Raw genomic sequence first — 57,223 nt, 5'->3', positions numbered from 1 at the left:
CCGATCTGGGCGTTCTCGTTGTGCAGCGGGAACGTGAAGGTGTTGGCATCCCAGTGCGTCAGTTCATGTTTGCGGACGCCGCCGGGGCCCATCTCGAGGACGAGCTTGCCGTCGCGCTCGACGATCTCGGCCGGCCCGTACACGGTGTTGGCGTAGGTGCCCACGAAGGTCGGCAGCGGCTGAGGCGGAGCCGCATTCGCCGGCGCCTGTTTGCCGACGAGTTCGCCGTTGGGCTGACTCATCTCGGCGTAGGCCTTGCCGTAGAGCTCGCGCCAGTCACTGCGGATCTCGCCGTACTGCACCAGATCCATGAACTCCGCCGCCAGCGCATCGGCCGCACCGATCGGGGCGGCGTTGGTGAGCACGATGATCGCGGTGTCCGCCGACGGCAGGATGGAGAAGGCAGTGCCGGCGCCCGACGCGAACGCGCCGGCGTGGCTGAACTGGGTACGCGCGTCGGTGGTCACGCCGACGTTGAACCCGTAACCGTAGAAACCGGCGCGAGCGTTCGGGTTCGCCGGCGGGTTCGACACGATCTGCGGCGAGGTCGCAGGCAGCAGCGCGTCCGGGGCGACGATCTCCGCGCCTTCGTGCTTGCCCTGCGCCAGAACCATCTTCAGCCAGGTGGCCATGTCGTTGACCGTCGAACTGACACCACCGGCCGGTGTCTGCGCGTCGGGGTCGCGGGGGATGTCGGTCTTGGCCCATTTCCCGTCGATCTTGATGTGCCCGACGGCCCGGTCGGCCCGCTTCTCGAAGTCGGCGAAGCGGGAACTGGTGCTGGTCATGCCCAGCGGCCCGTAGATGAGGTCCTGCGACAGCGTCGGCCAGTCCTTGCCCGCCTTCGCGGCGACCGCCTCACCGCCGGTCGTCACACCGAAGTTGGTGTACGCGTAGCTGATCCGGAACGGATCGAGGGGCATGAAGCGGAGCCGCTGGAGGATCTCGGTCCGCGAATAACCCATGTCCTCGAGTTTGTCGCCGGCGTGATCGGGCAGTCCGGATCGGTGCGAGTACATGTCCGCGACGGTCACCGTGCGGGTGACGTACGGATCGGACAGGGCGAACCAGGGCAGCCCCTCGACGATCGGCATGTCCCAGGCGACGGTCTTGTCGGTCACCGCGGCACCGACCACCGTGGACCCGACCGACTTCGACACGGACGCCAGCTGGAACACCGTGTTGGGGTCGACCTTCTGGCCGGTGGTCAGGTCCTTGACCCCGAACCCCTTCGCGTACTTGGTCTCTCCGCCCGATACCACGGCCACCGCCATACCGGGCAACCCCGTCGACGACATCAACGACCCGACGAGTCCGTCGAGCTGTCCCACGGCCTTGTCCACCGAGCCGTCGGGCAGCGGCATCGCATCCACGGCGTTGGGGTTCACCAGCGCGGATGCCCCGGACGGTTCGGTCGGCGGGTTGCCGGTACCGGACGAGGCAGTGTCGCAGGCCGCGACGAGCGCGACGACCGAGAGGGCCGAGCAGGCCGCAAGTGACACGCGTCCCCATCTCGGGCCGTGGCGTCGTGGGCGGCGTCCTGCGGTGGGGCCGGTGAAGCGTCGGACAGGGACCGAATCGAAAGTGGGCATGCGGATCTCCTCATCCTCGCGGGAGAAAGATACCGCGAAGAACGCCCTGACATGCACGTTCTGTGGTACACCGGCACGATTTCGGCCAGGACGGGCACAGACGTGACGTAAGCGGGCCCTGCATCGTCGGTGACCGGCAGCCGTCCCGCGTAAGTTGGACGCCATGACCGAGCAGGCCGACGGCATCTCCACCAGCACCGACACCGACGATCCGTTCCTCTGGCTCGAGGACGTCACCGGCGACGACGCGCTGGCCTGGGTGCGCTCCCACAACGAACCGACCGTCGAGACACTGTCGTCGTCGGACCGCTTCCGCGACATGGAGGCATCGGCTCTGGCGATCCTCGACACCGACGACCGGATTCCGTTCGTCCGACGCCGCGGCGGGTTCCTCTACAACTTCTGGCGCGACGCGACCAATCCCCGCGGACTCTGGCGCCGGACGACGCTGGAGTCCTACGTGACCGATGCGCCCGACTGGGAGATCATCCTCGACGTCGACGGACTCGCGCGCACCGAGGACGAGAACTGGGTGTGGTCGGGGGCCACGGTGCTCCGTCCCGAGTACGAACGCGCGCTGGTCTCGCTGTCCCGGGGCGGCGCCGACGCGAGCGTGATCCGCGAGTTCGACATCCCGACACGGCAGTGGATCACCGACGGTTTCACGCTGCCGGAGAACAAGTCGAGCGTGCGCTGGATCGACCGCGACACCGTCTATGTCGGAACCGATTTCGGTGAACAACCGGACGGCGTCGGATCGTTGACCGACTCCGGCTACCCCCGCGTGGTGAAACGCTGGTCGAGGGGTACCCCGCTGGAGGCCGCGACCACCGTCTTCGCCGGCGAGAAGAGCGATGTGTCGGTGCACGCGATCTACGACGACACCCCCGGGTTCGAGCGACACTTCATCTCGCGCTCGACGGATTTCTTCAACTCGCTGATGTACGAATTGCGCGACGGCGAACCGGAACTCGTCGACGTCCCGACCGATGCCCATGCGGGTGTGCGGATGAATTGGCTGCTGGTGATGACGCGGTCGGAGTGGACGGTCGGCGGCACGACCCACGAACCGGGCACCCTGCTGGCCTTCGACTACGACGACTACCGCGCCGGCGGCCGCGATGCGACCGTGCTGTTCACCCCGGACGCCCACACGAGCCTCGTCGACTATGCCTACACGCGTTCGCAACTGATCATCGTGACGCTGCACGACGTGCACACCAGGGTCGAGGTGCGCGAGCTGGGCAGTTGGGACGTCATCGACTTCCCCGGTCTCCCCGACCTCGCCACGGTGTCGGTGCTCGACACCGACCCGGACGAGAGCGACGAGGTGTTCTGGATGGCCACCTCGTTCACCGACCCGCCGAGCCTGCTGCACAGCAACGGCACCACGCCGCAGGTCATCAAGCGCAGCCCGACGTACTTCGACTCCGAATCGGTCATCGCCGAACAGCATTTCGCGACCTCGGACGACGGGACACAGATCCCCTACTTCGTGATCCGCCGTCGGGACGTGACCAGCGGCCCCACCCTGCTCTACGGCTACGGCGGATTCGAGAACTCACTGACCCCCGGGTACCTGTCGTTGTCGGGCAAGAACTGGATCGAACGCGGCGGCATCTACGTCATCGCCAACATTCGCGGCGGCGGGGAATACGGTCCGTCGTGGCACACCCAGGCGCAGAAGGCCGGACGCCACAAGGTGTACGAGGACTTCGCCGCCGTGGCCCGTGCCCTCGTCGATGCCGGACTCACCACCCCGGAACAGTTGGGCGCACAAGGCGGTTCGAACGGCGGCCTCCTCATGGGTGTCATGCTCACCCGCTACCCGGAGTTGTTCGGCGCGTTGGTGTGTCAGGTCCCGCTGATCGACATGAAGCGCTATCACCTGCTCCTCGCCGGCGCGTCGTGGGTGGCCGAGTACGGCGACCCCGACGATCCCGAACAGTGGGAGTTCATGAAGCCGTTCTCGCCGTACCAGAACATCGAACCGGACGCCGCATACCCGCCGATCCTGGTCACCACCTCCACCCGCGACGACCGCGTCCATCCCGGCCACGCCCGCAAACTCGTTGCGCGGCTGGAGGAAACGGGCCACGACGTCCTCTATTACGAGAACATCGAGGGTGGTCACGGCGGTGCCGCGGACAACAAGCAGGCCGCGTTCAAGTCCGCGCTCGCATTCGAGTTCCTGTGGCGGACGCTCGCTCCCGAGACGGATTGAGGACGCTGCTCTACTACCCTGGACAGCAGATCACGCGACCGACGACGATGCCGCGCACGACGAGATGAGGAAACCCGATGGGGATCGACTACACCAAGCGCCCGAAAGCCCAACCTCCGCAACCTCCGACCCCGCCTGCATCCACCCCGCCGGCCCAGCCGGTGTCACTCTCCAAGATCACGCTGACAAAGTCGGCGCCGAGCATCTCGCTGAGCAAGCAGGGCGCGGCGACCGGCCAGGTGCGCGTGAACCTCAGCTGGACCGCGAACTCCTCCGGCGGCGGCTTCTTCCGCAAGCCCAAGGGCATCGACCTCGACCTCGCCTGCCTGTGGGAGTTCACCGACGGCAGCAAGGGAATTGTCCAGGCGCTGGGCAATTCGTTCCAGGCTCCCCGCGACGGACAGCCGATCATCTACCTCGACGGCGATGACCGTAGCGGCTCCGGCGGCGAGAACATGTACATCGACCTCGCCGCGACCAACCGGATCCGTCGAATCCTGATCTTCGCCTACATCTACGAGGGCACGCCGAACTGGGCCAGTGCCAACGGCGTCGTCACGTTGTCACCGGTCAGCGGCCCGCAGATCGAGGTCCGCCTCGACGAGGCCGACCAGTCCGCCATCTCGTGCGCCATCGCGCTGCTGGAGAACCGCGGCGGCGAACTCGTCATCAACCGCGAGGTGCGCTACATCCGCGGTGCGCAGGACAAGGTCGACGAGGCCTACGGCTGGGGCATGAACTGGCGGGGTGCCCGCAAGTAGCGCCACGGCGGTCGTAGCATCAGTCGCAGTCCGTGAAAAGGACAATCGCGAAAGGACCCCCGCCATGACCGCCACCGCTCTGTCCGGTTTCCTCACCGGCCTCGCCGACGGATCCCTCCGGGTGATCGACCTGACCACCCCGCTGTCCAGCTCGACCCCGGCCCTGCGGTTGCCGGCCCCGTTCGCGAACCTGATCGACTTCAGCCTCGAAGAGGTCAGCGCCTACAACGAGCCCGGACCGTACTGGCGGCACAACAACATCCACACCGGCGAGCACATCGGTACCCATCTCGACGCACCGATCCACTGGATCAGCGGTCGCGACGGTGACGACGTCTCGCAGATCCCGGTGCAGCGGCTGATCGGTCCGGCGGCCGTCCTCGACCTGACCGCGAAGGTCGCCGACAACCCCGACTACCTGCTCGAGGTCGCCGACGTCGAGGCATGGGAGGCCGAGCACGGCGAACTGCTGCCGGGGGCCTGGCTGCTGCTGCGCACCGGTTGGGAATCGCGCGGCGGTTCCGAGGCCGAGTTCCTCAACGCCGACGAGACCGGCTCGCACACCCCCGGCGTCTCGGTCGAATGCGCCGAGTGGCTGGCCACGCAGCGCCAGATCACCGGACTCGGTGTCGAGACCGTCGGCGTCGACGCCGGTCTCGCGGGCGGTTTCGACCCCGCCTTCCCCGTCCACTACCACTTCCTCGGCAACGACAAGTACGGCCTGACCTCGCTGCGGAACCTCGGTTCCCTGCCCGCCACCGGGGCTGTGCTCGTCGTCAGCCCGCTCCCGATCGTCGGCGGTACCGGCAGCCCGTCGCGGGTCCTGGCGATCGTCGAGAGCTGACCGGCGTGACGGACACAGCGACCACGTACGGCCCCACGGTCGCCGACGTCGTGGGCCGTGTTCTCGCCGATCTGGGGGTCGGCCATGCCTTCGGGGTGGTCGGCAGCGGCAACTTCGTGATGACCAACGCGCTGCGTGCCGGCGGGGTCGGGTTCACCGCGGCACGCCACGAGGGTGGCGCGGCCTCCATGGCGGACGCCTACTCCCGCATGTCGGGACGGGTCGGTGTCCTCAGCGTGCACCAGGGGTGCGGACTGACCAACGCGGTCACCGGTATCGGCGAGGCGGCGAAGAGTCGGACCCCGATGATCGTGCTGAGCGCCGACGCCCCGGCTTCCGCACTGCAGTCGAACTTCCGGATCAACCAGGAAGCGCTGGCGACCAGCGTCGGCGCGGTCAGCGACCGTGTCTACGGTCCGAGCACCGTCGTCGCGGATGTGACCCGGGCCTACCGGACCGCGGTGACCCGGCGCCGGACCGTCGTCCTCAACGTCGCGATCGACGTGGCCGCAGCGCCCGCCGAGATCACCGGTCCGATCGTCGCTTCGACTGCGGCGCCGCGGGTTCGGCCAGACACCGCATCGGTCGCCGCGCTCGTCGATGCCCTCCGCGCGGCCCGCCGGCCGGTCTTCGTCGCGGGACGAGGCGGTCGCGAAGCGGGTCCGCAGATCGCGGCGCTCGCCGAGGCGTGCGGCGCGCTGCTCGCCACGTCGGCCGTGGCCAACGGCCTCTTCGAGGGAATTCCCTTCTCGCTGGGCATCTCCGGCGGTTTCTCGTCACCGACGGCCGCCGAGCTCATCGGCAACGCAGATCTCATCGTCGGGTGGGGTTGCGCCCTCAACATGTGGACCATGCGACAGGGTCGGCTCATCGGCGGCCAGACCGTGGTGGCCCAGGTCGATGTCGAGGTCGAGGCGATCGGCTCGCATCGCCCGGTCGACGTCGGCGTGGTGGGTGATTGCGCGGCCACCGCCGCCGATGCCCTCACCGCCCTCTCGTCAGACCCGCTGCCGCACAACGGGTACCGAACCGACGAGGTGGCCAACCGGATCGCCAGGTCGGCGCGGTGGCAGGACGTCCCGGTCACCACCGACCCCGTCGACGGCCGGATCGACCCGCGCGCGTTGAGCATCGCCCTCGACGGGATCCTGCCCGCTGACCGCGTCCTGTCGATCGACTCGGGCAACTTCATGGGCTATCCGTCGACGCATCTGTCAGTGCCCGACCAGTTCGGCTTCTGCTTCACGCAGGCCTTCCAGTCGATCGGCCTCGGACTGGGCACGGCCATCGGCGCGGCGATCGCCCAACCCACCCGATTGCCCGTCCTCGGCACCGGCGACGGCGGTTTCCTCATGGCGATCTCCGAACTGGAAACCGCTGTCCGCCTGGCACTCCCGCTCGTCGTCATCGTCTACAACGACTCCGCCTACGGCGCCGAGGTGCACCACTTCGGCGATGCCGACATGACGACCGTGACCTTCCCGGAGGTCGACATCGCCGCCATCGCCCGCGGTCACGGCGCGTCCGGGGTGACCGTCGCCGGGTTCGACGACCTCGACGAGGTCCGACGCTGGGTCGCCTCACTGGACTCCCCCGAACCATCCGGCCCACTCGTCATCGACGCCAAGATCACCAACGACGGCGGATCCTGGTGGCTCGCCGAGGCGTTCGCGGGGCACTGACCCTTCGGAGCTCAGGGAGCGGGGGTGTTCACCCGGATGCCGCGGCTCTCGAGTCGCGGCATCACCTCGGCGGCGAAGTACTCCAGTTCACCGGCGTAGTCGACGAAGGACATGGTGATGCCGTCGAACCCGGCGGCGGCGAACTTGGCGATCTCGTCGGCGACGTCGTCGGGTGTGCCGATCATCGGGCAGGTGCCGTGGCCCGCGGCGAAGCGACTGCGGAAGGTCGCGAGCATCTCTTTGGTGAACGACTGGGCGTGCATGCCCTGCAAGGTCATGAGGTTGTCGACGGCCTCCCAGTCGGCATTCTCCTCGGCGTAGTAGTGCAGGAACTCCTGTGCCTCCGCACGAGTCGGGCGGCACACCACATGGGTGGGTGAGACGACGCCGGCGGTGCGGCCGAGCGCCGCGGAATCCGCGCGGATCGCCTTGACGACGTCGGCACCCTCCTCCGGACTGCCGACGATGGTGAACACCAGGTCCGCGTTGCGGGCCGCGAAAGCCTTTCCCTGCGCACTGGAACCGGCGTTGAGGACCGGGACCCGGCCACCGGCCGGCTTGGGTGCCCCTTCGAGCCCGCGCAGCTTCCAGAACCTGCCCTCGTGGTCCCAACGTCCTTCACGCGACCACAGGTCGGCGACGATGTCGAACCACTCCTGGGCCATCTCGTACCGCGCGTCGTGGTCGGTGGGCAGCTCCGAACCCATCGCCTCGTACTCGGGCTGGTTCCAGCCCGCCACCACATTGAGGCCGGCGCGCCCCGGGGCCACCTGGTCCATCGTCGCGATCTGCTTGGCGGTCACCACCGGATGGTTGAACGCGGTGTGCACGGTGGCGAAGGCCCGCAGTCGCGTCGTCGTGGCGAGGATGGCGGTGGCCCACGGAATCGGCTCCAGCACGCTCTCGTGGAAGTTCGTCTCGCCGCCGTAGCCAATCCACCGGGCGATCGGCAGCATGAAGTCGATACCGACCTCGTCGGCGATCCGCGCGAGCCGCAGGTTGTCCTCCCAGGACGCCGACCATCGCTCGGGAATCCTGGTGACGGCGAGACCGCCGGAACAGTTGGCGGAGAACAGTCCCAGCTGGAAACGCTCGGTACCGGTCGTCGACATGGGGAGCACTCTTTCCTGTTCGGGGAGTTGCGCGACCGGAGTCTATCGCCGGCCCGCGAAGATCATCCGGCCGATGAACCCGACGACGATCATCGCGACGCCCACCCCGCCGACGATCAACGCGACCTGGGTGAGATCGGAGTAGGCCCCGTCGATGATCAGCTCGGCCACCTGCCGACCGGAGGATTCGGCGCCGGCGACCTCCTGCTTGGCGCGGTCGGCGAAGAACAGGCCGATGGCCCAGCTCGCCACCGCGGCCGCGACGGCGCCAAACCCGAGCCAGGCGAAGACCGTGCCACGGCGGTGGGCGAGCAGGAGGGCGAGGAGTCCCGCGATGACCGCGACCGCTGCCGAACCCCGGGCGAGCACGGTGATCTGGTTGCCGACCTCGGCGTATCTACCGGCCTCCAGACCCGAAGCGCCGTTGGTCAATTCGACGACGACCGGGCCCGAGATCGCGTTCGGGGTGCCGGTCAGGTTGAGGGCCCGGTTGATCATCGCGGTGATGTCGAGTTGCATGACCGACGTGTCCTCGCCCGGTGCGGGTTCGGTGAACAGCCAGGCGTGCTGCTGGCCGACGACGTCGGCGAAGTCGAGGCGGAACTGCTCGCTGTCGGTGTACTGCGCGGCCAGCGGACGCACCAGCGCACCCGCGATCGGGAGATCGGTGCGAGCGGTGGCCTGGGCGGCGATCTCGTCGGCGAGGTAGTCCTTCACCTTCTGGTTCTCGGCCATCGGCGCGACGGTCGAGACGAATCCGTCCTGGTCGACGATGCGCAGGTCCAGCCACAGGGCCGGGACCGCGAGCACGGTCGCCGCCATCGCGACGAGCGTCATCAGAGCACTGAGAAAGCTTCGCACCCCACGAGGCTACCGAGCCCCCGACCGCTGCTTCCTGCCCGCTACTCCCCGACGACGTCGGCGGCACGTCCGACGATCAGCGGGTCCGGCCGGCCGACGAAGTCGTGGTTCTTGCCGTCGTACTCGAAGAGGCTGAGCACGTGTCGCATCGCGTTGATGCGGGCGCGCTTCTTGTCGTTGGACTTCACCACCGTCCACGGCGCGTGGTCGGTGTCGGTGGCGGCGAACATCGCCTCCTTGGCCTCGGTGTAGGAGTCCCACTTGTCGAGCGAGGCGAGGTCCATCGGCGAGAGCTTCCACTGCCGGACGGGATCGATCTGGCGGATGGCGAACCGGGTGCGCTGTTCGAGCGGGGTCACCGAGAACCAGAACTTGACCAGGTTGATGCCGTCGTCGACGAGCATCTTCTCGAAGGCCGGGACCTGCGACATGAACTGCGTGTACTGCTGCGGATTGCAGAAACCCATGACGCGTTCGACGCCGGCCCGGTTGTACCAGGAGCGGTCGAAGAAGACCATCTCGCCGCCGGCCGGGAGGTGCTGGACGTAGCGCTGGAAGTACCACTCGGTCGCCTCGCGCTCGCTCGGCTTCTCCAGGGCGACCACGCGTGCTCCGCGCGGGTTGAGGTGTTCGTTGAAGCGTTTGATCGTGCCGCCCTTGCCGGCGGCGTCGCGACCCTCGAAGACCAGCAGATGCCGTTGCCCGGTCTGCTTGGACCACTTCTGGAGCTTGAGCAACTCGATCTGAAGGCGACGTTTGGTGACCTCGTACTCGCGCCGGCTCATGCGCTCTTCGTACGGATAGTCCTGACGCCACGTGTCGACCACGTTGCGATGCGGCAGCGTCAGCAGGACCGGGTCGTCGTCATCGTCGTCGTTCACGGTGAACTGCGTGACGTCGTGCAGGTCGACGAGTTGCTGGAGCGCCTCTCGTCCGTTCAGGACACTGAAGTCCGGGCCGACGTGGGAGTCTGCGTCGTGGAGGTCGGTCACGATCCCCACGATACGACGGCCGGGTGGACCACGCCCGACGCGCCGGTGAACGACGCGCCGCGTCGGGCGGGATCGGTCTCAGATCGGCGGACGAACCGACCGGTCAGTTGCGCAGATCGATGGAACCCGAGTGCAGGCAGGCTTTTCCGGTGGTCGAATCGACAGCCGCCGCGAAGCCGCCGCTGCACACCGCGCCGTCGGGTCCGGCGTAGGCCTGACCTCCCCAGCCGCCGATCGCGACGGTGGTACCGCCACGCCGTGCCTGCGCGATCGACAGCGCCTTGGGACCGGTGGTCACCGAGTACGCCACGCCGCGCGAGTTGGCTCCCGCCAGGGCCGACGATCCCGGCTGGAGGTTGTACGACGAGGCGTTGCCGCCGTTGTCCGACACGGAGATCGCGGTGCCGTTGCCACTGCGGTCCTCAGCGGTCGCCCGGCTACCCGGTCCGGCCTTGGCGCCACAACCGCTCGCACCCACGACCCGTTCGATCTGGTGCCCGTTCGACACCGTGCACTGAACAGCCGACGCAACCCCTTCACCGGACAACCCGGCGAATGCGACACAACCGGCGCCGCCCGCCAGGAAGACCAACGCCCGGACGGCAAATTTGTTCATTTTCAAGGGATTTGGCCTCCATGATGCAACGGCTCGGCTGATGACGATCCCAGGGTACCCGCGGCCTGCGCGGGCCACCCGCGGGATCGGCGGGTCTACACGTTCGGATGACGCCGGCCCGGTTCTGACGCGGTTCGGATCAGCCGGCAGCGCGCTTCTCCGCCTCGGCGGTGAGCCCCTTGCGGGCGGTGTCGACGGCCATCTTCTGCGCCCGCTTCACGATCAGCCCGGGGAGTTTGATCTTGAGGTCCACGGCCAGGTCGAAATGCACACGCGAGCCCTTGTCGGTGGCGGTGACGGTGTACTTCCCGTGTTGTTCGCTGAGCTGATTCGATTCGAGCAGGTGCCACTCGCAGGTCGTGTCGGTCCACTCGTAGGTGCAGGTCTGCTCGTCGGAGATGCCGGCCGCGGTGACCACCATGCGCACCGTCTTCGGAGTGCCGTCGTCGTACTCGTCGACGATCTCGGCCTCCTTGTGGGGACCCGACCAATCCGGGAGGGACTCGATGTCCATGAGTACTTCCATCACCACCGAGGCCGGGGCGGATACGTCGAATTCGATGTTCGCGGAGACTGCCATGGGGGTGAACCTACCGTCCGGCTTCCGCGGGCACACACCGAACCGCACTCCGGCGAGATCCGTGCTGGTCGGGCGACCCGGGACGCCCCCACAGGGACGCGGAGGGGTGTCAGCTCTCCCGGTCGACGAGATTCACCGGCCACGCCTCGTCGGGGATGTCGCGCAGTGTGCACGCCTGGTCCACGGCGGTGAACCATCCACGGAAATGCATGATCTCGCCGATGACCGGGTTCCGTACCGTCATGTCGCAACGGAAGCGTTCGCGCTTTTCGTCCCATCCCTCGATGTACTTCATCTGCGCGGTGAAGAGGCCCTTCATGCCCACCTTCGGTCCACGTCCCAGCCACCGCATCGGCCCGCTCTCGAGGAGCAGCTCGCCGGCCGGGGTCACCGACGGCTGGATCGGATAGAGGAACTCGGGTCCGTCGCCGAAGTAGTCGACGAGGCCGGTGTGTCCCGCGACGAGGAGGGAGTTGAGCTTGCGCGGACCGGTCGTGTACTGGAAGGTCCGCAGCACCGCCAGGGATTCGCGCTCGAGTTCGTCGACGTAGCAGTAGTAGGCCTGGGTGAACGGGACCATCCGACTGGTCTTGGACGGCAGGGCGTTCCGCTTGGCGTAATGCCAGAGAGCCGGCGGGGGCATCGCCGACGACACGTACACCGACTCGTACATCCCGTGGCAGATCTGGGCGACTCCGGAGGTGGAGTCGATGCCGTAACGCCAGGCGACGTTGGGATGGAGGCGGTCGAAGTCCGAGCCCAGCACATGCCGGAAGACCGGCGTCATCGCGTCCCCTCCCGAACTCGGCCCAGCGTCGTTTTCACGGCGTACTGCCACCGAGGTGGCGCCACCGTGAACCTACTACGGAGCTCGCCACAAGCCAACGGCGTAAGGGCGACAAGCGCCTACCGGTAGACCGCCGCATCGCAGAGCGCGGCCAGTTCGGCGATCACACGATCGAGCGGGTCGACGCTGCGTTGCGTCTGGCACAGTGCAACCGCTCCCTCGATGGCGGCCACGATCAGATTCGCCAGCGAATCGGCGCGTTCACTGTCCACGCCGTCGACGACGAGCCGGGCGGTGATGAGATCGGACCAGCGACGGAGGATCTCGGCTGCGGCGTCGGCCACCTCGGGCTCGCCCCTCCGTGCCAGGCCGCCGGCGATGACCGGGCAGCCGAACTGAAAGTCGGTGTTGACCAGCATGCGCCGCCAGACGCCGCCTATCTCGCGAACCGTCTCAGCAGGGGTGAGGGTGGCCCGCCGCGCGAGCCGCTCGGCGATGAAGTCTCCCGCGTACTGGACCGCCTCGGTCATGAGCTGCGTCTTGCCGCCGGGGAAATGGTGGTAGATGGACCCGCGGGGCGCGGCGCTCGCGGAGATGACGTCGCCGATAGAGGTCGCGGCGACGCCGTCGCGGCCGATCAGATCAGCGGCGTGGACGATCATCCGTTCCCGGGGGCCACGCTCATCCGATCCGGAGATGACGGATTCGGCGGAATGCGGCGCCATGACCTGCTCCTTCATCTCGTTCCGGGTGGTCTATGCAACTATACATAGCCACGCGGCTCCGAACGCGCGACCAAGCAAGTATGCAGGTCTTCATAATTGTCGGTTTCTATGCAACCATGCATAGTCATGACGACTTTCACCGAATCCACCGATCCGACCGCCATGTCCGGCCTGGAACTGCTGCGCGCCTGGCAGGAGGGCGGGGCCGGTACCGACAGGCCGAGCATCGGCCGACTCCTGGGCATGGTCCCCAAACAGATCGAGGAGGGCACGGTGACCTTCGCGGTGACCCCGCAGCCCGATTTCGCCAATCCGCTCGGCACCGTCCACGGCGGAATCTGCGCGACCCTGCTCGACTCGGTCATGGGCTGTGCGGTCCACACGACGCTTCCGGCCGGCGTCGGCTACACCACGCTCGAACTGAAGGTGAACTACATCCGTACCGTCGCCGTCGACGCCGGTGAGCTGACCGGCGTCGGCACCGTCATCCACGCCGGACGCACCACGGCCACGGCCGAGGGAAAGGTGTACTCCGACGACGGGAAACTGGTCGCGCACGGCACGACCACATGCATCGTCTTCCGGTAGACCCGATCAGCCCTCGACGAGGAAACGCTCGCGGATCTTGTCCTGCTCGCGGGTACCGATGCCGAGCGCCTCGCTGAAATACCCCTCGATGCCCCCGAACCGGGTCCGGACCTCGTCGAAGGCCGCGTCGAGGTAACCCGCGTCGACACCGAGCACCCCGACGAGGAGCTGCGGGTCGCCGCCCGCAGCCGCGAAACCGTCGAAGATGTGTTTCAGCGCCGGGATGAGCCGCTCGTTGGTGAGCAGGTAGTCGCGGTAGACGTCCTCCTTCCCCACCCCGACGAGGGTGAGGAATGCGGCGGCGGCCCAGCCGGTGCGGTCTTTGCCGGTCGTGCAGTGGAAGAGGATCGGGCTCGGTGCATCGCCGAGAAGTCCGCGATAGAACTCCGAATAGGCGGCCGTCGCGCTCGGCAAGGTGATCATCTCGCGGTAGGTGCCCGAGATCATCTCCCGCGCCTTACCACCGGCCAGGACCTTGTCGGCCTGGGCGACCACGGCCGGATCCGCGAGTACGGCACCGATGTTGGCCGGGATCGACATCTGCGCATCGGCCAGCACATCGAGCCCGATCTCGGTGACATCGGGCAGGGACGGGTCCGGGATGGCCTCCCTCTCGTGCACCGACCGGAGGTCGTACACCGTGCGGAGGCCGAGCGCCTCGAGCGCGGCGACGTCGGAGTCGGCGAGCGACGAGAAGTCCGTCGACCGGAACAGCAGCCCGGACCGCACCACTCGCCCGTCGGCGGTCCGCCAGCCGCCGAGGTCACGCAGATTCGGGAGGCTGCCGATCGGGCTCGACGCACCGGGTGTCACAGTCACGCGACACATCGTTGCAGATGAGCACGCCTCATCAGAGCCCAGCCGGTCGATCAGCGGGTCAGAGCGCGTTCGAGCATCGGCCACGACTTTGCCAGCTGGTCCTGCCAATACGGCCAGGAATGCGTCCCGGGCTCGTAGTCGAAGGTGGCAGGGATGCGCAGTTGCTTGAGCCTCTTGTCGAGGTTCTGCGTGCAATAATAGGTCGCCGCCTCGAGTGGGCCGCCCACACCGACGATCCTGGCGTACTCGACCACGTCGCCGTCGATCGCCTCGTTCGCCAAGCGATCGTGCCTCCCGGGCAGGCCGGTGCCGCTGCTGACATAGATCGCCTTGCCACGGAGTTTGTGAGCGTTGATCACGGGGTCGTGATCACGCCAGCCCGGACCACCGACCGGCCCCCACATGTTCCTGACGTCTCCCCTTTCGCCGACCACCGCCTGGACGGCCAACTGACCGAGCCGGGTGGAAGTCTCGGCGCATCCGCTGTACGCAGCCACCGCGCGGTAGAGATCCGGCGCACTCTCGGCCAGAGCGAGCACCGATGTTCCTGCCATGGAGATCCCGGCAATGCCGTTGGCCCCGCTACCGTTCACCTTCTGGTCGATGACCGGAGGCAGCTCCCTGGTGAGGAACGTCGTCCATTTGTTGATACCGAAGTTGGGATCGACCTTCACCCAATCCGTGTAATAGCTGTAGCCGCCGCTCATCGGCACCACGATGTTCACGTTCTTGTCGGCCGCGAACTTGACGATGTCGGTCTGTACGAACCAGTGCGCGTCACCCTCCCCGCCACCGGAGCCGTTGAGCAGGTAGAGCGTCGGACGGGGCACCGACGTGTCCGCCGCGACGAGCACGCGAACCGGCACATCACGGTTCATCGACGGTGAGTGCACGGTCAGGTCAAGGGCCCGTCCTTCCGCCATCGCTCGGGCGAGCAGGTCGGCCCGCTCCGCTTTCACCCCGGTATCTGCCACCGCGGTGGCAGAAATCGCCAGCGAGAGAACGACTACGATGACTGCGGCAAAAGCCCGAACCGTTCGCCGCTGGAGGTTTCCGCGCGTCACGGACATCTCCGTCCCTTCATATGTCGTAAAACGTCGTATCTGCCCGACAACAGATTCCCAACGCTCAGGTATCGATCCGAATACTTCGCGACGATACTCACCCGCAACGACAACAACGGTTTCTTCCGCGTTCTCGACACGATTCTCCGGTCTGTCATCGCGAAATAACGTTCGACAATCATGAATTCGCGATCATTAGGACAATTGTCCATCTCCGACGAAATCGTTGTGACCGGGGATTCTGCTAATCAGCCGGTCAACGCTGAGATCGATTCCACAGAAATGTCTCACCGTTCCCGGCGCGTGCCGGCGAAGAAATTTCGACCGATCGGACGACCCCACGGTGTGTCGCCTTTCTAGGCGTTCACCGGGACCGGGAACATCCTTCGTGGATTCTGCAGGAGTGCAGGCGGGATCACCGACGACCGTGCCACCGTGCCGGTCCACCGAACACGCCGTCGATGGGGAGCGAGAGTCTTTCCACGCCTGGTGAACTCGTACTCGCTCGCGACGACCCCGAGCGGGAGCACCGTCGGGTCGTCGGCATCGACGACTGCCACCTCGTCGCCGGGAGTCAGGTCGTCGACGAAGGACGCCAGTACGCGGAGGTCCTTGCCCGGTCGCCGTCCCGGGCTGCACTCCTTGAGCAGGGCGCGCAGCCCGTCGGCAGTGGCCGTCGCGGCGTCGACGTCGACACCGGACTCGGTTCCGAGGCCGACGATGTCGCGCCGACGGAACTCGTCGAACTGCTCCTTCGATGACGGCCGGATGATCCACACCGTGCGATCACGGTCATTCCGGTCCGGCGCCGCTTCCGGCGGTTCGGGCCAGAAATACGGGAGATCGTCGGCGACGTCGCCGAACTCAGCGACGTAGAAGTCGGGATCCTTGCGCAGCAACGCCGACCGATGGCTCCGATGGAGGCGGTCGTCGCCCAGCCACGGCGGCATCAGACCGGCGTCGGCGAGATCCGACTGGGAGGCGCCCACCACCTCCGGTGCGAACTCGGCGATCATCGCAGCGGTGGTGTCCGCGCGTCCCTCACGACGCCAGACGTCGACGAAGGCCAGGCCATAGGAGACGAGAGCGGGAGTGTGCCCGCGCCACATCGTGACCGCCGGGTGGTTGCCCCAGCCGTAGTCGAACAGCTCCAGGGCACGCAGGATCTGCAGGGTCTCCACCCGCTGCTTGCCCAGCCGCGCGGGATCGAGGGCCTCGGCGGACCGCCGGAAGTCCGGGTAGGGCAGGAACGTCTGCATCGAAGGTGCCTTACCCAAACCCGGCAGTTCGCACACGAGGATCAGTCGGCGTGCACCTTCTCCAGGACCTGGGTGAAGGTCTCGGCGGGCTGCGCGCCGGACACGCCGTATCTGCCGTTGAAGACGAAGAACGGGACGCCGCTGATCCCGTAGGCGCGCGCCTGGTCGATGTCGGCGGCGACCGCCTCGGCATGGTCGCCGGATTCGAGCGCCGCGAGCACGGCGTCGCGGTCCAACCCGACCTCTGCGGCCAGGTCGGCGAGATCGGCGGGCCTGCCGACGTGCCGCCCCTGCTCGAAGTACGCCTGGAACAGCCGTTCCGCCAACTCCGGCTGCTTGCCGTGGGCGCGCGCGAAGTGCAGCGCCTCGTGAGCCTTGAGGGTCTTGGTGTGCCGGAGGTTGTCGAAGTCGTAGTCGAGGCCGACGTCGGCCGCGATCCCGCGGACCTGCTCGAGCATCCCCTCGACCTGGGCGGCGGGCATTCCCTTGTGCCGGACCAGGAAGTCGATCTCCGAGCCCTCGAAGTCGACCGGCGTGTCCGGTGCGAGTTCGTAGCTGCGGTAGGTCACCTCGACGTCGTCACGTCCGGCGAACTCGGCGAGACCCGCCTCGAAGCGGCGCTTCCCGATGAAGCACCAGGGGCAGGCGATGTCGGACCAGATGTCGACGGTGATGGGAGAAGCCATGTGGTCTTCAACCCCCTTCTGTCGCGCGCCATTCCGGCCGACGACTCGAACACGGACAGACGAAACCGGCCCACTCCGCGAGGGAGTGGGCCGGTTCGTGTGCTGTAGAGCTGGTGGAGCTAGGGGTTCTGGATCAGAAGCCCATGCCGCCCATCTCGTCGGCGCCCGGCATGGCCGGTGCGGCGTTCTTCTCCGGCTTGTCGGCGACGACGGCCTCGGTGGTGAGGAACAGAGCCGCGATCGAGGCTGCGTTCTGCAGCGCCGAGCGGGTGACCTTCACCGGGTCGTTGATGCCGGCGGCCAGCAGGTCCTCGTACTCACCGGTCGCGGCGTTGAGGCCGGTGCCGGTGGGCGAGTTCAGGACCTTGTCGGCGACGACGCCCGGCTCGAGGCCGGCGTTGACGGCGATCTGCTTGGCCGGAGCCGAGAGAGCGACGCGGACGATGTTGGCGCCGGTGGCCTCGTCACCCTCGAGCGAGAGTGCGTCGATGGCCGGCTCCGACTGGAGCAGGGCCACGCCACCACCGGCGACGATGCCCTCTTCGACGGCAGCCTTGGCGTTGCGCACGGCATCTTCGATGCGGTGCTTGCGCTCCTTGAGCTCGACCTCGGTGGCCGCGCCCGCCTTGATGACCGCAACACCGCCGGCCAGCTTGGCCAGGCGCTCCTGCAGCTTCTCACGGTCGTAGTCGGAGTCGCTGTTCTCGATCTCGCCACGGATCTGGGCCACGCGACCGGCGATGGCGTCGGGATCGCCCGCGCCCTCGACGATGGTGGTCTCGTCCTTGGTGACGACGACCTTGCGAGCGGTACCGAGGAGCTCGATGCCGGCGCCCTCGAGGGACAGGCCGACCTCTTCGCTGATGACCTCGCCACCGGTGAGGATGGCGATGTCGGCCAGCATGGCCTTGCGGCGGTCACCGAAGCCCGGAGCCTTGACGGCGACGGACTTGAAGGTGCCCTTGAGCTTGTTGACGACCAGGGTCGAGAGGGCTTCGCCCTCGACGTCCTCGGCGATGATCAGCAGCGGCTTGCCGGCCTGGATGACCTTCTCCAGCAGCGGCAGCAGGTCCTTGATGGTCGAGACCTTGCCCGAGACGAGCAGGATGTACGGGTCGTCGAGGACGGCTTCCTGACGGTCGGCGTCGGTGACGAAGTACCCCGAGATGTAGCCCTTGTCGAAGCGCATGCCCTCGGTGAGCTCGAGCTGCAGGCCGAAGGTGTTGGACTCCTCGACCGTGATGACGCCTTCCTTGCCGACCTTGTCCATCGCCTCGGCGATGAGCTCGCCGATCGAGGGGTCGCCGGCCGAGATGCCCGCGGTGGCAGCGATCTGCTCCTTGGTCTCGACCTCCTTGGCGCTCTTCAGCAGCGACTCGGTGACAGCCTCGACGGCCTTCTCGATGCCGCGCTTCAGACCCAGCGGGTTGGCGCCGGCAGCGACGTTGCGCAGACCCTCACGGACGAGAGCCTGTGCCAGGACGGTGGCGGTGGTGGTTCCGTCGCCCGCGACATCGTCGGTCTTCTTGGCGACTTCCTTGACCAGCTCGGCGCCGATCTTCTCGTAGGGATCCTCCAGCTCGATCTCCTTGGCGATGGAAACACCATCGTTGGTGATCGTGGGGGCGCCCCACTTCTTCTCCAGAACGACGTTGCGACCCTTGGGTCCCAACGTCACCTTGACGGCGTCGGCGAGGCTGTTGAGGCCCCGCTCGAGGCCGCGACGGGCCTCTTCGTCGAACGCGATTTGCTTGGCCATGGGTAAGTGATCCTCCGAAGGGGGTGACACTAGGTTCGTATGGCCGGAACTCGGTGCCCGCGACGGACGACCGGTGTGTCATTCGGTACCGATCTCACCGTCCCGACCTGGCACTCACAGCTCGCGAGTGCCAACGTCCGTTTTAGCACTCGCCCCTGGCGAGTGCAAGGTCGCACCGGCCCGGACTCCACCGCATCCACCTGGCCGGCCGCCGAGCCCCTGGCTAGGTTGTGGACATGTCTCTCGCGAACAGGCCGTTCCGGTTCGGGGTCAACATGCTCGCCGTGGACACCAGCTCGTCCTGGAAAGAGCGCGCGCGGCACGTCGAACAGCTCGGCTTCGACGTCCTGCTGGTCCCGGACCACCTCGGCATCCCGAGCCCCTGGCCTGCACTCGCGACGGCGGCCGCCGCGACCGAACGACTCCGCGTGGGCCCGTTCGTCCTCAACGCGGCGTTCACCAACCCGGCGCTGCTCGCCCGCGATGTGGCGACCGTCGACCAGCTCTCCGACGGTCGCGTCGAGCTCGGACTGGGCACCGGCTACGTCAAAGAGGAGTTCGAGTCGGCCGGAATCGAATTCCGGCCGGCGGGCCGCCGGGTCGATCACCTGGGTGACACGGTCACCCGGGTGGCGTCCCTGCTGAACGACCCCGAACACACGCCGCGCCCCGTGCAGGAGCGCGTGCCACTGCTCCTCGGCGGGAACGGCGACCGCGTGCTCCGGATGGCCGCCGAGCACGCCGACATCGTCGGGTTCACCGCGGCGCGCACCGGTCGCGACGGCGACCTCGAGCCGCTCTCCGCAGACGATTTCGCCGAACGCGTCGCATTCGCCCGGTCCGCGGCCGGCGACCGGGTAGACGACATCGAATGGAATCTGCTGATGCAGATCGTCGTGGTGACCGACGAGGCGACACGCATCGCCGAGGAGAACATCGAGAAGTGGCAGTTGTCGATGAGTCCGCAGGAGTTCCTCGACCTGCCCTCGATCCTCATCGGCTCCGCCGCCGACATCGCCGACCAGCTCGTCACGATGCGCGAGCGCACCGGGATCAGTTACATCACGGTCCTCGAACCAGTGCTCGAGCAGTTCGCACCGGTGATCGAACTGCTGCGCGACGTCGACGCCCGGGCGGACTGGTAGCGGGCGTCATTCGGCTCGCCGAACCGAGCTGACGGGACCCCGGTCTCCGGATAGTGTCGGCGAGGTGGAGTTCCTGCTGATCATCGTCGTGGCCCTGCTCGCGATCATCGCGGTGGTCGCCATCTTCAACTACCTGGGCAACCGCAAGGCCCGCCAAGCCGAGGCGGACGCCCTCCGCAACCGCACGTACCGGCCCGGGGACCCGTTCTCCTCTGCCGACGACGACTCCGTCTACGGCGACCCACGCCAACTCAAGCCGGGCGACCTCGTCGAGCTGCGCGGCGAGACCTATGCGGTCCGCGGCACCGTGCGGCTGACCCAGGACGGATACACCTGGACAGAGAACTTCCTCGACACGGGACTCGGCAGCAAGGCCTGGATCTCGGTCGAAGACGATCCCGACCTCGAGGTCGTGCTGTGGCATGAACTGTCCGGCGTCGTCGTCGAGCCCGGACCCGGCACGGTCGAGGTCGACGGCCGCCGCTACCACTCCGAGGAGGCCGGCACCGCCCGGTTCACCTCGGCGGGCACCACCGGCGTCGCAGCGTCGGGCCGGATGGCCTACCACGACTATCAGGCCGGCAACGAGCGGTTGTCGTTCGAGGACTACGGCAGCGGTTGGGAATGTGCGCGCGGCGAACTCCTCACCCGCGCCGACTACCGCATCTTCCCCAGCAACCCCTCCGACCAGAACATCTGAGCGGCGAAGGACTGCGAGACACATGTCAGAACAGCCCGGCGCAACTGTCGCCCACCTTCCCGTCGCATACGCGGACACGAGCGCCGACCAGCTCGGTTTCTCGCTCGACGCCCCGCTGCAGGAGCCGCTCGCCCGGGAGGACGGGGAGATCGACGGCATCACGGTGTCGGTCCGCCTACTGGGCGCGAGCCATCAGGTCGTCGTCGACGACGGCGCCCGGCGCATCTGCGAGACCGTCGCATGCCTGCCCGACGTGAGCTCGGCGCTGCCGGAGACCTTCCAGCAGAGCGGTTATCTCTTCAGCTCCCGCATCGAGCGGGCCACTGACGATCAGATGGCCGCGCTCGTCGAACAACTCGGAGTCCGCGTCTCCGAACAGATGGCTTCGGGGAACCCGAGCGTGATGGGTGTGTTCCCCGGCGACCCCCACGCGGTGACCGCGATCGTCTCCGAATCGACGGCCGAACAGATCTCGTGGCACACCTGGCACACCTATCCGCAGGCCGGTGACGTGGTCATCACGACCAGCGTGATCCACCGCGGAGCGATGCGCGCATGACATATCCGCCCCCGCCCGGGCAACCGCAGCCCGACCCGCGCCGCCGGATCAACCGCATCCGCAACATCATCATCGGCGTCATCGTGGTGATCACGATCTTCGCGCTGCTCGGCGCGTGCGGCGCCCGTGCCCTGCGTGGCGGGCTGGGCGGGTCGGCGCGCGACTTCATCTCCCAGAACTACGAACGCAATACCACCCTGGACGAGGGGGACGTGGACGCCTACGTCGCCGAGGGCACCCCCACCGAGGTCGCCGAGGACATCCGTGACGCCGAACGCCCCACCGATCAGCGCGCCGGCGCATCGGGGACGGGCAATGTCGCGGGCACCCAGTTCCTCCAGTACCGCGACTACATGGTCGCCCTGTTCCCCTACGCCGCCAACCAGACCCGCGTGATGCTGAGCCGTGACTACCGGTCGGGTTACAACCGGTACCACAACTACGTCGGCGCCTTCTGGGTTCCGACGCCGGGTTATTCCGGCAGCGGCAGCAGCAATCGCGGTGGCGGCAGTGGAGGTGGCGGCAAGTGACGCCCGGACCCCAGTTCTCGCGACCGATCCCCCAGACCGAAACCACGGCCCGAACCCACGGAGATGACCATGCTCGCTGACATGACCGAGAACGCCTACGCCGCAGGTGCCTACGCGGGTGTCGGGGTGATCGTGATGATCGTGTCGTTCGCGATCGTCGACCTGCTGACCCCGGGCAAGTTGCGTCACCAGCTCTGGGCCGAACGCAACCGCAACGCCGGAATCCTGGTGGGATCCAACCTCTTGGCGGTGGCGATCATCGTGACCGCCGCAATCGTCGCCAGCGAGGGTCGCCTGCTCGAGGGCCTCACCTACACGGTGGTCTACTCCGCGATCGGCCTGATCGTGATGGGCGTGACCTTCCTGGTCATCGACGCTCTGACCCCCGGCAAGCTCGGCGAGATCCTCGTCCACCCGGAAAGCCACCCGGCGGTATGGGTGCAGGGCATCGCCCACATCGGGGTCGCGGTCATCATCGCCGCCTCCATCCTGTGAGCACGCGCTCCTGTGAGAGCTGACTTTCCGTGACGCTCACCGACACCTCGACCGAACCGCTGTCCGCGCGACCACGTTTCGCGCGGTCCGCCCTGTTGGCCGTGGTGTTCGTCTGCGCCGCCTGCGGTCTCGTGTACGAGTTGGCGCTGGTGTCGCTGGGTTCCTTCCTGATCGGCAACACCGCGACGCAGGCGTCGATCGTCCTCGCGGTGATGGTGTTCGCGATGGGTGTCGGATCCCTGGCCGCGAAACCGCTCCAACCGCACTCGGTGGCCGCATTCGCGGTCATCGAGTTGCTGCTCGCCCTCCTCGGCGGACTGTCGGTGATGGCCCTCTACGCCGCCTTCGCCTACCTGGAGCTGTACACGCCGGCGCTCATCGTGGTGGCCTTCGTCCTCGGCGTCCTGATCGGGGCCGAGATCCCGTTGTTGATGGTGCTGCTGCAACGGATTCGACGCCAGGAGCCGGGCGCGGCGGTCGCGGACATGTTCGCCGTCGACTACATCGGCGCGCTGATCGGCGGTCTCTGCTTCCCTTTCCTGTTGCTGCCGTTGTTCGGTCAGCTGCGCGGGGCGCTCGTGGTCGGACTCGTCAACGCGGCCGCGGGTTGCTTCCTGGTGTTCGTCATCTTCCGGAAGTCGTTGGGCCGCGGCCAACTCGCCCTGCTGTCCGCCGGGGCGCTGGCGGTGGTCGCGGCTCTCGTGGCCGGCCTGATGCTGTCCGCCCGGTTCGAGGTGACCGCCCGGCAGGCCCTCTACCGCGACCCGATCGTGGCCGCCGCCCGCAGCGCCTACCAGGACATCGTGATCACCGAGAGGTCCACCGGCGCAGGCCCGGACATCCGCCTCTTCCTGAACGGCGACCTCCAGTTCTCCTCGATCGACGAGCACCGGTATCACGAGGCACTCGTCCATCCGGCGATGTCGGGTGACCGGTCCTCGGTGCTCGTGCTCGGTGGCGGCGACGGTCTGGCGCTGCGTGAGGTGCTCCGCTACCCGGATGCGCAGGACGTGACGCTCGTCGAACTCGACCCGGAGATGATCCGGCTGGCACGCACCGACTCCCGCCTGACCTCGCTCAACCGGGGGTCGATGACCGATAGTCGGGCCGAGGTGGTGACCGCCGACGCCTTCAGCTGGTTGCGGCAGACGAACCGCCGTTTCGACGTGATCATCGTCGACATGCCCGATCCCGACGACTCCGCCACCGCCAAGTTGTACTCCACCGAGTTCTACGCACTCGTGCGCGCACGCCTCGCAGCGCACGGTCGCGCCGTCGTGCAGGCAGGTTCGCCGTACTTCGCGCCGAAGTCGTTCTGGTGCATCGCCTCCACCATGAGGGAGGCCGGGCTCCCGGCCACGCCGTACCACGTCGACGTCCCGGCATTCGGCGACTGGGGTTTCCACCTCGCGGGTGCCGACGGGCCGATCAGCCCGACCGTCGACGCCCCCGGGCCGCTGCGGTTCCTGAGTGCGGAACAGCTCACCGCGGCGACCGTTTTCCCGCTCGACCGGCAACCACTCGACCTTCCCCCGTCGACCCTGATGGACCCGCGCATCCTGCGGTACGCGCAGGGCGAGTGGGCCATCTACTGAACGGGTCCCGACGCAGGAGTCGCGTATCGTCGCGCGCCCCAACACGATTCGCGACACCGGTCACACCGATGCACGGCGGCCGAACGCGCCGTCTCTGACCTGCGATGTCAACTAGGGTGACACCATGTCGAGCGAAGTGGCCATCGTCGGGTCGATCCTGCTGCTGATCATGGTGCTCGGCCTCGTCGCGCTGGTCCGGACGCGGCGTCAGGTCACCACACCGACCGAACGCGCCGTGCACATGGCGCTGCACACCGCGTCTCTGGCGGCGCGATCGCTACGCACCGGACTCTCCGAGGAGTCGGCGGCCGAAGCCCTCCCCCATCTGCGCACGCTGACCTCGGCCGAGGCCGTCGCACTCTTCGACGACGAGCCTCGGCGACTCGCCCACGACCCGGACGACGACGAGATCTGGGACCCCGACATGCTGCGGGAGGCCGCTAAGGCAGCGGCGTCGGCGACCGGTGATCAGCGCCGGGTTCTGGTGTCCGACCCGTGCGGCGCGGAGTCGCCGGTCCGGGCCCTCATCGCGCAGCCCCTCGTCGCCAGCGACATCGATGTCGGCGTTCTCGTCGTCGCCACGACCCGTCGTCCGGGCCCGGGCATGCTCGGCGCCGTCGCCGAGGTCGCCCGCTATGTGTCGAGCCAGATCGAGTTGGCCGAACTCGACGCCTCCCGCGCCCGCCTGGACCGGGCGGAGGTGCTCGCGCTCCGCGCGCAGATCAGCCCGCACTTCATCTACAACGCCCTCAACACGATCGCCTCGTTCGTCCGCACCGACCCCGACCGTGCCCGCGAACTCGTCCTCGACTTCGCCGATTTCACGCGCTACTCGTTCCGCGCGAGCGGCGAGTACACCGTGCTGGCCGACGAGCTGCGCAACATCGACCGCTACCTCACCCTCGAACGGGCCCGCTTCGGCAACTCCCTGGACGTGAAGCTGCACGTCGCGCCGGAGGTCCTGAACGTCGTCGTACCGTTCCTCGCACTGCAACCGCTCGTGGAGAACGCGGTCCGTCACGGGCTCGCGTCGAAGGGCGGCGGCACCATCACCATCACCGCGGCCGACGAGGGCACCGACTGCGTCATCACCGTCGAGGACGACGGCGTCGGCATGGATCCCGAACTCCTGCGCAGCGGCGCACTCGACGCCCTCGACCACAGCGAGGGTGCGCACGTCGGGCTCACCAACGTCGACCATCGTCTCCGCGCCGCGTTCGGCAACGACTACGGACTGGTGGTCGAGACGGCGGTGGGCGCCGGGACCAGGGTGGGCATGCGCGTGCCGAAGTTCCGGGCGGGTATCCGGGCTTAGCCGGTCAGAAGACCGCCCTGGCGGCCAGGAACGTCACCGCGGCGAAGACGGCGGCCGCCGGAAAGGTGGTCACCCAGGCGGCGGCCATGTTGCCGGCCATGCCCCAACGCACCGCACTCGTGCGCTTGGTCGAGCCGACGCCCATGATGGCCGAGGAGATCACGTGGGTCGTCGAGATGGGCGCGCCCATACCGGCCGAGGCGACGTAGAGAACCGACGCCGCGGTGGCCTCGGCGGCGAAGCCCTGCGGCGGGTCGAGTTCGATGATCTTGCGGCCGAGTGTGCGCATGATGCGCATGCCGCCGGTGGCGGTGCCGAGAGCGAGGACGATCGCGGTGAGCAGGAAGCACCACAGCGGGATCGAGTAGTCGTCCTGGTAGCCGGCGACGACGAGCGCGAGCACCACGATGCCCATCGTCTTGGCCGCGTCCTGCATGCCGTGGCCGAAGGCCATCATCGCGGCCGACACGGTCTGTGCGTGCCGGAACCGTCGGCCGGTGATCGCCGGCGACGCGTTGCGGAAGAGCCACATGATCGCGAGCATCGCCGCCGCGCCCAGCAGGAAGCCGGCGACCGGGGAGAGCACCATCGGCAGCAGGATCTTCTCGACGACACCGTCCCAGAGCACGGTGACCCCGGCGACCAGGGCCGCGCCCACCATGCCACCGATCAACGCATGGGAGGAGGACGACGGCAGGCCGAACCACCAGGTGATGAGATTCCAGGCGATGGCGCCGATCAGGGCGCATCCGACGAGCATCAGCGCGTCCGGCCCCTCCTTGAGGTCGATGATGCCCGAGCCGACCGTGCTGGCCACCTTGGCACCGAAGAAGGAGCCGACCAGGTTGCCGACGGCGGCCATCGCCAGCGCCGCGCGGAGCGTGAGGGCGCGGGTTGACACGGAGGTCGCGATCGCGTTGGCAGAGTCGTGGAAACCGTTGGTGAACGTGAAGGCCATGGCTAGACCGATCACCACGAGAAGTGCGAACACGGGTGTGTCACGACTCCTTGAGGACGATGGTCTCGACGATGTTGGCGACCTTCTCGAAGGAATCGGCCGCATCCTCGAGCTCGTCGGCGACGTCCTTCAGTTTCATCACGCTCAGCGCGTCGAGGTGGCCGTCGAACAGGTAGGCCAGGAAGGTCCGGTAGGTGTGGTCGGCGCGGTTTTCGAGGGCGTTGATCTCGATCCAGTACCGCTCGAGGTCCTTCATGCCGGCCAGCCGCGGCATCGCGTCAGCGGTCACGCTCGCCGAGGTGTCGAGGATCTCGACCATCTCGCGCAGGTGCTGCGGGAGTTCGGTGACGCCGTAGAGGGCCATGAGGTGGGTCGCGGCCTCGATGTGGTCCATGACGTCGTCCAGGCTCGAACCGAGGACATAGATGTCGGAGCGGTCGAACGGCGTGATGAAGCTCGAGTTGACCGTGCGGAACATCTCGTGGGTGATGCGGTCGCAGTCGTGTTCGAGGTCGACCATCCGACGCGCGATCTCCTCGAAGTCCGGTTCGGGCTCCAGCAGGCCGGTGAGGGTCTTGGTCCCCTCGGCCAGGCACTGGGCCGAGGACGTGAACAACCCGTAGAAGAGATCGTTCTTGGGTTTGAACCGGGAGAACACAGTGACTTTCTTCCTATCTTGCGTCCAACGCATCGAGGCGACGCTGTGCAGCGACTTCCTCGGTGAGTCCGTCTGACGTCGGGATGGCCGTGCACAGAGTATCGAGCCCGCTCAACGGCGTACCCATGTGACCGGACTTTTCGCCGAATCTGAGAATCGGCTGTCAATCGCGGCGGCCGGTTGCGATCTGTGATGCGGCCCACGCGGTACGATCCTCGTGTCCGTCGTCGCGCGTCAGCGCAGCGGTCGGGAGGAGTCGCGCGTCAGCGCAGCAGTCGGGAGGAGATGGATGTCCGGGCTGGTGGTGCTCGCCGTCGACGACGAACCCCCTGCTCTCGACGAACTCCGCTACCTCCTGGACCGGCAGGACGGTGTCGCCGAGGTTGCCGCCGCGACGGATGCGACCGGCGCTCTTCGCGAGCTCAACTCCCGCCGGGTCGACGCGATCTTCCTCGACATCAACATGCCGGGCCTGTCCGGTCTCGAGCTCGCCGGCGTCCTCGCCAAGTACGCGGAGCCTCCCGCGATCGTCTTCGTCACCGCACACGAGGACAAGGCGGTCGACGCCTTCGAGGTCGGCGCCGTCGACTATCTGTTGAAACCGCTCCGCGAGGAACGACTCGCCCAGGCGCTCGGACGGGTCCGCGCGAGCCTCGACGCCCGCGCCAAGCCCGCCGAGGGCACTCCGGCCCCGACGCCTCCGGGTGAGCCGCGAGCCACCTCCGACGAGGTGATCCCGGTCGAGATGAGCGGGGTGACCTCGCTCGTCCGGCGTGATTCGATCTCGTGGGTCGAGGCCGTCGGCGACTACGCCCGACTCCATGCCGATTCCGGCGCCCACCTGGTCCGCATTCCGCTGTCGACCCTCGAGTCACGCTGGCAGGACAAGGGATTCGCCCGGGTTCACCGGTCCTATCTGGTGGCCCTGCCGATGGTCACCGGCCTGCGGACCACCGGGGGCGGGACCGTCGTCAGCGTGCGCGCGAACGGGGCGTCGGAAGCGGTGGAGCTGCCCGTCAGCCGTCGTCAGGTCCGCGACCTGAAGGACCGGCTCATCCGGGACCCGTTGCGCCAGTACCGTTCCCCCGCCGGTCGCGGCGATGTCTGAGAATCCGCAACGCGAGCGCGTCGTTCTCGCCTCTCGGCGTGGCGCCCGGATGGTGCGCACCCGGGTGGAGGTCCAGGAACAGACCGAGGTCGGCGACGCGCTGGTGCGCGGCCTGATGCGCGCACAACTCGGGTTGGCGTTGCGTCTCGGCGGAAGCCTGCTCGTCGTCGTGGTGGCGATCCCGCTGCTCGCCGTGCTGCTCCCGAACGTGGCCGAGACGACCGTCTTCGGCATCCGGATCACCTGGCTCGTCCTCGGACTCCTCGCCTATCCGGTGCTGTACCTGACCGGGCTGTTGTACGTACGGCTGGCCGAACACGCCGAACGTGACTTCATGAGTCTCGTCGACGACGACGCCGGCGATCCGGGTGGGACGTGAGCGGCGTCGACGTGCTGACCGCCGTGGGGTTGTTCACCGCGGCCGTCGCCACCATCGTGGTCGGGGCCTGGGGCGGCCGGTTCTCCCGCACGACGTCGGATTTCCTGGTGGCCTCACGCGCCGTCGGGTCGCGATGGAACGCCGCTGCGGTGTCGGGTGAGTACCTGTCGGCGGCGTCGTTCCTCGGTGTCGCCGGGCTCGTCGCGAAGTACGGCGCCGACGCGCTCTGGTACCCGGTCGGGTTCACCGCCGGGTATCTCGGCCTACTGCTGTTCGTCGCTGCACCACTGCGTCGTTCGGGCGCCTACACCGTGCCCGACTTCGCCGAGTTCCGGCTCTCCTCGACGGTCGTGCGAAAGACCGCGATGGTGGTCGTGGTCGTGGTCTGCGTGCTGTACCTCATCCCCCAGTTCCAGGGCGCGGGACTCACGCTCAACATCCTGCTCGGCGCACCCGTCTGGACGGGCGTGGTCGGCGTCGGGCTGATCGTGATCGTCAACGTCGTCGGCGGCGGGATGCGGTCGATCACCTTCGTACAGGCATTCCAGTACTGGCTCAAGCTGACCGCCATCGCGATCCCCACCCTCGTGCTGATCGGGGTGTTCGCGAACGATCCGGCGCGGGTCGGCGAACCCGCACCGCCGCGGGTCACGACCGCCACCACCGTCGACGTCACCACCGACGTCTCGGTGACCGTCGCCGAGACCAAGGGAGTACGTGTCACCGGCACGCTCGACGGTTCGCCGGTGGTCGACGCCCCGATCCCGTCCCCCGGTGGTCATGTCATCTCCGCCGACTCCGTCATCTTCCTCGACGCCGGCGCGGCCACCCCGGTCGTGGCGGGAGCCCCGGTCCACGGGTCGGACTGGGTGGCGCCCGGGGGCGGTCTCGGCGGGCGCCATCCGCTGTTCGGGGTGCTCTCCCTGATCCTCGCGACGTTCCTCGGCGTGATGGGTCTGCCTCACGTCCTCGTGCGCTTCTACACCAATCCGGACGGCCGCACGGCGCGTCGAACGGCGCTCGCCGCGATCGCACTGCTGTCGCTGTTCTACCTGTTCCCCGTCCTCCTCGGGGTGTTCGCGCGTCTCTACGTGCCCGAGCTGCTGATCACCGGTACATCCGACGCCGCGGTCCTCCTGCTGCCGAGCGCCGCCATCGGAGGCCTGGCCGGGCAGATCCTGGCCGCGCTGGTGGCGGCCGGCGCGATCGCAGCGTTCCTGGCCACGTCGTCGGGTCTCCTGGTGTCCGTGGCGGGGGCGCTGGCGACCGATGTCTTCCGCGGACGCGTCCGCGACTTCCGTATCGCCGCGGTCATCGGCGGGGCCATCCCCATCGCGCTCTCGCTGGCGGCGGGTTCACTGGAACTGTCCCGGACCGTCGGGCTGGTGTTCGCCGTCGCCGCGTCGACGCTGTGTCCTCTGCTCGTCCTCGGCATCTGGTGGCGGGGGCTGACATCCACCGGTGCGATCGCCGGGCTGATCGTCGGCGGGGTGTCGTCGGGTTCGGCCACCTCCCTCGCGATCGCCGGGGTGATCGACGACGACGTGCTGGGCGGCTGGCCGGCCGCACTGGTCGGTTATCCGGGCGCGGTCACCGTGCCGCTCGCCTTCGGCACGATGGTGCTGGTCAGCCTCGCGACCCGACGACGACTGCCCGGCGATCTCGCCCGCACGTTCGCGCGGATGCACGTCCCCGAACGTGTCGGGATGGGCGTCGACCGCCTTCCCGGCGCCTGACCGTTCGCCGTTCGTCGGATCTGATCGACCGCCCGTCGCACAGTCGACAGCCTTCAGCGTGTGACCCACGACACCGATTGCGGTGTGATCTGCGCCTCATCCAGGCTGTTCCCCGAAGTGCCATCACAGCGGTCTCCACCGCCGTGGCCCCATCGACTTGGAGGACAGCGTGTCGAACATCGACCAACCAGCAGCGGCACCACCGCATGCGCCGTCGGGCGAGCAGTTCATCGAGATGCAGAACAGCCCGCAGTTCCAGGAGCTCAAGGCGCGCCTGCGCAAGTTCATCTTCCCGATGACCGCGTTCTTCCTGATCTGGTACGCGGTCTACGTGCTGCTCGGCGCCTTCGCGCATGACTTCATGGCGATCCAGGTGTGGGGCAACATCAACCTCGGCCTGATCCTCGGACTGCTGCAGTTCGTGACCACTTTCGTCATCACCGGCCTGTACGTACGCTTCGCGAACCGCGAGCTCGACCCGCGTGCCGAGGCCATCCGCAACGAGATGGAAGGCGGCCGGTCGCTGTGAACACCTCCGTCCACACCACCACGCTCGCCGCCACCGTCGGCAGCCCGGTCGCCAACATCGCGATCTTCGCCGCATTCGTGGCGATCACGATGTACATCGTCATCCGGGCCAGCAAGAACAACAACTCGGCCGCAGACTTCTTCACCGGCGGCCGTGGCTTCTCCGGCCCGCAGAACGGCATCGCCATCGCCGGTGACTACCTGTCGGCGGCCAGCTTCCTCGGCATCGCCGGTGCCATCGCCGTCTACGGCTACGACGGCTTCCTCTACTCCATCGGCTTCCTCGTCGCGTGGCTCGTCGCGCTGCTGCTCGTCGCCGAACTGCTTCGCAACACCGGCAAGTTCACGATGGCCGATGTCCTCAGTTTCCGCCTCAAGCAGCGCCCGGTCCGTCTCGCGGCGGCCATCTCGACCCTCGCCGTCTCGCTGTTCTACCTGCTGGCCCAGATGGCCGGTGCCGGTGGCCTCGTCGCCCTCCTGCTCGACATCGAGGGTCGTCTCGGCCAGTCGATCGTGATCGCCGTCGTCGGCGCGCTGATGATCGTCTACGTGCTCATCGGCGGCATGAAGGGCACCACCTGGGTGCAGATCATCAAGGCGGTGCTGCTCATCAGCGGCGCGGCGATCATGACCTTCATCGTCCTCGCCAAGTTCGGCATGAACCTGTCGTCGATCCTCGGCGCCGCACAGGACGCCATCAGCAGCTCCGGCAGCGAAACTGTCGCCTCGCGTGACGTTCTCGCACCCGGCGCCCAGTACGGCGGCTCGCTCGAGTCCAAGATCAACTTCCTCTCGCTGGCCATCGCCCTGGTCCTCGGCACCGCGGGCCTGCCGCACGTGCTGATGCGCTTCTACACCGTGCCGACCGCGAAAGAGGCTCGTAAGTCGGTGGTCTGGGCGATCGCACTCATCGGCGCCTTCTACCTGTTCACCCTGATCCTGGGTTACGGCGCGGCCGCACTGGTCGGACCGGACAAGATCCTCGCCGCCGCCGGCGGACAGAACGCCGCGGCACCGCTGCTGGCCTTCGAACTCGGCGGTGTGGTGCTCCTCGGCATCATCTCCGCGGTCGCGTTCGCCACGATCCTCGCCGTCGTCGCCGGCCTCGCGATCACCGCGTCGGCATCGTTCGCCCACGACATCTACGCGTCGGTCATCAAGCGCAACAAGGTGAGTGAGGACGACCAGGTCCGCGTCTCGCGGTACACCGTCGTCGTGCTCGGTGTCCTCGGTATCGTGCTCGGCATCCTGGCCAACGGTCAGAACATCGCCTTCCTGGTGGCCCTGGCCTTCGCCATCGCGGCGGCCGCGAACCTGCCGACGATCGTGTATTCGCTCTACTGGAAGCGCTTCAACACCCGCGGCGCCCTGTGGAGCATGTACGGCGGCCTGATCTCCACTATCCTGCTGATCGTCTTCTCCCCGGCCGTCTCCGGCTCGTCGACCGCGATGATCCCCGGTGCCGACTTCGCCTGGTTCCCGCTGGCCAACCCGGGCATCGTCTCGATCCCGCTGGCCTTCGTCCTCGGCATCATCGGCACCCTGACCTCGCCGAGCGACGCCGGGACCCCGGAACGCAACGCGGAGATGGAGGTTCGCTCCCTCACCGGCATCGGTGCGGAGAAGGCAGTGCAGCACTAGCCTTCGCAGCAAACCCACCCCTTATGGCCGGGTCCACCACCTTCCGAGGTGGTGGACCTGGCCATTTGTGGTGGGTTTGCGGGGGCCCAGCCCAGAACTCAGCTCGCGTCGCTCAGGCGTCCTGAATCCGCGCGAACGGGCGGGCCGCCTCGAGTTCGAAAGCGAGCTCCAGCAGGGTCCGCTCGTCACCGAGGTCGGCGGAGAACTGGATTCCGACGGGCAGTCCCGACTTCGACTGTCCCAGCGGCAGACTGATCGCCGGGGTACCCGACGTGTTGTTCGCGGGCGTGAACGCGACATAGCGCGTCAGACGGTCCATCGCCTCGCCGAAGTCGATACCCGGGTCGAGGTAACCGATCTCCGGTGGCAGGTGCGCGAGCGTCGGCGACAGGATCACGTCGAATTGCTCGTGCAGCGACCGGAACGCGGCGGTGGAGCGACGGAGACCGCGGATCGACGACGGCATCCGATAGAAGTGCCGCAGGGCGTTGCGCGACAGACCGCGGGTCAACGGGTCGAGTTGCGTACGGTCGAAACCCTTGTCGTGCAGCCGCTTACCGGTTCGGTCCAGCGCGAACGCGAGCAGCGACCAGTAGTCGATGAACTGCCGGATGTAGGCGCGGTCGACCGGCAGGGGCACCATCTCCGTCCGGTGGCCGAGGGACTCGACGAGCTCGGCGACCTCGGTGACGCACCGCTGGGTGTCGCGGTCGAGCAGCTGGCCGGTGATCGGTTCGGTGATCAGCGCGATCCGCAGCCGCTTCTCTCCCGGCCCCTCCACCAGACCTACCGGCGGCAGACCGGGGCCGGGACGGAAACCCTGCGAGTCGTCGAGGAAGCGAGCGGTATCGCGAACCGACCGGCTCACGATCCCGTTGCACACCAGGTCGATCGGGGCATCCTTGGTCTGCTTCGCCGGCGCGGTCCGACCCCGACTCGGCTTGAGTCCGACGAGACCGCATGCGGCAGCGGGGATCCGGATCGATCCGCCACCGTCGTTGGCGTGCGCGATCGGCAGCGCGCCCGCCGCCACGAGTGCAGCCGAACCACCGGAAGAGCCGCCGGCGGAGTAGTCGGTGTCCCACGGATTGCGGGTCGGCTCCCGGTCGACGTATTCGGTCGTCGCGGTCAGCCCGAAAGCCGGCATGTTCGACGCCCCGACGAGGTTCACGCCGGTCGCCAGGAACTGGTTGGTGAAGGCCTCGTTCGCCGAGGCCGGGTTCGGCGCGACCGCAGCCGACCCGTGGCAGGTGGGCAGGCCCGCGAAGTCGGTGTTGTTCTTGATGATCGACGGCACGCCGACGAACGATCCGGACGGGAAGTCGTTGTCGACGGCGCGCTTGCGGGCTCGCTCGCGGTCGTCGAAGGCGACCGCGTTCAGCTGGGGATTGACTGCGTCGATCCGGGCGAGAGCCGCTTCGACAGCCTCGGCGGCCGAGATCTCCCGGGCGGCGATGGCGTCGGCGATGCCGACGGCGTCGAGATCACCGAGTGCGTCGTCTGTGAACGCGTGAACCTTCTTCATGCCCGGACCCTATCGCCCTCCGGCGGACCCCGGGGCCGCTCCCAGCATCGCGGCGACATCGTCGACCAGCTCCGCGACGTAGGCGTCGTCGACCGCGAGACCGAAGACCGCGTGGTGGTAGAGGGGTGCGATCACATGGTCGAGGAGCTGCCGCACCGACGGCGTCGCCTCGCCGCGCTCGCGCGCCCGCGCGATCATCTCCTCGGCCTGCTCGCGGCGGATCTCCCAGCACGGGCACACCTCGACGACGTCGTCGCGCGCCGCGACCATCGCACGCAGGTAGGCCCGCCGCTTCGGCCGGCCGATGTCGGCGGCGATCACGCGGGCCCACTCCGCGATGTCGTCGCGGAGTACACCCGTGTCCGGCAGCGGTTCACCCTGCGTCAGTGCGGCGACCGCCACCTCGCCCAGGAGCGCGTCGATCGACCCCCACCTGCGGTAGATGCTGGTCGGGTTGACGCCCGCGAGGTCGGCGACCTCGGGGACCGTCATCGTGTCGCGCTGGCCGGCACCGACGAGTTGCCCGACGGCGGCATACACCGCCGACTGGACACGAGCGCTCCGACCGCCGGGCCTCTTCGCGCGCGGTGCCGCGTCCGCGGAGTCGGCCTGCGACGTTGCGCTTCCCATAGCCATGCAGCCATTATTGCAAATCTGATTGCTTTTGGAAGGAATCCGCGGCTATCGTCGTTCCAAATGCAATTGCATTTGCGTTAAGGAGACGACATGGCGCCGCTACATCCCCACCGCGCGTTCTGGCTGATCGCGGCCACGTACGTGATGGTGCTCTTCGCCTCCGCAGCTCCGTCGCCGTTGTACCCCGTCTACCAGGAGCTCTGGGGTTTCTCCTCGCTCACCCTAACCCTGGTCTTCGCGGTCTATGTGGTCACGATGCTGATGAGTCTGCTGACGGTGGGGTCGCTGTCCGACCACATCGGCCGTCGCCCGGTGCTCGCGGTCGCGCTCGTCCTGCTGATCGCCAGCATGGTGCTCTTCGTCGTCGCCGAGGACGTGGGGACGCTGCTCGCCGCACGCGCGCTCCAGGGCCTCGCCACCGGCGCAGCCATGGGCACGCTCACCGCGACGACCGTCGACCTCCAGCCCACCGCCCGACTCGGCTCGACGATCATCGGCGCCGCCCCGGCCTTCGGTCTCGCGACCGGTGTCGGTGTCGCCGGACTGCTCGTCGAATACGCACCCGCGCCCCGAATCCTGGTCTACGAGGTCATTCTCGGACTGTTCGCGGCGCTGCTGATCGCACTCCTCGTGGTCCCGGAGACCCGCGAGCGCGTGGGCTTCACCTCGCGCCGGCACCTGGCCACGACTCTCGCCCCCCAGGTTCGGGTGCCCCGCGAGGTCCGCCCGGTGTTCTTCGCCGCGGTACCCACCCTGGTGGCCACCTGGTCGCTCGGCGGGCTGTATCTGTCGCTCGGATCCTCGGTCGTCGCACGGGTCTTCGGTGTCACCAACCACGGTGAGGCCGGGCTCATCCTCTTCACCTTCTTCGCCAGCGCGACGATCACTTCCCTGTTCATCACCGGACGCCCGGCGACGTTCAAGCAGGCCTACGGTTACCCGACCCTCGCCATCGGCGTCCTGATCTCGTTGTCCGGCGTCCTGGTCGAGGTCCTGCCGCTCTATATCCTCGGCTCGCTCGTGGCCGGCTCGGGATGGGCCGCGACGTTCCTCAGTGCCATGGACAACATCACCGCTGCGACGCCGCCCGCAGAGCGCGGACAGGTCTACTCCTCGGTGTTCGTCGCGAGCTACCTCGCGTTCAGCGTGCCGGCGGTGATCGCGGGAATCGTCGTGTCCCACATCGGGCTCCGCGCGACGGTCATCGGATACGTCGGTTATGTCCTCGCCGTCGCACTGTTCGGCGCGGGGCTGGCGGTCGTCATGCGGCGCGCCGCGGCCAGAACCGAATCAGCAACTCCCGCAACGGAAGACGCGAAGCAGCCGGTTACGGTCGGCAAGTCCTGAACGGGCGCCGGGATCAGTCCCGGTCCCGTAGCCCCACCATCCGGGTGGCCAGCTGCGCGTAGAACTCGCCCATCTTCTCGGGCGGGAGTGAGTTCTCGGCGCGGTACCAGCGCGCGAGGTCGATGCCCATCGACAGCATCGCGTTGGTGGTGGCCTGGGAATCGGACACGTCGAAGTCGCCGTTCTCGATCCCGGCGTCGACGATCGCGCGCACTCGCCGGGTGATCTCCCGGCGCAGTTCCATGACCGGCTCGAGGTGTTCGGGGGCCAGCGAGGCGAGTTCGTAGTTCACGACGCGGCCGCGCACGTGTTCGCGCGCATGGTGCTCGGTGAAGGCGCCGATGACCGTCTCGAGCCGCTCCCCGGGCGGGGCAGTCGGATCGTCGACCTCGTCGATCATGGCCAGGATGCGTCGGTGTCCGGCGTCGGAGAGCTCGAAGAGCAGTTCCTCCTTGGACCGGAAGTGCACGTAGACCGCGGCCGAACTCATCTGCGCGCCGTTGGCGATGTCGCGGGTCGTCGTGGCGTTGAAGCCCTTCGCCGCGAACGCCTCGACCGCGGCGAGCAACAACCGCTGTCGGGCCGCGACCGGTTGCGCACGGGTCGTCGGTTCCGTTGACGAGACCACGTCCACCCCCTCGTTCACTCGGCGACCTCGCGCCGGTTCCAACCGATTGACACCGCCTCTGATGCGCGGCATAGTGCAAGATATCACTAAGCAAGCGCTTAGTCAGCGACCGGTCTGTCAGGGTTCTCCCAGGTAGACGGTCCGTGATTGGTGTCGCCGAACACCCGGCAACCCCCGACAGGAGTAGAGAAGAACCCATGCACCTGAAGTTCAGTCCGGAGGAAGAGGCGTTCCGCGAGGAACTGCGCAGCATCTTCGCGAAGGTCCCCGAGGACCTCCGCAAGCGGAACGAAGAGGGGAAGCTCAACTACCCCGACGACATCATCACCTCGGCGCGCATCCTCAACGAGCACGGCGTGCACACCCCGAACTGGCCGGTCGAGTGGGGCGGCAAGGACTGGACCCCGATCCAGTTCCACATCTACCGCGAGGAGATGAGCCTGGCGTTCGTCCCCGACCCGCTGCCGTTCAACGCCGGCATGATCGGCCCGGTCATCGCCCAGTTCGGCTCGCAGGAGATGAAGGAACGCTTCCTGCCGAAGACCGCCAACCTCGACATCTGGTGGTGCCAGGGCTTCTCCGAGCCCGAGGCCGGCTCCGACCTCGCGTCCCTCAAGACCCGCGCGGTCCGCGACGGCGACCACTACGTCATCAACGGCCAGAAGACCTGGACCACCCTGGGCCAGTACGCCGACTGGATCTTCCTGCTCGCCCGCACCAACCCGGACGTCAAGAAGCAGGCCGGCATCAGCATGTTCCTCATCCCGATGGACACCCCGGGCATCGAACTGCGCCCGATCCAGCTGATCGACGGCAGCTACGAGGTCAACGAGGTCTTCTTCAACGACGTCAAGGTGCCCGCCGAGAACATGGTCGGCGAGGAGAACAGCGGCTGGACCCAGGCCAAGTTCCTGCTGGGCAACGAGCGCAGCGGCATCGCCCGCGTCGGCTACACCAAGACCAACCTCGCCCGCGCGAAGCGTCTCGCCGCACAGACCAAGACCGCCGACGGGACCCTCCTCGACGACCCGCTGTTCGCGGCGCGCCTCGCCGAGATCGAGAACGAACTGCTCGCCCTCGAGGTCACCCAGCTGCGTGTGGCCGCATCGTCGGCCGACGGCAAGCCGAACCCCGCCTCGTCGCTGCTGAAGCTGAAGGGCAGCCAGCTGCAGCAGGCCGCCAAGGAGCTCCTCTCCGACATCGCCGGCCCGGACTCGCTTCCGGTCGCCGAGGTCGCCGCCGACGCGCCGAACGGCAGCGCCCAGGTCGACGCACCCGAGTGGGCCCAGCTGGCCACACCCGAGTACCTCAACTACCGCAAGGTCTCGATCTACGGCGGTTCCTCCGAGGTCCAGCGCCAGATCATCGACAAGGCGGTCCTCGGTCTCTGACCGCCGGCCCCTCTGACCTCACTTCGACTTCACAGACCAAGGACGACAATGGATTTCGAGCTTTCCGAAGAACAGGGGATGTTGCGCGACACCGTGCGCGAGGTCCTCACCAAGACCTACGACGTGGAGACCCTCCGCAAGGTGACCGACACCGATCTCGGCTACAGCGAGAAGGTGTGGAAGTCGCTCGCGGAGATCGGCATCCTCGGCCTGACCTTCCCCGAGTCCGAGGGCGGCATGGACGCCGGACCGGTCGAGTTCACCAGCGTGATGACCGAACTCGGCCGCGCCCTGGCACCCGAGCCGTACCTGGACTCGGTGCTCGTCCCCGGCTCGCTGCTCGACGCCGCCGACGACGCGACCCGCGCGGAGCTGCGCGGCGGTCTCGCCTCCGGTGAGCTGCTGATGGCCTTCGCCCACAACGAGCCCGGCGACCGCTGGCCGCTGGCCGCGGTGGCCACCACCGCCACCGCCGAGGGCGTGCTCAACGGCACCAAGACCCTTGTCGGACACGGCGATTCCGCACACAAGCTGATCGTCTCGGCGCGCGTGGGCGACGAGGTGGGCCTGTTCCTCATCGACGCCGACGCCGAGGGCGTCACCCGCACCGCGTACCGCACCCACGATCGTCGACGCGGCGCCGAGTTCACGTTCAACGACGCCAAGGCCACCCGCCTCGGCAGCGGCGACGCAACCGAGCTCATCGCCAACGCGGAGATCGGCATCCAGACCGCACTGTGCGCCGAGGCACTCGGCGCCATGGAGCGCAGCCTCGAGCTGACCGTCGAATACCTCAAGTCGCGCAAGCAGTTCGGGGTCCCGCTGGCCACCTTCCAGTCGCTCACCCACCGGGCGGCGGACATGTACGCCCAGCTCGAGCTCGCCCGCAGCATGGTGCTGTACGCGACGACCGCCCTCGCCGACGGCGTCGCCGACGCGGCCATCGCCTCGCGCGTGAAGCTGCAGACCGTGCGTTCGGCACGCCTGATCGGCCAGGAGGCCATCCAGATGCACGGCGGTATCGGCATGACCGCCGAGTACCCGATCGCGCACTACGTCAGCCGCCTGACCGCGATCAGCCACACCCTCGGCGACGCGGACGCCCACGTCGCCAAGCTGTCGAAGAACCTCGCGTCGTACGACATGCTCAGCGTCGGCTGACATAGCCAACCGCGCACCCTCCGCTGCCTTCAGGTGTGAGGAGCGATAGCGACGAGCCACGAAGGCCTGGTGAGAAATCGTCACCAGCCCTTCGTGGCTCGCTTCGCTCGCACCTCAGGGAGCACGGGGTGGGTTTCGCTCGCACCTCAGGGAGCACGGGGCGGGCTTCACTCGCACCTCAGGGAGCAAGATGCCCCCGCTCATTGAGTAGCCGAGGAGCTCGCGACGAGGCGTATCGAAATGAGCTACGCCTCCCACCCCGTTGCCCTGCCCACCGATAGTGTTCATCTGCGAACGTCGGTGAGGAGAGAGGGACTCGGATGGAATTGCTGCGTGACAATCTGGCCGCTGGGGCGTCGTTCAGCCTCGTCGGGATCGCCCTGCTCGTCGTCGGGTTCGTGGCGCTCGACCTGGTGACCCCGGGCCGGCTGCGGCAGCTGGTGTGGATCGACCACAACCGCAACGCCGTCATCCTCACCACCTCGATGGTCATCGGGCTGGCAATCGTGCTGGTCTGCTCGGTCATCGACACCGAACTCCTCGAGCTGTGGCGTGCGCTGCTCTACACCGTCGCCTATGTGGTCCTGACGATCGCGGTGATGATGTGGTCGTTCGTGCTCATCGACTGGCTGACCCCGGGCAAGCTCGGCACGCTGCTGCTGGAGAACGACGAGCACCCCGCCGGCTGGATCACCGCCGCGGTCTTCGTCGGCATCGGCGCCGTCATCGGCATGACGCTGCTGGTCTGAGCAGGTTTCCGTCGCGCGACCCCGTCTTATTGACGGTCCGCCAACAGTCTATTGACGGTGCGCCAACAAGCCCATAGGGTTGGCGACCATGACCGCATCACTCATCGAAGAGTCCATCGACATCGACGCATCCGCCGAGCAGGTGTGGTCGGTGATCTCCGATCTCCAGCGCATGGGCGAGTGGAGCCCGCAGTGCAAGAAGATGATCATCCGCGGTGGCACCGTCGGCCTGGGGACCAAGACCATCAACATCAACCGCCGCGGCCCGCTGGTGTGGCCCACCACCTCCAAGGTCGTGCGCTTCACGCCCAACCAGGAGATCGCCTTCCGCGTGGCCGAGAACCACACCGTCTGGAGCTACGCCATCACCCCGAACGGTTCGGGCGTGACCGTGACCGAGCGACGCGAGGTGAACGGCTCCACCACCAAGGTGTCGTCGCTGCTCGTCGACAAGCTGTTCGGTGGTGCCGATTCCTTCGAGGCCGAACTCAAGCTGGGCATGGCAGAGACCCTCGGCAAGATCAAGCGTGCCGCGGAGAGCCAGCTCGACCGCGTCTGAGAACCGGTGACGCCCGTCAGGTTCCGCTGATCTTGTCGATCAGTTCGGGGAGGTCGGCCACCGAGTCGATGACGTGGTCCGGGTAGGGCCCGAACTCGTCGCGGGCGAGCGCATCGAGCGCCTCCTCGCGGAACTTGCCGGTGCGCACCAGCACACCGATCAGCGCCGACGCCTGCGCACCCAGGACGTCGTTGTGCATGTCGTCGCCGACCATCACCACCTGGGTGGGCTCGAGTCCCAACATGTCGGTGGCGGCACGGAATCCGAGCGGCGACGGTTTGCCGATCGCCTTGATCTTCTTGCCCGACGCCTTCTCGAGCCCTTCGAGGTAGACGCCGGTGTCGATCGACAAACCGTCGGCCGTCGACCATGTCATCGACCGGTGCATGGCGATCACCGGCACTCCGTCGAGCAGCATCTCGAGGACCTTCGACAACGCGTCGTGGGTGAACACGGGACCTGCCCCACCCAGCACCACGACCTCGGCGTCCGCCGGGTCGTCGGTCAGCTCGACGCCCGTCATGTCCTCGGCTATCGGGCCCTGGTTGAGAACCCACACCCGTTTACCCGGGTAGGTCGATCCCACGTATTCGGCGGTCAGCTTCGCGGCCGTCAGGATCTCGTCGGCATCGACGAAGAACCCGCAGTCGTTCAACAACTCTGCGATCTCGTTGCGCGAGCGCGAGGTGGTGTTGGTGAGGAACATCCGCGGGATCTTGCGGTCGGCGAGTCGGGAGACGGCCTCCACTGCGCCGGGCAGAGCCTTCCACGAGGTGACCATCACCCCGTCGATGTCGAGAAGCAGACCCAATGCCATGGGCACGAATGTAGTCTGCGGTCCCCGGCCACGCAGTGCAGGCATCCCTCGAACCGGGTACCCCGACCGGACGCGTCGACCCACCTGGCATCCTGAGCGCATGCGTACCGTCGCAGAGCATCAGGCCGTCGTCTCCGCCTTGTTCGGCCCACCCGTTCCCGTCCGGCTGTCGGTGTCGGAGGCGCTGGGCAGGGCGACGTTCGACGACGTCGACGCGCCGCTCTCGTTGCCCGGTTTCGACAACTCGGCGATGGACGGATTCGCCGTCCTCGCCGACGATCTCGCGGGCGCCTCCCCCGGCTCCCCGGTGACGCTGCCCGTCGCCGCGGACATCCCGGCCGGACGCACCGACGCCCTCGCGCTGGCCCCCGGCACCGCGCACCGCATCATGACCGGTGCCCCGTTGCCTGCCGGCGCCGACGCCATCGTCCCGGTGGAACTGACCGACGCCGTGGTCGGCCCGGTCGCGGCCGCGGAGACGGTCACCTTCACGGCACCGGTCGAGTCCGGAAAACACATCCGGCGTGCGGGTTCCGACATCGGGCAGGGCGAGCGCGCACTGCCCGCCGGCACCGTCATCGGAGCACCACAGGTCGGGCTGCTCGCCGCCCTCGGGATCGCCGAGGTCACCGTCGCCCGCCCGCTGCGCGTCGTAGTCCTGTCCACCGGCTCGGAACTCGTCGAACCCGGAAAACCGTTGCAGCACGGCCAGATCTACGAGTCGAACGGAGCGATGCTCACCACCGCCGCCACCGAGGCCGGAGCGATCGGCCGGCACGTGCACTTCGTGCCGGACAACACCGGCGACTTCCTCGCACGGCTCGATCAGGTCGCCGGCGAGGCCGACCTGATCATCACCTCCGGGGGTGTCAGCGCAGGCGCCTTCGAGGTCGTGAAGGACGCACTGTCGGCCACCGGTTCGGTGGAGTTCGTGAAGGTCGCGATGCAACCCGGCATGCCGCAGGGATGCGGTCACCACACCGCATCCGACCGGCCCGACGGAACGCCCGGGCCCACCGTGCCGATCATCACACTCCCGGGCAACCCGGTCAGTGCCCTGGTGTCCTTCGAGGTCTTCATCCGGCCGGCGCTCCGTGCCGCGATGGGGTTGCCGCCACAGCGACGTCGGGTGACCGCACGACTGGGCGCCGACATCCGCTCACCGCAGGGCAAGCGGCAGTTCCTCCGCGGAGTCCTCCGGACCGACGAGGACGGATCGGGCGTCGTCGTCGACCCGATCGGCCCGCCCGGCTCCCATCACCTCCGCTTTCTCGCCGAAGCCGATGCACTGATCGACGTGCCCACCGAGGTCGACGGTCTGGCCATCGGATCCGCAGTCGACGTGCTCGTCCTGCACTGAGCTCTAAGCTGGACCGGAGTCGTACCCGACCCGTGGTGCGCAAGATTCATCGAGCGGCCCGCACCGGGCACAACAGGAGGTAGATCGTGGCCAGACGTCCGCGTCCGGACGAGGGCAACACCGGTCGTGTCGCCCATTTCCTAGACCTGGCCCGTGAGACCGTCCCCCCGATCCATCCGGCCGGCATCCCGTTCGTCGCCGCCCCCGCGGCGGTCGCGTTCCTCGGACGCCGTCACCGCTGGATCGCGCGGCCCGCGGCTCTGACCGCGGGCGCCTGTGCCGCGTTCTTCCGGCACCCGAGTCGTGTCCCGCCGACCGAGCCGGGCGTCGTCGTCGCACCCGCCGACGGCACGATCGCACTCGTCGACGAAGCCGTCCCACCGGCCGAAGCCGGTCTGGGTACCGATCCTCTCCCCCGCGTCTCGACCTTCCTGTCGATCTTCGACGTGCACGTACAGCGTGTGCCGATCGCGGGAACGGTCACCGCGGTCACGCACACGCCGGGCGCGTTCCTGTCCGCGGACCTGCCCGAGGCCAGCCGTGACAACGAGCGCACCACCATGACCATCCGTACAACCGCCACCGGCGGCAGCGCCGGACCCGACCTCGCCGTCGTACAGATCGCGGGACTGATCGCGCGCCGTATCGTCTGCGAACCGAAGGTCGGCGACTCCCTGCGGCTCGGCGACACCTACGGCCTGATCCGCTTCGGTTCCCGGGTCGACGTCTACTTCCCCAAGGGCACCACGCCCCGCGTCTCGGTGGGTCAGCGCGCCGTCGGCGGCGAAACCCCCCTCGCTCACCTCGACCTCTGATCCGGCCCGTGAACCCCCAAGCAGCGAACACACCCGACGTTCCCGCCGGACGCCGGGCCGGCGGCCCCGGACTCCGCCGCCCGACCCGCCCGTCCAAGACCCGCGTCCCCACCGCGCGGTCGGCCCGACGCCAGGCGCAGGCACACGGCCCCGCGCAAGCGAAGCCGCGGGAACCCGAGCGTCGTCGTCTCCGCAAGCAGGCGCAGGCCGGACGCCTCATCATCCCGTCGTCCCTGACGATCCTCGCGATCTGCGCCGGCCTGACGGCGATGCGCTCGGCGACGACCGGCGACATCGACGCGGCCATGGGTCTGCTGGTGGCCGCGGCGTTCCTCGACGGGATCGACGGGCGGGTGGCCCGCCTCATGGGTGCGACGAGCCGGATCGGTGCCGAGATCGACTCCCTCGCCGACGCCATCAACTTCGGCGTCGTGCCGGCGATGATCGTCTACTTCTTCCTGCTCGACGGCCAGGATCTCGGCTGGGCGCTCGCGCTCATCTACTGCTGCGCGATCGTGCTGCGCCTGGCAAGGTTCAACACCCTGCTCGACGACGACGAGGCACCCGCATACACGCGGGACTTCTTCGTGGGCATCCCCGCGCCCGCGGCCGCGATCTGCGCCCTGCTGCCGATCGGCATGGCCCAGCAGTTCGGTGACGGCTGGTGGACCTCACTCCCCGCCGTCGGCGGCTGGCTCGTCCTGGTGGCCTTCCTCGCGGTCAGCCGCGTCCCCACCGCGTCCCTCAAGACCGCGTCGATCCCGTCGCGCGCGATCGCCGGGCTCCTGGTCCTCGTCGCGGTCGGCGCCGCTCTCCTGCTGACCTACCCGTACGTGCTGATGATGATCGGCATCCTCGCCTACGCGATCCACATCCCGTTCGCCTGGCGGTCACGGCGCTGGGTCGCCTCCCGACCGGAGTACTGGAACGAGAAGCCCTCCGAACGACGTGCGCAGCGCAAGGCGTCGAAGGCCGCCGCGCCGGGTGGCCGTCGCCGACGCCCGGTGCTGAAGTCGCAGCGCAGGTTGGGCCTCAACCGGCCCACCGGGGCTCCGGTCGCCGCGCAGACCTCCGAGACGGTGTCAGATCAGACCGAAAGCGAGACCGAATGAGCTCACAGGTGTCCCTGACGCTGACCGCGCGGCTCCACACCTCCGCCGCCGAGGCACGCCGAGGCATCATCCGGGTCCATCCCGAGGTGCTCACCGCGTTGTCGCTGCGCGAATGGGATGCCGTGTCGATCACCGGCGCCCGCGTGACCGCGGCGGTGGTCGCGGCGACCGACTCGTCGGCGCCGACCGGGGTCGCCCTGCTCGATGAGATCCTCCTCTCCAACGCGGGGGTCAAGGAGAACGCCTCGGTCGTGCTCGCGCCGGTCGACGTACACGGCGCGAGCCGCGTCGTCGTGAACGGTTCGGTGCTGGCCACGCAGTCGATCACCGAGTCCACGCTTCGACGCGCACTGCTCGGCAAGGTGCTCTCGGTCGGCGATGCGGTGTCGCTGCTGCCCCGCGACCTCGGCCCCGAACTCGCCGCGACCGAGGCGACACGCGCCCTCGCCCGCTCGGTGGGCATCACCTGGACCACCGAGCTGCTCACCGTCACCGGCACCGATCCGGGCTCGCCCGTCAGCGTCCAGACCAACACCGCCGTGTTGTGGTCGACGACCGCCGGCGAGGTGCCCCCACTCGGGGACCGCGCCGGCTCGCCGCGAATCCCGGGGGCGCTCGGCGTCGTGCCGGATGCGCCGGTCACCGCACCGTCACCGACGGCGACCGCAACGCCCATCGGGGTGGTGCCGGTCGAGGAACCCGACGTCCCGGTCCGGCCGGTGTCGGAACTGGTCGGCGTCGATTCGCAGATCACCAAGCTCACCGAGTGGCTGGCGATCACGCTCGACGAACCCGACGTCCTGCGCACCCTGGGCGCCGCACCGCGCCTCGGCGTCCTGGTGACCGGGCCCGCCGGTGGCGGCAAGGCGACGCTGGTCCGATCGGTCTGCGCCAAGCGCACCCTCGTCACCGTCGACGGCCCGACGACCGGCGCCACCGAACCCAACACCCGCCTCCGGACGGTCGCCGACGCGGTGGCCCGCGCCCGGGCGACCGGTGGGGTCCTGCTCATCACCGACATCGACGCCCTGCTGCCGTCCGAGCCGGAGCCGGTCGCCACCCTCATCCTCGACGAGCTGCGCTCGGGCATCTCCGACGGCCGCATCGCGCTCGTCGCGACCACCGCCGAACCCGTCCGCCTCGACTCGCGCCTGCGCGACCCGTCGCTGTGTGACCGCGAACTGATCATCGGCCTGCCCGACGCCGCGACCCGCGCGCGCCTGTTGTCGGCGATCCTGTCGACCGTGCCCACCGAGGGCGACCTCGACCTCGACTCGGTTGCTGCCCGCACCCCCGGTTTCGTCGCCGGCGACCTCGCCGCGCTCACCCGCGAGGCCGCGCTGCGCGCCGCAACCCGGGCCAGCGCCGGAAAGTCCGAACCCGCCCTCCGCACCGAGGATCTCGTCGGCGCGCTCGACGTGATCCGGCCGGTGTCCCGGTCGGATTCGCCCGAGGTGGCACTCGGTTCGATCACTCTGGCCGACGTCGGCGACATGATCGAGACCAAGCAGGCCCTGACCGAGGCCGTGCTGTGGCCGCTGCAGCATCCCGACACCTTCGCCCGGCTCGGCGTCGACCCGCCCCGCGGTGTGCTGCTCTTCGGTCCTCCCGGATGTGGCAAGACCTTTGTCGTCCGTGCGCTCGCCGCGTCCGGACAGCTGTCGGTCCACACCGTCAAGGGCGCCGAGCTGATGGACAAGTGGGTCGGCTCGTCGGAGAAGGCGGTCCGCGACCTGTTCGCCCGCGCCCGCGAGTCAGCACCGTCGCTGATCTTCCTCGACGAGGTCGACGCCCTCGCACCGCGTCGCGGACAGTCCACCGACTCCGGCGTCGCCGACCGCGTGGTCGCCTCCCTGCTCACCGAACTCGACGGCGTCGAACCATTGCAGGACGTGGTGGTGCTCGGCGCCACCAACCGGCCCGACCTCATCGATCCGGCGCTCCTGCGACCCGGACGCCTCGAACGACTCGTCTTCGTGCCGCCACCGGATGCCGCCGCCCGCGGGGACATCCTGCGCACCAGCGGTCGCGACGTCCCGCTCGACGACATCGACCTCGACGAGCTCGCCGCCGACCTGGAGGGCTACTCCGCCGCCGACTGCTCGGCGTTGCTCCGCGAGGCCGCGCTCTCGGCGATGCGCCGCGACATCAACGCGGCCGTGGTGACCGCCGACGACGTCGCCGAGGCGAGGAACCGGATCCGCCCGTCGCTCGATCCCGCTCAGGTGGAGAACCTCCGGGCCTATGCCGAGCGCCGGCTGGAGTGAATTGCACACCATTCGCCGCGACCGCGTGGACGATCGGTCCCGAGAAAACTACTGTGGTTAGGTCAGATGCGGGTGCACGTCAGGTGTGCCCGCTGACGCACGCGCTGAGAGGTGAACAATGGCAAGGCCGTCCAAGCCGTTGATCAGTCGTGATGCCGCTGTGATGGCATCGATCGAGATCATCGACACCGAAGGGCTCGACGCCTTCAGTCTTCCCAAGCTCGCCAAGCATCTCGGGGTGCGTGCCCCGTCGCTCTACCACCATTTCGACGACAAGAACGAGATCCTCACCGAGGTCGCCCGCTACATCGCCGGCACCGCGGTCCGGCGCCCCCGGATGAAACCCGGACCGGACTGGCCCGAGTACTTCGTGAACCTCGCCCTGAACTTCCGGCAGTCGATCCTCCGTCACCGCAACGCCGCACCGGTCCTGCTGCAGCACCTGCCCCGCGACCTGTTCACGTCCACCTACGAGGACACCGCGAAGTTCCTGCTCGCGTCGGACGTGCCCGTCGACCTGCACGTCCGCATCCTCGACGGCATGGAGACGCTGTCCATCGGCGCGGTGCTCATGGAGGCGACCCGGCCGCCGCGTCCGCGCTCGGAGATCTTCCCCAACGTGTCAGCCGACTCACAACCGCTTCTCGCAGAGGCGTTGTCGAAGAACGAACTGACCCAGAAGAAACTGTTCGAGGCGATGGTCCGGAGCTTCCTGCACGGCATCATCCGGGATCACGACCTCGTGGCATCGGACGCGGCCGCTTCCTGAGCCCACGAAAGATCGCCCCCGAGAACCGCCCCTGGCGCTTTTCGGGCGTTCTTCCCCCCGGAGGCGCTGTTCGGGACTTCGCAGCGCTACAAATCCAGCACGAGCCGTTTCGAGCAACTGCGGGACACGCACACGAACATACAGTCGTTGGCGCCATGCTCTTCCTCGGACAGGACCGAGTCCCGGTGGTCGGGAAGGCCGTCGAGAACGGGTACTTCACAAGTGCCGCAGGTGCCCTCTCTACAGGAGAAGTCGACGTCGACGCCTTCTCGTAGCAGGGCGTCGAGGACCGTCTCGTCCGCCGCCACCGCGACGGATTTGCCGCTGCGCTCCAGGACGACCTCGAATCCCTCAGCGGGACCGTCGTTCTCGGATGTGCCCACCTTCGGCGCGAACCGCTCGAGGTGGAGTTCGACGCCGCTGCGCGACTTGCACTTCTCCTCGATCGCCGCGAGCAGCGGTTCGGGCCCGCAGCAGTAGACGGCGGCGCCTGCGCTCAAGGCATCGAGTGCGGTGTCCAGGTCGAGCAGACCGTGCTCGTCCTGGGGGCGCACCTGCACCCGGTCCGAATACTGTTGTGTCAGAACATCAGCAAAGGCCATACCTGATGCCGTCCGGCCACCGTAGAGCAGCGTCCACTCGGCGCCGCGCGCGTCGACCTCGGCGATCATCGGCTTCAACGGGGTGATGCCGATTCCACCGGCGACGAACAGGTAGGACGGCGCGTCGACAAGCGCGAAGTTGTTCCGGGGGCCCTTGACCGCGATCAGGTCGCCGACCGCCACCTCGTCGTGTACGGTCTGCGAACCGCCGCGGCTCTCCGGCTCGCGCAGGACCGCCACCGTGAACTGCGTTCGGTCGGCCACGTCTCCACACAATGAGTATTGGCGGATCAGGTTCTCGCCCAGCACGAGGTCGAGGTGGGCGCCCGGCGACCACTGCGGCAGGTCGGCGCCGTCGGGGTCGGCGAGTACGAGCGACACGACCCCCTCGGCCGCAACATCTTTCGCGACCACACACAGCTTGTGGTTGTCGAGCGCGGCGGCCTCGGTCCGGTTGGCGTTCATCAGGGCCTTCTCACGAGTTCAGGGTCGGGTCAGCGGAATGACGGCGGCTGACCGGCGCTCTCACCGACCTGGTAGCAGGAGTGCACGTCCTCTTGCTCGTAACCGAGCAGACGGCACATCCGAACCGCACCGGTGTCCTCGGGGTCGATACGCAGCGTGGACAGCTGGACGTCGGCGTCGACCTGATGCCAGAGGGCAGCGAGCAGGAGCGCGGTACCGACCCCGCCGCCACGCGCCGCGGCGGTGAGGACCAGTGCGTGGACCGGCGCGGCCCGCAGTTCGAGGTGGCGCCGGTGTTCCGTCGAGAACCACACGAAGCCGAGCACCTGCCCGTCCTCGTTCCGCGCGTCGACAATCAGTCCGCCGCCGAGCCTCAGGTCGTCGGCAACGCGGTCACAATGCCGCGGCGCGAGTTCTGAGGATGCCAGGACGTCGGCGGTCACCGTGTCGTCGGCGGCGAGTTCACGCGGCTCGGTGAGGGTCACGCCGGCCGGGGTGTCGGGCTTGTCGAGCGGAAGGGCAAAGGGACCGGTCAGGTGCCGAATTAGCGTCCACTGGCGGCCGACCGCCGGGATCCCGAAGCGCCGGGTCAGACGGCCAGAGGCCGGATGCGTCGAATATGCCCAGCATCGGAGGGCGTTGGCGCCGGTGCCGGCCCAGCCGCCTTCGCCGGTGGTGTCGAGACGGATCTCCTCGACGAGCAGAGTGGTGATTCCGCGGGACCGGTATTCGGGATGGACGACGTAGGACACGACGCCCAGGCCGTCGGCTTCGACCGCGAGGTGCAGGTACGCCACGACCACCATCGGGACGTCCTCGAGCGGGCTGAGATCGCGGCGCGCCTTGATGGGCAGATGCGCAATCGTCCGGGTGCCGTCACCGGTCGCGCGGACCATGGCCGGGTCGATATGCGAGAACCCGGCTTCTTCATCGTATTCGGCTGCGGCGATGACGAGTTCGACCACTTCGTCGAGTTCGTCGCCGTCGAGGCGCGGAAGCCATTCGTAGGTGATCACGGTTCACTTTCCTCGAGTGGCTGGAGGACACCGCCGGCGACGAGACTGCGGTACTCGGCTTCGTCGAGACCCAGCAGCTCGACGGCGATCTCGTGCGTGTCGGCACCGGGCAGCGGCGCCGGTCGCAAGGGGGCGTCGGGGATCGAGGTGAACCGGGCGACGCGTACCGCGGTGGGCAGCGGCGCGGGCAGCCGCGGATGTTCGAGCTGCGTATAGGCGTCGCGGGCGGTGAGATGTGGGTCGATCAGCAGTTCGGGCAGCCGAACCATCGTCCCTGCGGGGACACCGGCTTCCTGGAGCGCGGTCATCGCCTCGGTCGGCGTCCGCTCCGCCAACCATTCGATCAACACCTTGTCCACCTCGTCGCGGTTCTCGATCCGCCTGGCCGCCAACCGGAATCGGTCGTCGTCGGCGAGGTCGTCGCGTCCGATGATCCGAGTCAGATTGCGCCAGTCCTGATCGTGGCGGACCGTGACCACGCACCACTCGTCGTCACCGGCACATGGGAACACGCCTGCGGGCGCGGCGAATGGATCGGTGTTCCCCACCGCCGAAACCGATCCCGGGGCCAGCGATTCGCGGGCGAGCTGCCCGCCGAGTGCGACGAGGGCGGTGTCGGCCTGCGCCACCTCGATCTCGGCACCCCGACCATGCGTCAGCCGGGAGATCAGCGCGGCGAGTACGGCCACCGCGGCGACCTGTCCGCCGATGTGGTCCGGGTACACGGTCGAACCGTCGCTCAGACCGGTGTCGGAGTCGGAGTATCGCCACAGCGCCGAGACACCGCAAGCGGCACGCACGAGCGGCCCATACCCGAGCCGGGTGTTCCACGGTCCGGTGCTTCCGAAGGCGCTGCCGTCGGAGACGATGATGCGCGGATTGATCCTGCGCAGCTCCTCGTAGCCGATCCCCATCGAGTCGAGGGTCCCGGGCTTGAAGTTGGCGAGGACCACGTCGGCGTCGGCGGCCAGCTGCCGGAACAGCTTTCGGCCTTCTTCGGTGCGGAGGTTGATGCCCAGTGAGCGGCGGTTGCGATGACCCCAGGCCACCGACGGAGACAATGCGTCCTTCCTCTTCGACTGGCGCAGGCCGTCCGGGAAGTCGCGGTTCTCGAGCTTGATCACGTCCGCACCGTGGTCGGCGAACTGGCGGCCGAGTTCGGCCCCGAACACCACCACGCCGAGGTCGAGGACCCGCAGTCCGGCGAACGGATGAGTGCCGGCCTCGGACTGCTCCCGTGCGCCCGCCCCGGTTCTGGACGCATCGCTCCAGGCGTCCGCGTCGTCGATCGGCTGCGCACGGTGCCGGAAACCTGCTCGTCGGCCGTCGATGGTGACGTAGCCCGACGGGATACGTGCTTGTACACCGGGCGCGATCTCGGCGTCGACAAGAGTTCCGGCGACCGCGAAGTGGTCGTTGGCGAGCACCTCGGAGGGACGCAGCACGCCGCCGATCGGGATGCCGCGCGCGGCGCCCTCGGCGACCAGTTCGTCGCGTGTCCGATCGGCGAAGAGTTCCTCGATCAGGGGATGCAGCCGGTCCGCCGCGGCGAAACGCGCCGGGATCGTGTCGAAGGCGGGGTCGGCGAACTCCTCGGGCTCACCGAGCCAGGCGAACATCGCGCGCCATTGCCGCTTGGCCAGCAGGCAGATCCGCACCTGCCCGTCCGCGCATCGCAGAACCGGGTAGAAGTTCGCTGCGTCGGGTCGACCACGCGGGAAGTCCTCACGACGGCCGGCCGCCGCGGAGCCCTGCACGCCGAAGCCTGGATCGAAACCGTGTGTGACGGTTTCGAAGGCGGAGATGTCGACGAGCTGTCCCGTGCCGGTCCGCAGCCGGTCGTAGTAGGCCAGCAGCGCCGACCAGGCGGCGTGGACGCCGATCGATTGTTCGACGAGTCCCGCCGGCGGGAGGAGCGGTTCGCGACCGGGCTCACCGGATCGCGACAGTACGCCACTCATCGCGTAGATGACGGATTCGGTTGCGGCCCAGTCGCGGTAGGGCCCGGTCTGCCCGAATCCGCTGATCGAGAGGACGACGAGGCCGGGGTGGCCGGCCAGGAGATCGGCCGCGTCCAGGCCTGTTCCTGACGGGAGCCCGATCGGGCTGGTCTCGACCAGGATGTCCGCGCCGGCAACCAGTTCCAGGAAACGGCCCCGGTCGGCGTCGAGGTCCAGGTCGACGATGCGCTTGTTCGCGTTGTTCAGCGCGAACGGGATGCTGATACCGGACTCGATCGGCTGGGTACGACGCGAAGCGGACCCGCCCGGACGTTCGACGCGCACGACGTCGGCCCCCAGGTCGGCGAGGAACCGGCCGCACGACTCGCCGAGACCGTCGGTCACGTCTACGACGCGGACACCGGTGAGAGGCAGATCCGTCATGTCACTCCTGTCGAAATCAGATGATCAGCGGTGGGCGAAGTACACCGATTTTGGGGCGAGGTAGGGCGCGAGGCCCTCGGGGCCGAGTTCACGTCCGAGACCCGAGGCCTTCACCCCGCCGAACGGTGCGGTGAGGTCGAGAGCGTAGTGATTGACCCCGACCGTCCCCGTCCGGATGCGGCGCGCCAGTTCGAGACCGCGCTCCTCGTCGGTGGTCCACACCGTGCCGCCGAGCCCATACGCGGAGTCGTTGGCGATGCGGACCGCGTCGTCGGAGTCGGTGTACTCGGTGATGGTCAGCACCGGGCCGAAGATCTCCTCCTGCGCGATGGACGCGGAGTTGTCGACGCCGGCGAAGACTGTCGGTTCGACGAACCAGCCCTGGGGCTGATCGCCGGGAACGCCTCCACCCGTGGTGACCTGGTAACCATCGGCTCGGCCTGCCGCGATGTGCCCGAGGACCCGATCGCGCTGGGCGGCGCTGACGAGCGGACCGATGGCCGTCGCCTTGTCGAGCGGGTCACCGACGCGCAGTGCACGAACGGTCTCGGTGACCGAGTCGACGACCTCGCCGTAGCGGGAACGCGGGGCCAGAATCCGTGTGCTGGCGTGACAGGTCTGCCCGTTGTTCACCAGCGACACCTCCAGCAGGTGACCGGCGAACACCTCCAGGTCGGCGTCCTCGGCGACGATGGCGGCCGACTTGCCGCCGAGCTCCAGGGTCACCGGACGCAGGAGCCGGCCGCACACCTCCCCGATCGCACGTCCGGCGCCGGTCGACCCGGTGAACGCCACCTTGTCGACGCCCGGGTGTTCGACGAGGTGCGCTCCGGCCTCGCGACCGCCCGGCACGACGTTGAGCACACCGGCCGGCAGACCGGCCTCCTGCGCCGCGTCGGCGAAAACGAAAGCATCCAGAGCGGTTTCGGGTGCAGGCTTGAGGACGACCGTGCAACCCGCAGCGAGGGCGGGGGCGATCTTCATCGCGGCGAGCGGCTGCGGGTAGTTCCACGGCGTGATCGCCGCGACCACCCCGACGGGCTCACTGCGGACGACCGTACGACCGCCCAGCGCGCCGGGTCGAACCTCCTCGTCCTCCGCGGCCCGGATCAGGCCCGCGTAGTACGTCAGCATCGCCGCGGGGCCGTAGCCGTTCGTCGGCTTCGCCAGGCTGATGGGCATTCCGTTCTCGCGGCTGACCAGCTCGGCGGTGTCGCGGGCACGCTTGGTCAGCGCCGCGGCGAACCGGTCGAGGACATCGGCTCGCTCGGCTCTGCTCATCGATCCCCACGGCCCGTCGAGTGCGGCCCGTGCGGCCGCGACCGCGGCATCGATGTCCGCGGTCCCCGCCAGCGCACTACGACCGAGCACCTTCTCGGTGGCGGCCTCGATGACGTCGCCGTACTCCCCCGACGCCGGCGGAGCCCAGTTCCCGTCGATGAACAGCTCGTTGCGATCCAACATGATGACCCTTCGAAGTCTGAGTGCCTGGCTAGAGCGTGTCTGCGTGGCCGAACAACACCGAACTGACCAGCGGGGCCATCGGACCACCGATGAACAGCGAGGTCTTGGCGTCGGACACCTGGTTGGTCGAGGTACCGCGGATCTGACGCACGGCCTCCGCCGCGAGGTTCAGACCGTTGATGAACGAGTCGGCCAGGTTGCCGCCGCTGGTATTCACCGGGAGCTTGCCGTGCGGTGCGGTCAGGTTCTCCACCGTCATGACAGTGCCGGCTGCTTCTCCGGGCGGACACAGACGATGGTCGATGAGTGCCGCGACCGCAGGACCGCTGAAGTTCTCGTAGACCTGCACGACGTCGACGTCGTCGGGACCCAGCCCCGCTGACGACCAGAGGCGTTCGGCAACACCGGGTTTGCCATTGTTTGCCGGACCGAAACCGGCGGTCGAGTACTGCTCGTCGTTGTCGACGCGCTCGCAGTAGCCTCCCGGCGCACCCTGGGCACCGGCGATGACGTAGGCCGGGTCGGGACGGAGTTCGCGGGCCCGGTCGGCGGAAACCAGGACGAGTGCCACCGCACCGTCGCTCTCCCGCGAGCAGTCGAACAGATGGAACGGTTCGGCGATGAGCCTCGACGACTCGTAGGTCTCCTCGTCGAGCGGCCGACCGTGCCCCTGGGCTGTGGGGTTCTGTTGCGCATGCTGATACGCCGCCAGCACGAGCGAGCGCATCGCCGATCGCGGAACCCCGTCGTGCTCGAGCATCCGCTGCGTCCGCATCGCACAGATCTGTGCGGGCGAACCGACGCCGTGCGCCAGGAAGTGCGGGCCGTAGTGGTACTTGGCGTAGCCGAGTCGTCCGGTATCGGCCTGGGACATCGCGCGATAGACGACGACGGTGTCCGCCTGTCCCGACGCGATCGCTACGGCCGCGTTGGTGATGGCAGCGGCCACGCTGCCTCCGCCGCCGCCCCACATCATGTTCGACCACCGCAGCTCGTCGACCATCAGCGCCGCACCGAGGATGGGACCGTCGTTGGAACCACCGGCGTACGAGACGAATCCGTCGATCTCCCGGGGTGACACGCCGGCGTCGGCGCAGGCGTCGAGGATGGCCTTGATGGTCATCTGCTGCTCGGTCATCGGCGATTGACCGCGCTTGTAGTGCATTTCGGCGACACCGACGACAGCCGTCGCGCCGCGAATCGATCCGGACATCAGTGTCCTCCCCCTGTCGAATCGGTTGGGGTCGAATCGGTCCGGCGCCACCTCAGCAGCGGCCAGGGTTCGCCCTCCTTGTGCTCGAACACACCGATGACGGACTCACCGATCTCCGGCGTCCGCTCCACGTCATCGACGAGCAGGCCGAGCACGCGGCGGCCACCGGCGTCGGCGAGTTCGACGAGAACGCTGATGTAGGGCATCCGGTCGGAGAGTTCCTCGATGTACGGGTACCAGCTCCGGCTCCAGCTGTAGACGGTGCCCACGGGTTCGATGCTGTGCCATCCGAGGTCGAAGCCGTGGCAGTGGCCGCACACCGATTGCGGGCTCCAGATCCAGGTCTGACATGTGCCACAACGCTGCAGTCGCAGTTCACCCGCGAGAAGACCGTCCCAGTACGGTGCGTCGATGCCATCCGCGGCCGGGCCCCAGGGGACGTCGGTCGTCGCGGCGGTCATGCCTCATCACCCGGCGGAAAGTTCTCCAGGGCGGCGGCCAGCCAGGTGCCGTCTCGGTGTTCCCAGACCGAGCGGAGCCCGACCTGGCGGCCGTCGAATGTGTAGACGGCCTCACCGATCATCCGGTCGCCGTCGGCACGGACACCCACGATCCGGTGGTCGTCGATGGCGCCACGGGGCACGTCGACGCCCTCGAAAACGGCCGGCAGGTTCTCCTGGACCATCTCCGCCAAGGCGGATTTCATGTCCCCGGCGGCGACATGGCCGACGTGCTGCGCATAGCGCGCACGAAAGTCGTCGATCTCGCTCATCGCGTCTCGCTCCTTCACCACCGGGTACCCGGCGTCTGTGCAATAAACCTTACGACTTTAGATATTCTGGGTCAATCGAGCCGGGCGGTCCCGGACTCCTCGACCCGTAGCGGACGACCGGCCATCTCGGCGTCGGCGAACTCGTCGAGGTCGCCTCTGTCGGTGACCACCGCCAGGGTCCGCGCACCACCCGGCACGCGCGCCGCGACGAACGCCTTGTCGGGATCTCCGTCTCGACCGAAAGCGACGGTCCAGGACTCGATCTCGGCAATCCCGTCGTGGGTTTCGGCCACCTCGGTCGTGGGCTCGGCGTCCACCTCGGCCTGGACGTTCTCACGCCGGAAGCCGCCATTCGGGGGCTCGGTGCTGTACACGCCGAAGGCGTGTTTGGTCAGGTATCCGCTGTTCGCGGTCACCAGACCGAAGGTGCCCGGCGATTCGCGCAGCCGCGCCGCGACTGTCACGATGGCGTGCGTGCTGTAGTTGTTCCATGGCCCACCGGCGAAGGTGAGGCCGCCGGCGCAGGTGAGGGGTCGCTGCACCCCGCTCGGGTCGAGCCCGAGCTCGATGGCGGCCACCTGCACCGCGGACGGGAAGCAGGAGTAGATGTCCAGGAACGAGACGTCGTCGATCCCCACGCGGGCGAGTTCGAGCGCGCGTCGTGCACCGATCCGGATCGCGGCCGACCGATCGAGCGCTCCACGGGCCGCGATCGCCTCGGTGTCCTTCGACTCGGTGCCGCTGTGCGGGAACACCCACTCCGAACGGGGCACGCCGAATCGTTCCGCCGCCTCCGCGGAGCACAGGATCAACGCGGCCCCCTGGTCCACCATGTTGTTGGAGTTCAACAACTTCGGGTAGGGAGTCGAGATCCAGCGGTTGTTCTCCGATGCCGTCGCCAGGTCGGCGGCGGCGTAGGACCGCTGCGTCCAGGCGTGTGGGTTGGTCGCGGCCATCTCGCTGAACGACGACCAGAGAGTGCCGATGTGCTCGGCATGCTCCGCGATGGTCCGGCCGGCGGAGATCCGCAGCGCCTGCTCGAACAGCGGGTAGACGTACGACGGGCGGTCCAGTCCGATCCGGCGCTCGCTCTCGGCCTCCATCGGCACATCCGGCACGATGATCTCGGCCGGCGGCACCGACTCGTCCTGCTTCGTCCACGCAGGACGCTCACCCCTGGCGCGCAACTTCATCCGGGTGCGCCAGGACTCGGCACCACCGATGAGGATGACGTCGGCTCGCCCGGCGGCGATGTCCTCGGCCGCGGCGTTGACGAGCACCTGCGGGGTGCTCCCCCCGTTGCCGGTGTAACCGGTGTGCACGGGCCCCGCGCCTAGTCGTTCCGCAACAAGGGCACCGGGATCGCGGTAGCGCCAGGAGAGCAAACCCACCACGCGTACCGAGTCGATGTTCTCGAGCAACTTCGGCGCACCGGCCTCCTCGCCGGCATCGCGGGCGGCCCGCACGATGAGGTCGACGGGTTCGACCCCGCCGTCTCGTTCGTTCACCTGTCCGCCCCCGACGACGACAGGTGTACGGGGATCAATTCTCATGGACTGTTCGCTTCCACTTCAGACATGGGCATTCGTGAGGGTTCACGACCCGGCACGGGAGTCTAAAACTAACATCAATAGATAGAGGGCGTGCGTCGGCCGGCGCGGTGATGCCGCACCGGACGCGCCCTCAGATGCGGGGCAGGACCTGGGTGGGTGCTTCCTGCCAGTCCCGCGCCCCGGACCCGGCGACGCCGTCGGCCACATCGGCCGCGTGGGCGTCGCCCTCGGCACGAATGCGGTCCTCCTCGGCCATACTGCGCAGGATCGCGTCCTGCGCATTCGGGGGGAGGTCGGGCAGCATCGCGTGGACGCGCTCG

At 68.1% G+C, this 57,223-nt stretch carries 54 protein-coding genes and 1 pseudogene (1 of these 55 cut by a window edge); 27 read left to right on the top strand and 28 right to left on the bottom strand.

Translation table 11 applies throughout. From position 1 onward, the window contains the following. On the bottom strand, nt 1-1,502 hold the 5' portion of the coding sequence (locus OK17_RS05775; protein WP_461416946.1) for a serine hydrolase. 91 nt of this gene lie to the left of the window's left edge; the window shows 1,502 of its 1,593 coding nt (coding positions 1-1,502); it begins with the start codon at nt 1,500-1,502; the stop codon falls past the left edge of the window. A 253-nt stretch (nt 1,503-1,755) separates the two neighbouring features. On the opposite strand from OK17_RS05775, the gene OK17_RS05770 reads away from it, so the two are divergent. From OK17_RS05770 to OK17_RS05755, 4 genes are all read left to right on the top strand, one after another. Next, nucleotides 1,756-3,816 (top strand): prolyl oligopeptidase family serine peptidase, encoded by a 2,061-nt coding sequence (locus OK17_RS05770; protein WP_461416915.1) that lies wholly within the window; start codon nt 1,756-1,758, stop codon nt 3,814-3,816. A gap of 77 nt (nt 3,817-3,893) precedes the next feature. After that, nucleotides 3,894-4,577, top strand: coding sequence for a TerD family protein (locus OK17_RS05765; RefSeq protein WP_006867280.1), 684 nt, complete (start codon nt 3,894-3,896; stop codon nt 4,575-4,577). A 64-nt stretch (nt 4,578-4,641) separates the two neighbouring features. Next, complete coding sequence (locus tag OK17_RS05760; protein ID WP_461416914.1) at nt 4,642-5,421, top strand: cyclase family protein; 780 nt, start codon at nt 4,642-4,644, stop codon at nt 5,419-5,421. Between the two features lie 5 nt (nt 5,422-5,426). Continuing rightward, complete coding sequence (locus OK17_RS05755; protein ID WP_461416913.1) at nt 5,427-7,103, top strand: thiamine pyrophosphate-binding protein; 1,677 nt, start codon at nt 5,427-5,429, stop codon at nt 7,101-7,103. An 11-nt stretch (nt 7,104-7,114) separates the two neighbouring features. On the opposite strand, the gene OK17_RS05750 is transcribed toward OK17_RS05755, so the two are convergent. From OK17_RS05750 to OK17_RS05720, 7 genes are all read right to left on the bottom strand, one after another. Continuing rightward, nucleotides 7,115-8,215: an LLM class flavin-dependent oxidoreductase gene (locus tag OK17_RS05750; RefSeq protein WP_461416912.1), complete on the bottom strand. Its 1,101-nt coding sequence runs from the start codon at nt 8,213-8,215 to the stop codon at nt 7,115-7,117. 42 nt (nt 8,216-8,257) lie between these two features. After that, nucleotides 8,258-9,052, bottom strand: a complete 795-nt coding sequence (locus tag OK17_RS05745; protein ID WP_232716092.1) for a hypothetical protein — start codon at nt 9,050-9,052, stop codon at nt 8,258-8,260. A 65-nt stretch (nt 9,053-9,117) separates the two neighbouring features. Further along, nucleotides 9,118-10,068, bottom strand: coding sequence for a polyphosphate kinase 2 (ppk2, locus tag OK17_RS05740; RefSeq protein WP_040536449.1), 951 nt, complete (start codon nt 10,066-10,068; stop codon nt 9,118-9,120). 103 nt (nt 10,069-10,171) lie between these two features. After that, nucleotides 10,172-10,690 (bottom strand): DUF6764 family protein, encoded by a 519-nt coding sequence (locus tag OK17_RS05735; protein ID WP_006867286.1) that lies wholly within the window; start codon nt 10,688-10,690, stop codon nt 10,172-10,174. Nucleotides 10,691-10,823: 133 nt separating this feature from the next. Continuing rightward, complete coding sequence (locus tag OK17_RS05730) at nt 10,824-11,264, bottom strand: SRPBCC family protein (RefSeq protein WP_006867287.1); 441 nt, start codon at nt 11,262-11,264, stop codon at nt 10,824-10,826. 109 nt (nt 11,265-11,373) lie between these two features. After that, on the bottom strand, nt 11,374-12,051 hold the full coding sequence (locus OK17_RS05725) for a DUF4166 domain-containing protein (protein ID WP_154884575.1): 678 nt from the start codon (nt 12,049-12,051) through the stop codon (nt 11,374-11,376). 119 nt (nt 12,052-12,170) lie between these two features. Next, nucleotides 12,171-12,776, bottom strand: a complete 606-nt coding sequence (locus OK17_RS05720; protein ID WP_154884576.1) for a TetR/AcrR family transcriptional regulator — start codon at nt 12,774-12,776, stop codon at nt 12,171-12,173. Between the two features lie 108 nt (nt 12,777-12,884). Here OK17_RS05720 and OK17_RS05715 point away from each other — a divergent pair, with 108 nt between their 5' ends. Beyond that, entirely contained in the window at nt 12,885-13,364 is a 480-nt protein-coding gene (locus OK17_RS05715; RefSeq protein WP_232716032.1) for a PaaI family thioesterase, read from the top strand. A gap of 6 nt (nt 13,365-13,370) precedes the next feature. Here the strand turns inward: OK17_RS05715 and OK17_RS05710 are convergent, their stop codons facing one another. The 5 genes from OK17_RS05710 to groL all read right to left on the bottom strand — a co-directional run bounded on the left by OK17_RS05710 (nt 13,371) and on the right by groL (nt 18,951). Continuing rightward, nucleotides 13,371-14,183 (bottom strand): tyrosine-protein phosphatase, encoded by an 813-nt coding sequence (locus OK17_RS05710; RefSeq protein ID WP_232716033.1) that lies wholly within the window; start codon nt 14,181-14,183, stop codon nt 13,371-13,373. A 50-nt stretch (nt 14,184-14,233) separates the two neighbouring features. Beyond that, the gene (locus OK17_RS05705; protein ID WP_232716034.1) at nt 14,234-15,253 is read right to left on the bottom strand and encodes an alpha/beta hydrolase; all 1,020 of its coding nucleotides are present in this window, start codon (nt 15,251-15,253) and stop codon (nt 14,234-14,236) included. A 350-nt stretch (nt 15,254-15,603) separates the two neighbouring features. After that, nucleotides 15,604-16,506: an MSMEG_6728 family protein gene (locus OK17_RS05700; protein WP_461416911.1), complete on the bottom strand. Its 903-nt coding sequence runs from the start codon at nt 16,504-16,506 to the stop codon at nt 15,604-15,606. Nucleotides 16,507-16,547: 41 nt separating this feature from the next. Further along, entirely contained in the window at nt 16,548-17,192 is a 645-nt protein-coding gene (locus OK17_RS05695; protein WP_154884580.1) for a DsbA family oxidoreductase, read from the bottom strand. A 133-nt stretch (nt 17,193-17,325) separates the two neighbouring features. Further along, nucleotides 17,326-18,951: a chaperonin GroEL gene (groL, locus tag OK17_RS05690; protein WP_006867295.1), complete on the bottom strand. Its 1,626-nt coding sequence runs from the start codon at nt 18,949-18,951 to the stop codon at nt 17,326-17,328. A 236-nt stretch (nt 18,952-19,187) separates the two neighbouring features. Here groL and OK17_RS05685 point away from each other — a divergent pair, with 236 nt between their 5' ends. The 7 genes from OK17_RS05685 to OK17_RS05655 all read left to right on the top strand — a co-directional run bounded on the left by OK17_RS05685 (nt 19,188) and on the right by OK17_RS05655 (nt 25,290). Next, nucleotides 19,188-20,096 carry a TIGR03621 family F420-dependent LLM class oxidoreductase gene (locus OK17_RS05685; RefSeq protein ID WP_232716036.1) on the top strand — a complete coding sequence of 303 codons (909 nt, stop codon included), beginning with the start codon at nt 19,188-19,190 and terminating at the stop codon, nt 20,094-20,096. 64 nt (nt 20,097-20,160) lie between these two features. Next, nucleotides 20,161-20,796: a DUF4178 domain-containing protein gene (locus OK17_RS05680; RefSeq protein ID WP_006867297.1), complete on the top strand. Its 636-nt coding sequence runs from the start codon at nt 20,161-20,163 to the stop codon at nt 20,794-20,796. A 22-nt stretch (nt 20,797-20,818) separates the two neighbouring features. After that, on the top strand, nt 20,819-21,355 hold the full coding sequence (locus OK17_RS05675; protein WP_232716037.1) for a DUF2617 family protein: 537 nt from the start codon (nt 20,819-20,821) through the stop codon (nt 21,353-21,355). Then, a complete protein-coding gene (locus OK17_RS05670) occupies nt 21,352-21,885 on the top strand; it encodes a DUF4247 domain-containing protein (RefSeq protein WP_232716038.1) in 534 nt (177 codons plus the stop codon). The genes OK17_RS05675 and OK17_RS05670 overlap by 4 nt, the downstream gene beginning before the upstream one ends. A 69-nt stretch (nt 21,886-21,954) precedes the next feature. Beyond that, complete coding sequence (locus tag OK17_RS05665) at nt 21,955-22,380, top strand: DUF350 domain-containing protein (RefSeq protein WP_006867300.1); 426 nt, start codon at nt 21,955-21,957, stop codon at nt 22,378-22,380. A gap of 29 nt (nt 22,381-22,409) precedes the next feature. Beyond that, nucleotides 22,410-23,975: a polyamine aminopropyltransferase gene (locus OK17_RS05660; RefSeq protein WP_232716039.1), complete on the top strand. Its 1,566-nt coding sequence runs from the start codon at nt 22,410-22,412 to the stop codon at nt 23,973-23,975. A gap of 124 nt (nt 23,976-24,099) precedes the next feature. Beyond that, on the top strand, nt 24,100-25,290 hold the full coding sequence (locus OK17_RS05655; protein WP_461416910.1) for a sensor histidine kinase: 1,191 nt from the start codon (nt 24,100-24,102) through the stop codon (nt 25,288-25,290). A 4-nt stretch (nt 25,291-25,294) separates the two neighbouring features. On the opposite strand, the gene OK17_RS05650 is transcribed toward OK17_RS05655, so the two are convergent. Both OK17_RS05650 and OK17_RS05645 read right to left on the bottom strand, forming a co-directional pair. Next, a complete protein-coding gene (locus tag OK17_RS05650) occupies nt 25,295-26,281 on the bottom strand; it encodes an inorganic phosphate transporter (protein WP_461416909.1) in 987 nt (328 codons plus the stop codon). A 7-nt stretch (nt 26,282-26,288) separates the two neighbouring features. Next, on the bottom strand, nt 26,289-26,906 hold the full coding sequence (locus tag OK17_RS05645) for a DUF47 domain-containing protein (protein ID WP_232716041.1): 618 nt from the start codon (nt 26,904-26,906) through the stop codon (nt 26,289-26,291). Between the two features lie 289 nt (nt 26,907-27,195). On the opposite strand from OK17_RS05645, the gene OK17_RS05640 reads away from it, so the two are divergent. From OK17_RS05640 to OK17_RS05620, 5 genes are all read left to right on the top strand, one after another. Further along, nucleotides 27,196-28,014: a LytR/AlgR family response regulator transcription factor gene (locus OK17_RS05640; RefSeq protein WP_461416908.1), complete on the top strand. Its 819-nt coding sequence runs from the start codon at nt 27,196-27,198 to the stop codon at nt 28,012-28,014. Beyond that, nucleotides 28,007-28,393 carry a hypothetical protein gene (locus OK17_RS05635; RefSeq protein ID WP_006867306.1) on the top strand — a complete coding sequence of 129 codons (387 nt, stop codon included), beginning with the start codon at nt 28,007-28,009 and terminating at the stop codon, nt 28,391-28,393. Before OK17_RS05640 ends, OK17_RS05635 begins: the two co-directional genes overlap by 8 nt. Further along, on the top strand, nt 28,390-30,129 hold the full coding sequence (locus OK17_RS05630; RefSeq protein ID WP_461416907.1) for a sodium/solute symporter: 1,740 nt from the start codon (nt 28,390-28,392) through the stop codon (nt 30,127-30,129). Before OK17_RS05635 ends, OK17_RS05630 begins: the two co-directional genes overlap by 4 nt. Nucleotides 30,130-30,298: 169 nt before the next feature. Next, nucleotides 30,299-30,658 carry a DUF485 domain-containing protein gene (locus OK17_RS05625; RefSeq protein WP_461416906.1) on the top strand — a complete coding sequence of 120 codons (360 nt, stop codon included), beginning with the start codon at nt 30,299-30,301 and terminating at the stop codon, nt 30,656-30,658. Then, nucleotides 30,655-32,298, top strand: a complete 1,644-nt coding sequence (locus OK17_RS05620) for a solute symporter family protein (protein ID WP_461416905.1) — start codon at nt 30,655-30,657, stop codon at nt 32,296-32,298. The genes OK17_RS05625 and OK17_RS05620 overlap by 4 nt, the downstream gene beginning before the upstream one ends. A gap of 112 nt (nt 32,299-32,410) precedes the next feature. Here the strand turns inward: OK17_RS05620 and OK17_RS05615 are convergent, their stop codons facing one another. Continuing rightward, on the bottom strand, nt 32,411-33,823 hold the full coding sequence (locus OK17_RS05615) for an amidase (protein WP_461416904.1): 1,413 nt from the start codon (nt 33,821-33,823) through the stop codon (nt 32,411-32,413). Nucleotides 33,824-33,832: 9 nt separating this feature from the next. Next, on the bottom strand, nt 33,833-34,459 hold the full coding sequence (locus OK17_RS05610) for a TetR/AcrR family transcriptional regulator (protein ID WP_232716046.1): 627 nt from the start codon (nt 34,457-34,459) through the stop codon (nt 33,833-33,835). Nucleotides 34,460-34,549: 90 nt separating this feature from the next. On the opposite strand from OK17_RS05610, the gene OK17_RS05605 reads away from it, so the two are divergent. Continuing rightward, nucleotides 34,550-35,806 carry an MFS transporter gene (locus OK17_RS05605; protein ID WP_461416903.1) on the top strand — a complete coding sequence of 419 codons (1,257 nt, stop codon included), beginning with the start codon at nt 34,550-34,552 and terminating at the stop codon, nt 35,804-35,806. Nucleotides 35,807-35,819: 13 nt separating this feature from the next. On the opposite strand, the gene OK17_RS05600 is transcribed toward OK17_RS05605, so the two are convergent. Next, nucleotides 35,820-36,506, bottom strand: a complete 687-nt coding sequence (locus OK17_RS05600; protein WP_461416902.1) for a TetR/AcrR family transcriptional regulator — start codon at nt 36,504-36,506, stop codon at nt 35,820-35,822. Nucleotides 36,507-36,631: 125 nt separating this feature from the next. Here OK17_RS05600 and OK17_RS05595 point away from each other — a divergent pair, with 125 nt between their 5' ends. The 4 genes from OK17_RS05595 (at nt 36,632) to OK17_RS05580 (ending at nt 40,294) form a co-directional block, all read left to right on the top strand. After that, on the top strand, nt 36,632-37,825 hold the full coding sequence (locus OK17_RS05595; RefSeq protein ID WP_461416901.1) for an acyl-CoA dehydrogenase family protein: 1,194 nt from the start codon (nt 36,632-36,634) through the stop codon (nt 37,823-37,825). Nucleotides 37,826-37,873: 48 nt separating this feature from the next. Beyond that, on the top strand, nt 37,874-38,986 hold the full coding sequence (locus OK17_RS05590; protein ID WP_461416900.1) for an acyl-CoA dehydrogenase family protein: 1,113 nt from the start codon (nt 37,874-37,876) through the stop codon (nt 38,984-38,986). Nucleotides 38,987-39,306: 320 nt separating this feature from the next. Continuing rightward, nucleotides 39,307-39,735, top strand: coding sequence for a DUF350 domain-containing protein (locus OK17_RS05585; RefSeq protein ID WP_461416899.1), 429 nt, complete (start codon nt 39,307-39,309; stop codon nt 39,733-39,735). Nucleotides 39,736-39,823: 88 nt separating this feature from the next. Beyond that, nucleotides 39,824-40,294, top strand: a complete 471-nt coding sequence (locus OK17_RS05580; RefSeq protein WP_040536417.1) for an SRPBCC family protein — start codon at nt 39,824-39,826, stop codon at nt 40,292-40,294. 16 nt (nt 40,295-40,310) lie between these two features. Here the strand turns inward: OK17_RS05580 and OK17_RS05575 are convergent, their stop codons facing one another. Continuing rightward, nucleotides 40,311-41,111 carry an HAD-IIA family hydrolase gene (locus tag OK17_RS05575; protein ID WP_461416898.1) on the bottom strand — a complete coding sequence of 267 codons (801 nt, stop codon included), beginning with the start codon at nt 41,109-41,111 and terminating at the stop codon, nt 40,311-40,313. 100 nt (nt 41,112-41,211) lie between these two features. Here OK17_RS05575 and moeA point away from each other — a divergent pair, with 100 nt between their 5' ends. The 5 genes from moeA (at nt 41,212) to OK17_RS05550 (ending at nt 47,434) form a co-directional block, all read left to right on the top strand. Then, nucleotides 41,212-42,471: a molybdopterin molybdotransferase MoeA gene (moeA, locus tag OK17_RS05570; protein WP_461416897.1), complete on the top strand. Its 1,260-nt coding sequence runs from the start codon at nt 41,212-41,214 to the stop codon at nt 42,469-42,471. A gap of 86 nt (nt 42,472-42,557) precedes the next feature. Further along, the gene (locus tag OK17_RS05565; RefSeq protein WP_461416896.1) at nt 42,558-43,286 is read left to right on the top strand and encodes a phosphatidylserine decarboxylase; all 729 of its coding nucleotides are present in this window, start codon (nt 42,558-42,560) and stop codon (nt 43,284-43,286) included. An 8-nt stretch (nt 43,287-43,294) separates the two neighbouring features. After that, nucleotides 43,295-44,398, top strand: a complete 1,104-nt coding sequence (locus tag OK17_RS05560) for a CDP-alcohol phosphatidyltransferase family protein (protein WP_461416895.1) — start codon at nt 43,295-43,297, stop codon at nt 44,396-44,398. Then, nucleotides 44,395-46,665, top strand: coding sequence for an AAA family ATPase (locus tag OK17_RS05555; RefSeq protein WP_461416894.1), 2,271 nt, complete (start codon nt 44,395-44,397; stop codon nt 46,663-46,665). The genes OK17_RS05560 and OK17_RS05555 overlap by 4 nt, the downstream gene beginning before the upstream one ends. Nucleotides 46,666-46,783: 118 nt before the next feature. After that, a complete protein-coding gene (locus OK17_RS05550; RefSeq protein WP_204717905.1) occupies nt 46,784-47,434 on the top strand; it encodes a TetR family transcriptional regulator in 651 nt (216 codons plus the stop codon). Nucleotides 47,435-47,520: 86 nt separating this feature from the next. Here the strand turns inward: OK17_RS05550 and OK17_RS05545 are convergent, their stop codons facing one another. From OK17_RS05545 to OK17_RS05505, 9 genes and pseudogenes are all read right to left on the bottom strand, one after another. Further along, on the bottom strand, nt 47,521-48,501 hold the full coding sequence (locus OK17_RS05545; protein ID WP_154884596.1) for a PDR/VanB family oxidoreductase: 981 nt from the start codon (nt 48,499-48,501) through the stop codon (nt 47,521-47,523). Nucleotides 48,502-48,530: 29 nt separating this feature from the next. Further along, nucleotides 48,531-49,517: a GNAT family N-acetyltransferase gene (locus OK17_RS05540; protein WP_154884597.1), complete on the bottom strand. Its 987-nt coding sequence runs from the start codon at nt 49,515-49,517 to the stop codon at nt 48,531-48,533. Then, entirely contained in the window at nt 49,514-51,901 is a 2,388-nt protein-coding gene (locus OK17_RS05535) for a CaiB/BaiF CoA transferase family protein (protein WP_461416893.1), read from the bottom strand. Before OK17_RS05535 ends, OK17_RS05540 begins: the two co-directional genes overlap by 4 nt. A 24-nt stretch (nt 51,902-51,925) precedes the next feature. Next, nucleotides 51,926-53,365 carry an aldehyde dehydrogenase gene (locus tag OK17_RS05530; RefSeq protein WP_461416892.1) on the bottom strand — a complete coding sequence of 480 codons (1,440 nt, stop codon included), beginning with the start codon at nt 53,363-53,365 and terminating at the stop codon, nt 51,926-51,928. Nucleotides 53,366-53,393: 28 nt separating this feature from the next. Further along, complete coding sequence (locus tag OK17_RS05525) at nt 53,394-54,578, bottom strand: thiolase C-terminal domain-containing protein (protein ID WP_119031155.1); 1,185 nt, start codon at nt 54,576-54,578, stop codon at nt 53,394-53,396. Continuing rightward, nucleotides 54,578-55,039, bottom strand: a complete 462-nt coding sequence (locus OK17_RS05520; protein WP_154884599.1) for a Zn-ribbon domain-containing OB-fold protein — start codon at nt 55,037-55,039, stop codon at nt 54,578-54,580. Before OK17_RS05520 ends, OK17_RS05525 begins: the two co-directional genes overlap by 1 nt. Continuing rightward, the gene (locus OK17_RS05515; protein ID WP_154884600.1) at nt 55,036-55,350 is read right to left on the bottom strand and encodes a hypothetical protein; all 315 of its coding nucleotides are present in this window, start codon (nt 55,348-55,350) and stop codon (nt 55,036-55,038) included. Before OK17_RS05515 ends, OK17_RS05520 begins: the two co-directional genes overlap by 4 nt. Nucleotides 55,351-55,421: 71 nt before the next feature. Beyond that, nucleotides 55,422-56,903, bottom strand: a complete 1,482-nt coding sequence (locus tag OK17_RS05510; RefSeq protein WP_461416891.1) for an acetyl-CoA acetyltransferase — start codon at nt 56,901-56,903, stop codon at nt 55,422-55,424. 130 nt (nt 56,904-57,033) lie between these two features. Continuing rightward, nucleotides 57,034-57,223, bottom strand: a pseudogene (locus OK17_RS05505) (ABC transporter ATP-binding protein); the annotation flags it as partial.

It is taken from the genome of Gordonia sp. GN26 (genome assembly GCF_054823965.1).
This window is presented reverse-complemented; position numbering and strand designations above follow the sequence as displayed.

What these genes read in the sequence shown, in the direction of transcription:
- OK17_RS05765 (WP_006867280.1), top strand. Translation starts at nt 3,894, where the DNA reads ATGGGGATCGACTACACCAAGCGCCCGAAAGCCCAACCTCCGCAACCT.
- OK17_RS05705 (WP_232716034.1), bottom strand. Translation starts at nt 15,253, where the DNA reads ATGTCCGTGACGCGCGGAAACCTCCAGCGGCGAACGGTTCGGGCTTTT.
- groL (WP_006867295.1), bottom strand. Translation starts at nt 18,951, where the DNA reads ATGGCCAAGCAAATCGCGTTCGACGAAGAGGCCCGTCGCGGCCTCGAG.
- OK17_RS05760 (WP_461416914.1), top strand. Translation starts at nt 4,642, where the DNA reads ATGACCGCCACCGCTCTGTCCGGTTTCCTCACCGGCCTCGCCGACGGA.
- OK17_RS05610 (WP_232716046.1), bottom strand. Translation starts at nt 34,459, where the DNA reads ATGGCTATGGGAAGCGCAACGTCGCAGGCCGACTCCGCGGACGCGGCA.
- OK17_RS05510 (WP_461416891.1), bottom strand. Translation starts at nt 56,903, where the DNA reads ATGAGAATTGATCCCCGTACACCTGTCGTCGTCGGGGGCGGACAGGTG.
- OK17_RS05640 (WP_461416908.1), top strand. Translation starts at nt 27,196, where the DNA reads ATGTCCGGGCTGGTGGTGCTCGCCGTCGACGACGAACCCCCTGCTCTC.
- OK17_RS05535 (WP_461416893.1), bottom strand. Translation starts at nt 51,901, where the DNA reads ATGACGGATCTGCCTCTCACCGGTGTCCGCGTCGTAGACGTGACCGAC.
- OK17_RS05715 (WP_232716032.1), top strand. Translation starts at nt 12,885, where the DNA reads ATGCAACCATGCATAGTCATGACGACTTTCACCGAATCCACCGATCCG.
- OK17_RS05745 (WP_232716092.1), bottom strand. Translation starts at nt 9,052, where the DNA reads ATGACGCTCGTCGCGATGGCGGCGACCGTGCTCGCGGTCCCGGCCCTG.
- OK17_RS05575 (WP_461416898.1), bottom strand. Translation starts at nt 41,111, where the DNA reads ATGGCATTGGGTCTGCTTCTCGACATCGACGGGGTGATGGTCACCTCG.
- OK17_RS05520 (WP_154884599.1), bottom strand. Translation starts at nt 55,039, where the DNA reads ATGACCGCCGCGACGACCGACGTCCCCTGGGGCCCGGCCGCGGATGGC.
- OK17_RS05530 (WP_461416892.1), bottom strand. Translation starts at nt 53,365, where the DNA reads ATGTTGGATCGCAACGAGCTGTTCATCGACGGGAACTGGGCTCCGCCG.
- OK17_RS05695 (WP_154884580.1), bottom strand. Translation starts at nt 17,192, where the DNA reads ATGGCTTCTCCCATCACCGTCGACATCTGGTCCGACATCGCCTGCCCC.
- OK17_RS05750 (WP_461416912.1), bottom strand. Translation starts at nt 8,215, where the DNA reads ATGTCGACGACCGGTACCGAGCGTTTCCAGCTGGGACTGTTCTCCGCC.
- OK17_RS05615 (WP_461416904.1), bottom strand. Translation starts at nt 33,823, where the DNA reads ATGAAGAAGGTTCACGCGTTCACAGACGACGCACTCGGTGATCTCGAC.
- OK17_RS05665 (WP_006867300.1), top strand. Translation starts at nt 21,955, where the DNA reads ATGCTCGCTGACATGACCGAGAACGCCTACGCCGCAGGTGCCTACGCG.
- OK17_RS05635 (WP_006867306.1), top strand. Translation starts at nt 28,007, where the DNA reads ATGTCTGAGAATCCGCAACGCGAGCGCGTCGTTCTCGCCTCTCGGCGT.
- OK17_RS05770 (WP_461416915.1), top strand. Translation starts at nt 1,756, where the DNA reads ATGACCGAGCAGGCCGACGGCATCTCCACCAGCACCGACACCGACGAT.
- OK17_RS05655 (WP_461416910.1), top strand. Translation starts at nt 24,100, where the DNA reads ATGTCGAGCGAAGTGGCCATCGTCGGGTCGATCCTGCTGCTGATCATG.
- OK17_RS05585 (WP_461416899.1), top strand. Translation starts at nt 39,307, where the DNA reads ATGGAATTGCTGCGTGACAATCTGGCCGCTGGGGCGTCGTTCAGCCTC.
- OK17_RS05730 (WP_006867287.1), bottom strand. Translation starts at nt 11,264, where the DNA reads ATGGCAGTCTCCGCGAACATCGAATTCGACGTATCCGCCCCGGCCTCG.
- OK17_RS05670 (WP_232716038.1), top strand. Translation starts at nt 21,352, where the DNA reads ATGACATATCCGCCCCCGCCCGGGCAACCGCAGCCCGACCCGCGCCGC.
- OK17_RS05720 (WP_154884576.1), bottom strand. Translation starts at nt 12,776, where the DNA reads ATGGCGCCGCATTCCGCCGAATCCGTCATCTCCGGATCGGATGAGCGT.
- OK17_RS05580 (WP_040536417.1), top strand. Translation starts at nt 39,824, where the DNA reads ATGACCGCATCACTCATCGAAGAGTCCATCGACATCGACGCATCCGCC.
- OK17_RS05525 (WP_119031155.1), bottom strand. Translation starts at nt 54,578, where the DNA reads ATGTCCGGATCGATTCGCGGCGCGACGGCTGTCGTCGGTGTCGCCGAA.
- OK17_RS05515 (WP_154884600.1), bottom strand. Translation starts at nt 55,350, where the DNA reads ATGAGCGAGATCGACGACTTTCGTGCGCGCTATGCGCAGCACGTCGGC.
- OK17_RS05605 (WP_461416903.1), top strand. Translation starts at nt 34,550, where the DNA reads ATGGCGCCGCTACATCCCCACCGCGCGTTCTGGCTGATCGCGGCCACG.
- OK17_RS05685 (WP_232716036.1), top strand. Translation starts at nt 19,188, where the DNA reads ATGTCTCTCGCGAACAGGCCGTTCCGGTTCGGGGTCAACATGCTCGCC.
- OK17_RS05545 (WP_154884596.1), bottom strand. Translation starts at nt 48,501, where the DNA reads ATGAACGCCAACCGGACCGAGGCCGCCGCGCTCGACAACCACAAGCTG.
- OK17_RS05675 (WP_232716037.1), top strand. Translation starts at nt 20,819, where the DNA reads ATGTCAGAACAGCCCGGCGCAACTGTCGCCCACCTTCCCGTCGCATAC.
- OK17_RS05600 (WP_461416902.1), bottom strand. Translation starts at nt 36,506, where the DNA reads ATGCCGCGCATCAGAGGCGGTGTCAATCGGTTGGAACCGGCGCGAGGT.
- OK17_RS05550 (WP_204717905.1), top strand. Translation starts at nt 46,784, where the DNA reads ATGGCAAGGCCGTCCAAGCCGTTGATCAGTCGTGATGCCGCTGTGATG.
- OK17_RS05700 (WP_461416911.1), bottom strand. Translation starts at nt 16,506, where the DNA reads ATGCAGACGTTCCTGCCCTACCCGGACTTCCGGCGGTCCGCCGAGGCC.
- OK17_RS05725 (WP_154884575.1), bottom strand. Translation starts at nt 12,051, where the DNA reads ATGACGCCGGTCTTCCGGCATGTGCTGGGCTCGGACTTCGACCGCCTC.
- OK17_RS05595 (WP_461416901.1), top strand. Translation starts at nt 36,632, where the DNA reads ATGCACCTGAAGTTCAGTCCGGAGGAAGAGGCGTTCCGCGAGGAACTG.
- OK17_RS05555 (WP_461416894.1), top strand. Translation starts at nt 44,395, where the DNA reads ATGAGCTCACAGGTGTCCCTGACGCTGACCGCGCGGCTCCACACCTCC.
- OK17_RS05590 (WP_461416900.1), top strand. Translation starts at nt 37,874, where the DNA reads ATGGATTTCGAGCTTTCCGAAGAACAGGGGATGTTGCGCGACACCGTG.
- moeA (WP_461416897.1), top strand. Translation starts at nt 41,212, where the DNA reads ATGCGTACCGTCGCAGAGCATCAGGCCGTCGTCTCCGCCTTGTTCGGC.